This window comes from Ciceribacter sichuanensis (assembly GCF_024055605.1).
GTDB lineage: Bacteria > Pseudomonadota > Alphaproteobacteria > Rhizobiales > Rhizobiaceae > Allorhizobium > Allorhizobium sichuanense.
The window spans coordinates 57,672-113,322 of the sequence record NZ_JAMXLX010000006.1 but is presented as its reverse complement, the minus strand read 5'-3'; the positions used below and the strand labels follow the sequence as shown (position 1 = coordinate 113,322).

Sequence of the window (55,651 nt, the reverse complement as noted above, 5' to 3'; positions counted from 1 at the left end):
TGACCGACACCGTTTTCACCAATGCCAGGCTGGCGGATGGCCGCCTTGTCGATATCGCCGTCGCGGACGGCCGCATCGCCGCCATCGAAACCGCGGGAACGGCTGTCATCACCGGGTCCACGGTGGATATCGCCGGCGCGCTCCTCGTGCCAGGCTTCGTCGAAGGGCATATCCACCTTGACACCAGCTTCTACGGCGACAAGTGGATACCGCATCGCCCCTGCACCAACGGCTTCGACGTGCATGAGCGCGTGACGTTTCAGGCCGAGAACATGGCGAACGCCGCGCCGATGGCGACACGCGCCCGCAACCAGCTCGATCTCTGCATCGCCAACGGCTCGCTCGCCATGCGCAGCCATGTGATGGTCGATGGTTCGGTCGGACTGAAATCGCTGGAAACCATTCTGGCCGTGCGCGAGGAATATCTCGGGATCATCGACATCCAGCTCGTCGCCTTCCCGCAGAGCGGCATCCTGAAAAGCCCCGGCACGCCGGCGCTGCTCGATGAGGCCATGGCACTCGGCGCGGATCTCGTCGGCGGGCTGGATCCGGGTAGCTTCGACCGCGATGTCACCGGCCATCTCGATGTCGTGTTCGGCGTCGCGGAAAAGCACGGTGTCGATGTCGATATCCACCTGCACGACGCCGGCACGCTCGGCGCCTTCACCATCGAGGAAATCTGCGCGCGCACCACGGCACTCGGCATGCAGGGCCATGTGGCGGTAAGCCACGCCTATGGCCTCGGCGATCTCGCCTCCGATGCCGCCCGCAAGATCGCCGGTCTGATTGCCAAAAGTGGCGTGGCGATCATGACCAATGCGCCGGGAGCCAACAATTTTCCGCCGGTAGCACTTCTCGCCAGCGAGGGCGTGACCGTGTTTTCCGGCAGCGACAACATCCGCGATTCCTGGTGGCCCTATGGTGACGGCGACATGCTGCGCCGCGCCGAAATCATCGGCTACCGCTCCGGCTTCTACACCGATGCCGAACTGGCGCTCGCCTTCGATGTCGTGACATCGGGGGGCGCGAAGGCGCTGAGGCTCGAAGGCTACGGCATCGAACCGGGCGCGAAGGCGGATTTCACCACGCTCGACGCCGAACATGTACCGCAGGCCGTCGTCGCCGTGCCGAAAAGCCGCCGGGTGTTCAAGGCCGGACGCCTCGTCGCCGAAAACGGCAAGGTCCTGCGCTGATGGAGCCTGCCGGCGGCGAGATGACGGACAGGAGCATCGCAACCAGCCGCAAGGGCATGGTGGTCGCGCCGCACTGGCAGGCGAGCGAGGCCGGCGCGGAGGTGCTGAAGCGCGGCGGCAATGCCATCGAGGCGGTGATTGCGGCGGGTGCTGCCCTTTCCGTGCTCTATCCGCATTTCTGCGGCCTCGGCGGCGATGCCGTGTGGATGATCGGCGATGCCTCGGGCAAGGTTTCCTGCCTGCTCGGCATCGGCCAGGTGGCCGAAGCGGCTGGAACCGCCGACATTCCCGAGATACCCGTGCGCGGTCCCGGCTCGACGCTCACCACCGCCTGTCTGGTTGACAGCTGGCAACGCCTCCTCGACCTCTCCTCCAGCCAGTGGGGCGGCCGCGAAACGCTTGCCCGCCTGCTCGAACCGGCAATCGCCCTTGCCCATGAGGGTTTCGAAGTCAGCCCCTCGCAGCGCTTCTGGTTCGACTTCCGCGCCGGCGAAAGGGAGGTGTGGCCGGGTTTTGCCTCGCTCTTCACCGGCGAGGGCATCCAGCGGCAGCCTGAGCTTGCCCGCACGCTCGAGGCCATAGCCCGCGAGGGTGCAAGAACCTTCTACGAGGGCGAACTCGCCACCCGCATCGCCCGCGGACTGGCGGAAGCCGGTTCACCGCTGACATCTTCGGATCTCGCGGCGACACAGGCCCGTTTCGCGGAGCCGGCCAGCCTCGATTACCGGGGCGTGACGCTCTTTGCTCCGCCGCCGCCGACGCAAGGGACCACCACGCTCGGCATCATGGGCGTGCTCGGTCATCACCCGATGCCCGACAAGGACCCGGCGAGCGCCGGTTACTATCACTATCTTGTCGAGGCGGTGAAACAGGCCTTCCTCGACCGCCACCGGCTCGGCGATCCCGATTTCGGCGATATAGGCCCAATGGCGGCGATGCTTGATCCCGCCCGTCTCGCGGCAAAGGCCTCGGCCATCGATCCCGACAGGGCGATGGACTGGCCGCATGTCTACCGTCACGGCGACACCTCCTTCCTTGCAGCCGTCGACGCCGAGGGGCGCTCGGCCTGCGTTCTGCAGTCCATCTATTTCGACTGGGGAAGCGGGGTCGTCGCCGGCGATACCGGCATTCTCTGGCAGAACCGGGGGGCGGCCTTCAGTCTCGATCCGCAAAGCCCCAACCGTCTCGCACCGGGAAAGCGGCCTTTCTACACGCTCAATCCCGGTCTCGCGCTGAAAGACGGCCGGCCGCATCTCGTCTATGGCACGCAGGGTGCGGACGGCCAGCCACAGACGCTCAGCCTTCTGCTCAGCCTGCTGATCGACCACGGTCTCGACCCGGCCGAGGCGCTGGCACGGCCGCGCTTCCTGCTCGGCAAGACATTCTCCGACAGCCGCGACAGCCTCAAGCTGGAGGAAAACGCCGGAGAGGCGGTATTTACAGCCCTTCAGGCGCTCGGCCACACCGTCTCGCCCATCGGCGCGCTCAGTCCGCTGGGCGGGCAGGCGGGCGTGATCCGCATCGATGATGACGGCACCATGCATGGCGCGCACGATCCGCGCAGCGATGGCGGGGCCATCGCGCTCTAACCAAACGGGTTCTGCAAGGGAAAAGGCGGCATGCTGTTCGATCTGGTGATACGCAATGCGCTGACGGAGCCGAACGGTGAGCCGGTGGATATCGCCGTCAAGGACGGCGTGATCGCGGCCATCGAGCCGGCCTTCCGCTGCGAGGCCGTGACGGAGACGGACGCGAAGGGAGCGTTTGCCTTCAGCGGCTTCGCCGAGAGCCATATCCATCTCGACAAGGCCGGCATTCTCGGCCGCTGCACCATCTGCGAGGGCACGCTTGCCGAAGCTGTCCGGGAGACGGCCCGCGCCAAGAAGGGCTTCGAGGTGGAGGATGTCTATGCCCGCGCCTCGGGCGTGGTAGAAAAAGCGATTGCAAGCGGCACGACGCGGCTTCGCACCTTCGTCGAGATCGATCCGCGCGCCGGCTTCCGTTCCTTCGAGGCGATCCTCAGGGTGAAGGCGGATTATGTCTTTGCCATCGACATCGAGATCTGCGCCTTCGCGCAGGAAGGGCTGACGCAGGAGCCTGAGACGCTTGCCATGCTGGACAGGGCGCTGTCGGAAGGGGCGGACCTCGTGGGCGGCTGCCCCTATACCGATCCCGATCCGCGCCGGCATGTGGAACTGATCTTCGAGCTTGCCCTGAAACATGACGTCGCCGTCGATTTCCATCTGGATTTCGACCTCAATCCCGAAAACACCAATCTTCCCGCCGTGATCGAGGAAACGATGCGGCACGGCTGGGGCGGGCGGGTCTCGGTCGGCCATGTCACCAATCTCTCGGCGCTTCCGGCGGAGGCGGTCAAGGCGATTGCCGCGCGTCTCTCCGAAGCCGGGATTGCACTCACCGTGCTGCCCGCCACCGATCTCTTCCTCAACGGCCGCGCTTATGAAGCGCTGGTGCCGCGCGGCGTCGCGCCGGCGCATCTCATCGCCGAATGCGGCGTCGTCACCTCGATTGCCACCAACAACGTGCTGAACCCGTTCACGCCCTATGGCGACGCCTCGCTGGTCAGGATGGCGAACCTCTACGCCAATGTCGCCCAGCTCTCGCGCGGCGACGACATGGCGCTGGTCTTCTCCATGGTCTCGGCGTCCGCCGCAAAGCTGATGGGCAAGCCACACGGCCTTGTCGTCGGAGGGGAGGCGACCGTCGTGCTCATCGATTGCGCCGGTCCGGCCGATGCCGTGCGCGAGGTGGCAAGGGTTATCGGCGGCTGGAAAAGAGGGCGGCAAAGCTTCTGGAACGGCCTGCCGCAGATCTTCCGGCCCGCCGGGAGAGCTTGAGCGACAGGCTGCGCGCATCCCAGGGATCTCACCGCCGATGCCGACCTGAACCGGACGAGGTTCCGGCCATTCTCCGCCGGGTCGCGCTCTTCAGGAACGAGCGGCGCCCACTCTCTCCCTCAGCGTCCTGGCCTGTTCTTCGAGGCGATCGATCAGTCGCTTGAGTTCCTGCTCGTCGAGTTTTTCTATCCCGACAAAGGAATTCTCCGCCTGACTGGTGAGGATGAGCTCGTCAAGTTTCGCCTGCAGCGCCTGCACATCGCGGTTCTGGGAGTTCTGGAGAACGAATACCATCAGGAAGGTCACGATGGTCGTGGCGGTATTGACGATGAGTTGCCATGTCTCGGAGTAATCGAAGATGGGGCCGCTGACCGCCCACACGACGATCACGGCAAAAGCCGCCACGAAAGCAGCTGGCTTGCCCGTCCATCCAGCAACCGCACTGGCAAAGGTTTCGAAGAAATGATGGTTGCCTGCTGTCTTTGACATCGTCGCGCCTCCGCATCCGGGATTGCGGATGAACGTGCAGCGAGGCGGAAAGGTCCGGGCAGGCGTGTCCGTCTCTTTCCTCAGGCCGGAAGGGCCGAGAGATGCTCGTGGACGGCGAGCCAGCGGCCGTCGGGCTGGCGGGCGAAGACGATGGTCTCGCGCTCGTTGTTGGTCACGGCCTCGCCGCCCACTTCGAGGTCGGTTTCGACGGAGTGGGTGAAGACTGCGACATCGCCGAAGAGCTGGACATTGCGGTTGGTCGAGCGGCAGGCGCGCACCGCAAAACCGTCGCGCGTTTCCCACAGCGCCCATTCCGCCTCGTATTCGGCGCGGCTCGAAAGCGTACGGTCGAGATTGTAGAAGATGAAGGTCGCCTCCGGCGAAAAGGCTTCGAAATAGGCGCGGGTATCGTGGCGGCCGAAGGCGTCGACAAGGGCTTCAGCTGCGGCGAGAACGGCGGTCCGGGTATCGGTCATGTCTGTGCTTTCCAGGGGATTGTCGTGTTGGCCCAATTGGACTTTCAGGCGGGCTTGACGCTGCTGATCAACGCCGCCACCGGGCGATGCTGCGCGGCCACGCGCGCCTTCAGCTCCTCGAGCGGCATGGCCTCGACCTTGCAGAACTCGATGAACATCATGTTGAGGTTGTTGAAAAAGACCTCGCCGACGGCGCGGGCATCGACACCTGCGATCACCACGCCGCGGCGCTGGAGCCCTTCGATCAGCTCGACCACCTGCGCGCAGAGACACTGGTCAAGCTCGGTATAGCGCTTCGACAGCGGCGTTTCCGGCTGCTGGATCGAATAGGCCATGGCGGTGCGCCACATCTCCTTGCTGAGATAGACCAGCGAGTGATCGTAATACTGTTCGATCAGCGCGCGCAGCGCCTCCTCGACGTTGAGCGGCGGGTTGGCGACAATGCTTTCGCCCGCCTCCAGCACCTCGGTCACTTCCATGGAAACGGTGGCGACGAGGATGTCGCCCTTGTTCTGATAGTAGTTGTAGAGCGTGCCGACGGAGACCTCCGCCATCTCGGCGATGTCCTCGATACGGGCGGCGTCATAGCCCTGTTCGCGAAACAGGGTGGTGGCCGATTCCAGGATGCGGCGGTTCCTGTCGGCTTTCTGTCGTGCGCGCAATCCGGCCATGGTCAGCTCCGTTTGAATCTCCTCAAAATTGAGATTGACTTAAAAAATGAATTCATTCAATCTTTTTCTCAAGGCGCCGAAACGAGTGCCAAAACGATCAACGCGAGGGCTCGACGGGGGTCTTCGACAAGAGGGAAACAATATGGAAAAGACCGTACTGGGCGGGCTATCCCGCCGCATGCTTCTCGCGACCGCCGCCATCTGCGCTTTCACCGCCAGCGCTTCCGCCCAGGAAGAGCTCAACGCGCTCGTCTGGTGCGACCATACCGATCCGGCGCTGATCGAGCCCTTCGAAAAGGCCAACAACGTCAAGGTCAATCTCAAGGAATACGAGGGCACGGGAGCCGGCCTTTCCATCGTCGAGCAGTCGCGCCCCGGCGACTGGGACGTCTTCGTGATCGATGGCGTCGACGTGCCGCGCGCCGTGGACATGGGCATTCTGGCCGAACTGCCCGCCGACAAGCTGCCGACCGCCGACATCTTCCCCGAAGTGCGCATGGAAGCCAACAACACGAAGGACGGCAAGATCTACGCCGTCACCGAGAAGTTCGGCTACAACACGATTTCCTACGACAAGACCAAGGTCGATCCGAAGGATATGGAAGACCTGTCGATCTTCTGGTCCGACAAGTACAAGGGTCGCATCGCGCTCTACGATTATTACCTGCCGATGATCGGCCTCACCGGGCTTGCCATCGGCAAGAAAACCGCCGACCTCACCGCCGACGACCTGCCGGCGATCAAGGAAAAGCTGTTCGAGATGAAGAAGGTCGCCCGTCAGGTGAGCGACGTCGTCGCCTCGCAGACCGCGCTCGTCAGCGGTGAAGTCGATATCATCCTCGGCGGCGGCGAATGGGTGACCGCGGGTCTCACCACGGAAAAGCCGAACCTCGACTGGACCGTGCCGAAGCAGGGCGCGCTGCGCTGGGCGCAGTCGATCGGCGTGTTCAAGGATTCCGCCAAGCAGGATCTCGCGGTAAAGTTCGTGCAGTATATCCTGAGCCCCGAGGGCCAGTCGAAGCTCGCGACCTCCTCCTGCTACTGGGGCATGCCGGCCAATTCCAAGGCAGGAGAACAGCTCAACGACCAGCAGAAGACCGCGCTGCGCTGGGACAAGCAGCCGGAATACCTGAAGAACACCCAGCTCTATCCGGTCGTCGACGCGGATCTCGATGCCGCCATGCAGGACGCCTGGACGGAAATGCTGCAGCATTAAGACGAACCGGCCCGGGTTCGGCGCCTGTTCGCGGTACCCGGGCTTCAAAGTCCCCCTCTGCCTGCCGGCATCTCCCCCACAAGGGGGGAGAAACGAGCGGCGGGCTCTCATTCCATCCGGGGTAACGTGCGTGCGGACGGGTTCATTCCTCCTTCTCGCGGAGGAGAAATGCGAGCCACACATGGTTATCCTGGAAGCCGGGTTTCCCACCTTCCGGCAGATCCTGAACGTCAAGGGAGAAGCGACGCCATGACGACCACGCCGCTTGAACGGGCGGAACGGCGAAAGGCCTGGGGCTTCGCGCTGCCGGCGCTAATCTTCACCATCGCCTTCTTCCTCGTTCCCTTCCTCTACATGGCCGCGATCAGCTTCTGGAAGCGCGAGGGCCGCGAGATCGTGGCGAGCTGGACGCTCGACAACTACGCCGCCTTCCTCGGCAAGCCGCATCTCCTGAAAGCCCTGTTCAACTCGCTGGAGGTGACGGCCATCGTCACCGTCATCTCGATCCTGCTCGCCTATCCTCTGGCCTGGATCATCGCCGAGCGCGTGCCGCGCCGCTGGCAGCGGTTTGCGCTGATCATGGCGATCCTGCCGTTCTGGACCTCCTATGTGGTGCGCTCCTATTCGTGGCTGCTGGTGCTTTCCGGCGGTGGCGTGGTCAATCAGGCGCTGATGTGGACCGGCCTGATTGCCGAACCGCTGCAGCTTTCGGCCAACCGCGTCGGCACCGTCATCGGCTTCGTGCATTTCTTCGTCATGCTGCTGACGCTGACGATCTACGCCAATCTCGTGCAGCTCTCGCCGAACTACCGCCGGGCGGCGGCCGATCTCGGGGCGAACGGCTTCCAGACCTTCTGGCATGTCATCCTGCCGCTGACGCTGCCCGGCATCATGGTCGGCGCCTTCCTCACCTTCGTGCTGTGCATCGGCGACTACATCACGCCGCAGATCCTCGGCGGCAACAACGAACTGGTGCTGCCGCAGGTCATCATGCTGCAGCTTGGACGCCGCGCCGATTTCCCGATGGCGGCCGCCCTTTCGCTGGTGCTGATGGTGGTGGTGACGATCGCCTATCTCGCCTGCGCACGCTGGCTGAAGATGGAGAGGACCTGACCATGCGGCACCTCAACACGGCGCTTTCCGCCCTCTATGCCAGCGCGCTCTATGTCTTCATCTTCCTGCCGGTCGCGGTCCTTGTGCTCTTCTCCTTCCAGGACGGCACGCTGCCGGTGCCACCGCTGCACGGACTGACGCTGCGCTGGTATGGCGAGATCTTCGCCGACGCCAAGCTGATGTCGGCGCTCGCGCATTCGCTGGTCGTGGCGCTCGCCTCCTCGGCGGTCGCCTGCGTGCTCGGCTTCCTCGCGGCCTATGCCTTTGCCCGCTACACCCTGCCGGCATCGGCCCTGCAGCGCGCGCTGATCGTCGCGCCGATGACGGTCAGCACCCTGATCATCGGTCTTGGCCTGCTCTCGCTGTTTTCGCGGCTCAACGTCACGCTGTCGCTGTGGACGGTCGGCATCGGCCATGTCGTCATCAACCTGCCGCTGTGCTTTGCCATCATCTATGCCTCGATGGGCGGGCATCAGGTCAATATCGAGCGGGCCGCGCGCGATCTCGGGGCCAGGGACTGGCAGGTCATGGCGCTCGTCACCGCGCCGATGCTGGCGCCCTCGATCCTCGCCGCCTTCTTCCTGTCGGTCACCTTCAGCTGGGACGAGTTCATCGTCGCCTTCCTGCTGTCTCGCTTCAACGTGACGCTGCCGGTCGAGATCTGGAGCATGCTGCGCTCCGGCCTCGATCCCAAGACCAATGCCATCGGCAGCGTCGTCTTCCTCATCTCCGTGGTGTTCCTGATCGTCATGGAAATCGCCGTCTTCAGAAAATCCGGGAAATCCAAATGACCGCCGACGTCTCGATCAGAAACGCCACGAAAGTCTTCGGCTCGTTCCGCGCGCTTGATGACGTCTCGCTCGATATCGCCGCCGGCGAGTTCATCGTGCTGCTCGGCCCGTCCGGCTGTGGCAAGACGACCCTGCTTTCCATCCTCGGCGGCTTTCTCGAGCCGACCTCGGGAACGATAGCGATCGGCGGACGGGACATGACCCATGTCGCACCGGCGAAGCGCCCGACGACGACCATGTTTCAGGATTACGCGCTTTTCCCGCATATGAGGCTTTCCGACAATGTCGGCTTCGGCCTGCGCATGCGCGGCATGGGGAAGGCAGAGCGGGACGACAGGGCGCTTGCCCTTCTCGATCTCGTCGGCCTCAAGGCATCCGCCGCAAAGAAACCGCATGAGCTTTCCGGCGGCCAGCGGCAGCGCGTGGCGCTCGCCCGCGCACTCGCCGTCGATCCGGACGTGCTGTTGCTCGACGAACCGCTCGGCGCGCTGGACCTCAAGCTGCGCCGGCAGATGCAGGACGAGCTGAAGGCGATCCAGAAGCGCGTCGGCACCACCTTCATCCATGTCACCCACGACCAGGAAGAGGCGATGGCCATCGCCGACCGGATCGTGGTGATGAACCACGGCCGCATCGAGGATGTCGGCGCGCCCTCCGACATCTACATGCGGCCGCGCTCGCTGTTTGCTGCGGGCTTCATGGGCGAAGCGAATTTCCTCGACGCTAGGATCGACGGCATTTCCGGCGGCGAGGTGCGGGTGGAAACGGCGCTCGGCCAGGCCGTTCTGCCGGCCACGGCCTTTACGGCGGGACAGCCTTCCGAAGGCGGCAAGGCGACGCTTTGCATAAGGCCAGAGCATTTCCGCACCGGCGGCGAGGGCGGAGCCGCGATTTCGCTCGGCAGCGCCCGGATCGTCGACAGCGCCTTCTTCGGCGCGCATCTGCGCTGCCATCTGCAGCCGGAACGTCCCTCGGGTGTGGCGATCACCGCCCATCTTCCGCAGACGGCAAAGCCGCAGGCCGGTGACCTCCTTGAACTTGCGGTTCCCGCCGATACCATCGTCGCGCTCGTCTGAGCCTTCAAGGAGCCCGCAATGAAGCCGCGCATGCGCCCGCAGGACTGGTACAGCGTCCGCCGTCTCGACGACGACGTGACCTTTATTTCCGAACCCCATATCCAGGAATTCTATCGCTGCAACATCTGGCATGTGCGCGGGCGAGAACGCGACATGCTGGTGGATAGCGGCATGGGCGTGGTGTCGCTGAGGGAATGGGTGCCGCTGGTGACGGAGCGCGAACTGATCGCGGTGGCGAGCCACACCCATTTCGACCATATCGGCTGCCATCACGAATTCGAGTGCCGCGCCGTGCATTCGGCCGAGGCCGATCTTCTGGCTGATCCGACGCGCGAGAACACGCTGGCCGACCCTTACGTCACCGACGAGATCTTCGACGCGCTGCCGCCGGAACCCTATTGCTCGAAATGCTATGCGGTGAAGCGGGCGCCGGCGACCCGCATTCTGGAGGATGGCGACGTCATCGATCTCGGCGACCGGCACTTCGAGGTGATCCACACACCGGGGCATTCTCCAGGCGGCATCGCGCTCTACGAGAAGGCGACGGAAATCCTGTTTTCCGGCGATATCCTCTATGACGGTCCGCTGATCGAGGACACCTACCATTCCAACGCCGCCGATTACCTCGCCTCGATGGAGCGCCTGCTGACGCTTCCGGTGCGGCTGGTGCATGGCGGCCATTTTCCAAGCTTCAGCGGCGAACGCTACCGGGACCTCATCACCGGCTGGCTGAATGAGAAGCAAAAGACGACCTGACGGGAGAAGCACATGCTCGACAAACGCAAATTCTACATCGACGGCGCATGGGTGGACCCGATTGCGCCCAACGACCTCGACGTCATCAACCCGGCGACGGAACAGCCCGTCGCGGTGATCTCGATGGGCAGCGCCGCCGATATCGACCGCGCCGTGGCCGCGGCGAAGAAGGCGTTCCAAAGCTACAGCCGCACGAGCCTCGACGAGCGCATCGCGCTTCTGGAAAAGCTGCTGGAAATCTATACCCGCCGCTATGACGAGATGGCGCGTACCATCACGCTCGAACTCGGCGCGCCCATCACAATGAGCACCGAGCAGCAGGCCCATGTCGGCATCGGCCATCTCGAAGGTTTCATCGACGGCCTGAAGCGCTTGAAGACACGCGAGGAACTGCCGAACGGCGATCTCGTGCTGCGCGAGCCGGTCGGCGTCTGCGGGCTGATTACCCCATGGAACTGGCCGATCAACCAGATCGCGCTCAAGGTCGTGCCGGCGCTCGCCACCGGTTCGACCTGCGTGCTGAAGCCATCCGAATTCACCCCGCTCAACGCCCTTCTCTATGCGGAAATGGTGCATGAGGCCGGCTTCCCGGCCGGCACATTCAACCTCGTCAACGGCGATGGCCTGAATGTGGGAGCCGCCCTTTCGAAGCATCGCGACGTCGACATGATGTCGTTCACCGGCTCGACCCGGGCGGGAACGGCGGTCAGCCGCGATGCGGCCGAAACGGTCAAGCGCGTGACGCTCGAACTCGGCGGCAAGTCGCCCAACATCGTGTTCGAGGATGCCGATCTGGAGGAGCGCGTTACCGGCAGCGTGCTCGAATGCTTCAACAATTCCGGCCAGTCCTGCGATGCACCGACCCGGCTTCTGGTGCAGCGCTCCGTCTATGACAAGGCGGTCGATATCGCGAAACGCGCGGGCTCAGCGGTCGGCGTCGGCAATCCTGAGGAGGAGGGCGCCCATATCGGGCCGCTCGTCAGCGACATCCAGTATGGCCGCGTGCAGGCGCTGATTACAGCTGGCATCGCGGAAGGCGCCGAACTTCTGGTCGGTGGCGCGGGCAGGCCGGAAGGCTTCGAGACCGGCTATTACGTCAAGCCGACCATCTTCGCCGGGGTGAACAACGGCATGCGGATCGCTCGCGAGGAGGTGTTCGGACCGGTGCTCGCCATCATTCCCTTCGACACCGAGGACGAGGCGATCGAGATCGCCAACGACACGCCCTATGGCCTTGCGGCTTACGTCCAGACGGGCGATGCGGCGCGGGCGGAACGGGTGGCCGGCCGGCTTCGCGCCGGCATGGTGCATATCAACGGCGCTCCCCATCGCTATGGCAGCCCCTTCGGCGGCTACAAGCAATCCGGCAACGGCCGCGAAGGCGGCATCTTCGGGCTTGAAGACTTCCTCGAAATCAAGACGGTCCACCGTCCCGACGCAAACTGAAAGCATTCCGAAATGACCATACCCAAGACCATGAAGGCCGCGATTGCCGAGGCCTCCGGCGCACCGCTGGTGATCCGCGAGGTGGCCGTGCCCGAACCCCGGCGCGGCCAGTTTCTGGTGAAGCTCGAAAGCTGCGGCGTCTGCCATTCCGACCTGCATCTTCGAAACGGCGACGAGAACCTGTCGGACGAGATGTATCCGCTGATCCTCGGTCATGAGGGCATCGGCCGCATCGTGGCCATCGGCGAAGGCACGGAAACCACGCTTTCGCCCGGCGACCGCGTCGGCCTGCCCTGGCTTTACGATACCTGCCTCGATTGCAGCCCGTGCCTGACCGGGGCGGAAACCTTCTGCACCCACCAGCATGCGCGCGGCATCCATTATCACGGCGCGTTCGCCGAATATGCGATCCTCGAATCCCGCTTCGCCTGCACCATTCCCGATGGCATCGATCCCCTGCAGGGCGCACCGCTGCTCTGCGCCGGGCTGACGGCCTGGAGCGCGCTGCGCAAGACCGAGCTTCGCCCGGGCAAGACCGTGATGGTGATCGGCTGCGGCGGGCTCGGGCAATATGCGATCATGATCGCCAAGGCCCATGGCGCGACCGTGGTCGCCGTCGACCGCGATCCGGCCAAGCTTGAGGAAGCCCGCCGGCGCGGCGCGGACCATCTGGTCGAGGCCGGCCCCGAGGCCGGAGCGAAGGTCAAGGAACTCGGCGGGGCCGATATCGCCGTCAACTTCGCGCCGACACCCGCCGTGTGGAAGACCATCGAGCAAGCGGTCAACCCGATGAGCGACATCATCGCCATTGCGCTGGTCCACGATCCCGTGCCGCTTTCGATGATGTGGCTGATCGACGGCGGCCATCGCGTGTTCGGCTCGTCGGTCGGCTCGCGTCAGGACCTGCGCGATTTCCTCGCGTTTGCCGCCCGCGCGAAGCTTGCCATCGACATCGAGACGATCCCGCTGTCTGCGGTGAACCACGCCCTCGACAGGCTGCAGGCCGGCGATGTCGCGGGGCGCATCTGCATCGATTTTTCTGCTGACTGACGCGACTGCGCGGCGGCCTTCCAGGCCGCCGCGCGCAGCGCCTTGCCGCCCGTGTTGCAGCGCGGCGAATTCACGAAGAAATGTATTTCGGAAAGCGGCCCGTCCGATGGTTTTCTGTATCTCCTACGCAAGGAACGGATATGGTCTGGGTGGGAGGAAGTCAGAGTCTATGGAGTAATTTGCTATGACAATCACAGTGAACTCGAGAACGGCCACCCACCCGATCGAGCCGGTCTTCCTCAATCGCTGGTCGCCGCGCGCCTTTACCGGTGAGCCAATCGCCGAGCCCGAACTGCTTTCCCTGCTGGAGGCCGGCCGCTGGGCTCCCTCCGCCTTCAATGCCCAGCCGTGGCACTTTATCTATGCGCGCCGGGATACGCCGGCGTGGGAGAAGCTGCTCGGCCTGCTCAACGACTTCAACCGCAGCTGGGCGCAGGCCGCCTCGGCTCTCGTCGTCGTCGCCTCGAAGACCACCCTGCAGGCGCCGGGTGCTACGGAAGAAACCCCGTCCTACACCCATTCCTTCGATGCCGGCGCAGCCTGGGGCGCAATCGCCCTTCAGGCCGCCTATTCCGGCTGGCAGGCCCATGGCATGGCCGGCTTCGACCATGAGCGCGCCCGCAAGGACCTGAACATCCCGGAAAACTACCGCGTCGAAATGGCCTTCGCCGTCGGCCGCGTCGGCGACAAGTCGATCCTGCCGGAAGTCCTGCAGCAGCGCGAAATCCCGAGCCCGAGAAAGCCGCTCGCCGAAATCGCCACCGAAGGCTCCTTCGACCGCGGCTGATCGGTCTCCTCGATCTGCATGAATGCGACGCACCGGCGAGGTCTCACCGGTGCGTTTCCGTTTTGGCGTTCATGGAGCGCAAGCGGGGAGATCGGATCGTTTTCACCCCGGACATACTGGTTGAAACTCCGCGCATCTGACAGACTGCGCCCGTCGCCGCCATCCGGCGTGAAACGGAGTACGAGTACCGAACATGACCCAAACGACCGCCGGCTCCTGTTTGTGCGGGACTGTCCGCTTCCACATCGCGGGCGAGTTCGAAAGCTTCTTCCTGTGTCACTGCACGCGCTGCCGAAAGGACACCGGATCTGCCCACGCGGCCAATCTGTTCTCATCGACGGCAACGATAAACTGGCTCTCCGGCCAGGACAGCATCCGAACCTACCGGCTTCCCGAAACCCGGCACGAAAAGAGCTTCTGTGTGAAATGCGGGTCCGCCCTTCCGGGTGTTCAGATGGACGGCGCCGTGGTGGTCGTGCCGGCCGGGAGCATCGATAGCGCAATCGACATCCGGCCGAACGCCCATATCTGCGTCGCAAGCCGGGCGGATTGGGACGAGCATCTGGAAGAGGTATCCCGGCTGGACGGTCTTCCGGGCTAGCCACCGCACTTGCCCGGATGACGACAATGGAAACGGCGTCGTTACTTCAGCCGCTTCAGGATTTCCGCCGCGACTTCGGTTGCTGTGGCGGGGTTCTGGCCGGTGATGAGTTCGCGGTCGGTCACCATGTTGGGCTGGAAGGGCGAGGTGTTGCTGACGAAGACGGCGCCTGCCTGCTGAAGCGCGTCCTGCGGATAGAACTTCATCTCGCCGCCGCCGAGAAGCGGCTTGGCCATTTCTTCCTCGGCATTGGAGAAGACCGTGACCTTGTAGCCGGCATAGGGCCAGCCGGCTTCCTCGGCACCGCCCTTCGGGCCGGTTTCCATGCCGCGGCTGAAGGCCGGCGCATCGTCGAGCGTCGAGAGAAGCGCGATCGGACCGTGGCACATCAGGGCCGTCGTCTTGCCTTCGGTGTGGAAGCGGGCGAGCAGCCGGCCAAGCTCGGCGCTGACCAGAAGATCCTGCATCGGCGCATGGCCGCCCGGCACATAGACGGCATCGTATTTGTCGTAGCCGAGCTGTTCGACGCGGGCGAGGCTGATGACCGGCGATGCATCGGGGTCCATGATCTTCAGCCTGTTGAGCAGGGCTTCGCTCTCGTGCATGGCGGTTTCATCGCCGCCAAAATACATCTTGTCGATGGACGTCCTGTCGACCGAGGGGGCCTTGCCCTTCGGCGTCGCGAAGGTCAGCTCGTGGCCGGCGTCGAGGAATGCCTTCACCGGCTGCATGAGTTCGTTGAGATAGAAGCCGGTCTGGAAAACCTTGCCGTCCTTGAGGTCGAGATGGTTCTCGTCAGAGAGGACGACGAGGATGTTGGCGGCATGGGCTTCGACTGCACCGAGGCCGAGCGCCAGCGTTACCGCGAGAGGGCGGATCAGGTTCATGGGAAATGTCTCCGGAAAATGGCGGCTCTCGACAGGAGAGGAGAGCCGCTTCAAGGGGGTGTCTCTGTGTGGCTTGGTCTGTGTGTGGTTCCCCCCGCCTCAGGCGGCGAGCAGATCGCGGATGGCTTCGCCGACGCCGGTTGCGGATTGCGGGTTCTGGCCGGTGACGAGACGGCCGTCGACCACGACCTTGGCGTTCCAGTCGGCCGCCGGGTGATGGATTGCGCCGCGTTCGGTGAGCGTGCTTGCCAGCAGGAAGGGTACGGTCTTGTCGAGACCGACGGCGCGCTCCTCGGAATCGGTGAAGGCGCTGACATTGCGGCCGGCGACGAGATAGCTGCCGTCGCTCAGCCTGACGTTCACCAGCGCCGCCGGGCCGTGGCAGACGGCGGCGACGATACCGCCGGCCTCGAAGATATCGCGCGCGGTGCTGGCGACGGCCGGGCTCTGCGGCAGGTCCCACATGGCACCATGGCCGCCGGCGAAGAAGATCGCGGCGTAGCGGCCGGGATCGACATCGGCGAGTTTCGCGGTGTTGCGGATCGCGGCGCGGAAGGTTTCGTCGTTCCAGTAGCGGGCATTGGTCGCGTCATCGAGATCGAGCCCGTCGACCGGCGGCTCGCCACCCTCGATCGAGGCGAATTCCACCCTGATGCCGGCGGCATCGAGAACCGCGAGCGGATGGGTGACTTCGCCGAGATAAAAGCCGGTCGGCTGGCCGCTATCGCCCTTCACGCCGTGGCTGGTCAGAACGAACAATACGGGTTTTGCTGCATCGGTCATCGTTTTCTCCTTCGCTCCTTTCCCGGAAATCGCCTTGCGGGCCGGGGGATCGCTTTGCGGGGATGTCAGGCCTTCGGGGCCGTTTTCATCGGATGACAAGCATTTATTTCTTACAGTTGAGGCGATAAAGATAGCATCAAGGAAATCATCTGTTCTTCAAAGGCTATAATGAGGAGCTACAATCATGCGGCGCTTCGATCATCTTGGTGATGTGGAAGCCTTCATCACCGTCATCGACAAGGGTTCGATCAGCGCCGGCGCGGTGGCGCTTTCCACCACGCCCTCGGTGCTGAGCCGGGCGATAACGCGGCTGGAGGCGCGCCTCGGCACCCAGCTTGTCCGTCGCACCACGCGGCGGCTCAGCCTGACGGAGGCGGGCAGGGCCTATCTGGAGCAGGCGCGCGCCGCCTTCAGCATGATCGACGATGCCGAACGCGCCATTCAGGGCCGTGACGGAACGCTTGGCGGCCGCATCCGCATCAGCGTCTCGACCACCTACGGCCATTTCCGCCTGCCGGAGAAACTGGCGCGCTTTACCGCCGCGCACCCGGATGTGCAGGTCGAGGTGAGCATTACCAACCGCAATGTCGATCTGGTCGCCGAAGGCTTCGATATCGCCATCCGCCTCGGCCCGCTGCCCGACAGCGGCCTCGTCGGGCGAAAGCTGGAGGATGCGCCGCTGCGGCTGGTCGCCTCTCCCGCCTATCTGGAACGGGCGGGCATGCCGCGCTCCATCGGCGATCTCGCCCGCCACACATGCCTGCCCTTCATCATGCCGAGCACCGGACGGCCGAGCGACTGGCTGTTTTCGGTCGACGGGGAAGAGGTGAACTGGATGCCGCAGGGGTCGCTGCATGTGTTCGACGACGTTCTCGGCGTCGTATCGCTGGCGGAGGCGGGGATCGGCATCTGCCAGACCTACGACTTCATCATTCGCGACCGCATCGCGCGCGGCAGCCTTGTCGAAATCCTGCCGGAGGCATCGGGGCGCACTCGCCCCTTCTCGGTTCTCTATGTTCCCCATCGCAGCCTCTCAACGGCGACGCGGGCCTTCATCGACATGCTGGTGGAGTGATCGCCGGAAAAGGGTGAGCCCGCCTTACGCCTCGTCGCCGCGACGGCCGGCGAGTTCGATCACCTCGTTGGTGATTTCCTCCTGGCGAAGCTGGCGGGAAAGGGCCGTCAGCTCGTCCAGCGTCTTGCCGACATTGTTCTTCGCGGCGATCATGGCGCGGGTGCGCGCCTCGTTTTCGGCGGCAAAGGATATGATCGCGGCTTCGCAGAGTTCGGCGAAGACATATTCCTGCGCCAGCCCATCGACGAGACGCTGCGGCGGCAAGGTAATCAGCGGCGGGTCCGCCGGCCGGGCGGTCTGGAAACGGCTGTAGTCGAAGGGGATCAGGCGCTTCACCACCATGTCGGTCCTTGCACCCTGCGAAAGCCCGGTATGGACGATGGTGACCTCGGTGATGTCCTCGCTCTCCAGCCGGTCGTCCAGCGCCTGGACGATGCGCTCGGCAAGCTCGGCGGCCTCAACGACATGGGAGATCATCCGGGTCGACCAGTCGATCCCGAGCCCGCGCTCGTCGGCAACCATCAGCCCGCGATCCCCGATCAGAAAAAGGGAGTGCGGCCGTTCGCCCTCGGCCTCGGTGAGCGCCCCGACAGCATCGAGAACGCGCTCGTTGAAGGTGCCGGCAAAGCCCTGCTCGGCGCAAAAGGCGACGATGGCGTGGCGGCCGCCATCGGTGGCGGAAGGCGGCGGTTCCGGCAGCAGCGACAGGGCCTCGCCGATGGCCGCAGCAATCGAGGCGGCATAGGCGCGGATGCCGTCCAGCCGCTCGCGAGCCTCGCGCGAACGGGCGACAGCAATGCCGCGCATGGCGGTAACCACCGTCGAAAGCTGGCGCACCGAGCCGATCCGGACCTCGAGATTGGCGAGCCGCTCGGCCATGACTTACGCCTCTCCGTCCACCGGTGTCGCGGAGGAAATCGAGGCGACCAGCCTTTCGACCGCGGCCACGAGATCGGCCCGCTGCTGATCGTCGAGCTGCTTTCCTTCGGCAATGGCGCTTGCCGCCGCCGGGGCGTGGGCGTCGAGATGCGCGGCAAGACGGGTTCGAAGTGTCGCGAGTTCCGCCGCCGAAAGGGCATCGAGCGCGCCGGTATCCAAAGCGGCCAGAAGCGCGATCTGGTCGATCATCCTCAGATTGGAAAAGCGCGGCTGCGACAAGAGCATGCGGATATGCTCGCCGCGCTGCATCTGCGCCTTGACGCGGGTATCGGAAATGCCGCCGAAGCGGGTGAACATTTCCAGCTCCTGGAACTGCGAATATTGCAGACGGACCCGGCCGGAGACCTGACGCAGCGCCGGATGCTGCGCCTTGCCGCCGACGCGGCTGACGCTGAGGCCGACATCCACCGCCGGCCGCTGGTTGGCGGTGAACAGGCGGGAATTCAAGACGATCTGGCCGTCGGTGATCGAGATCAGGTTTGTCGGGATATAGGCCGAGAGGTTGCCGGCATCGGTTTCGGCAATCGGCAGCGCCGTCAGCGATCCGCCGCCGAGCTTTTCGGAAAGCATCGCGGCCCGCTCCAGCATGCGGGCATGCAGGTAGAAGACATCGCCCGGATAGGCCTCGCGGCCCGGCGGCTCGCGGGTGAGCAGCGCCAGTTCGCGATGGGTCGCGGCATGCTTGCTGAGATCGTCGATGACGATCAGGGCATGGCCGCCACGGTCGCGGAAATATTCCGCCATGGTGAAGCCGGCAAACGGCGCGATCCATTGCAGGCCGGGGGAAGACGAGGCAGGCGCGACGACGAAGATGGAGCGGTCCATCGCGCCATGGCTGCGAACGGCCTCGATGACGCGTTCGACGGCGGTTGCCCGCTGGCCCACGGCGACATAGACGCTGACGATGTCGCTGTTCTTCTGGTTGATGATGGCGTCGATCGCAATCGCGGTCTTGCCGGTGGCGCGGTCGCCGATGATGAGTTCGCGCTGGCCGCGGCCGAGCGCGAAAAGGGCATCGACCACGAGAATGCCGGTTTCGACAGGGCGCGAGACGAGATCGCGGTCGATGATCGCCGGCGCCGGCTTCTCGATGGGGTCATGTCCATCCGCAACGATGGGCGGACCGCCGTCGAGCGGACGTCCCAGCGGATCGACCACGCGGCCGAGCAGGCCGCGCCCCACCGGCACGCGCACCACTTCGCCGGTTCCCGTCACCCGCGATCCCGCCTCGATGGCCGCACCATCATCCAGCAGCACGGCGCTGATCGCATTGGCATCCAGCGTCAGCGCAAAGCCGGTGCGCCCGCCGTCGAACATCAGGAGTTCGTTCAGCCTGACATCCGGCAGGCCGGAAATCGCCGCCACATCGTCGGCGACATGTTCGACCCGGCCGACGGCCTCTGCATCGGGCGCGAGCACCGCGCGCTCGATGGCTTCGCGGCCCCTGGAGAACCAGCCGGGGAGGGTGTTGTCTGCTGCCGTCATGACGTTGCGGCTCCTCGGCCCAGTTCCTCGGCAATGCGGTCGAGATCGGCGCGGAAACTGTTGCGCACCAGCGCATGCCGCGTATCGATCTCCAGACCGGCGATCAGCTCGGGATCGCTGACCACGCTAATCTCGACCGGATGGCCGAACGCGGCGGACAGGCGCGCGCGGCAGGTCTCTTCCTCGGCCGCTGTCAGCGGCCGGGGCGCTTTCAGCGCCAGCGGAGCGCCGTTGGCGACGCCCGACCGGCTTTCCTGCGGCAAGGCCGCGACCGCATCGGCAAGGCCGTCGATGAAGCCCGAAACCTTGGCGTCATCGGGCAGGCGGGAAAAGAGCTTGCGGGCGATGTCGACGGCGAGCGCGCGGGCATGGGCCTCGTCGGCAACGGCGTTTTCCTTGCGGCTGCGCTCGATCTCGGCATTGGCGGCAAGCCTCAACTTGTCCGCCTCGTTGCGGGCATCGGCGAGCATCGCGGCCCGCGCCGTCTCGCCCTGGGCTGCGGCGGCCTTCAGCACCTCGTCGCGACCAGCGGCGGTCTTTGCCGCTTCTTCGCTCGCCTTCTGCCGTTCCGCCTCGGCGGCCGCTTTCACGCCTTCGGCATCCGCCAGCAGCTTTGCGGCTGCGGCCTGCCGCGCCTCGATGATCGCGGCAACGGGTTTCAGCAGGAAGCGCTGCAGGATCCAGACGAGCACGAGGACATTGATCGTCTGAAGGGCGAGGGTCCACCAGTCGATGTGCATGGCGCGCGGGGCCTCAGGCAGTGGCGTAAGGGTTGGCGAAGAGCACCAGCAGCGCGATGACGAGGCAGTAGATCGCCATGGTCTCGATCATCGCCAGACCGACGAACAGGGTGCGCGACAGGGTGCCCGCCGCTTCCGGCTGGCGGGCGATGGCGTCCATGGCGGCGGCGACCGCGCGTCCTTCGGCCAGCGCCGGACCGATGGCTCCGAAGGAAACGGCAAGTGCTGCCGCGATGATTGAGACGATACCGATCACGTTCATGGGGACTTCTGTTCCTTGGCAGATGACAGGGGGGCAGGTTGAGGGGCGGGGGTTGGTTCGGACGGTTTTTCCTGAGACGCGGATGCCGGCTCGCTGATCGCCGCGCCGATGAAGACGGTCGACAGCACCGCGAAGATGTAGGCCTGCACGGCACCGGTCAGCAGATCGAGCGCCATCAGCGGAATGGGCACGAGAAGGCCGGCGAGCGACAGCACGATGCCGACGACGAAGACGCCGCTCATCACATTGCCGAACAGGCGCACGATCAGCGAGAACGTCCGGGTGATCTGCTCGACGATGTTGAGCGGGATCATCACCCAGCTCGGCTCGGCGAAGGTCTTCAGGTAACCGGCAAGACCGAGCGCGCGAACGCCGTAACCGATGGTCGCCGCAAGCACGATCAGCGCCAGCGCCGCATCCGTTTCGATATGGGCGGTCGGCGGCTCGATGCCCGGCACCAGCGACGACCAGTTGGCGACAAGCACATAGATGAACAGCGAGCCGATCAGCGCGCGATAGGGCCGGGGATCGGCCTGCATGGTGTCGCGCACCTGCGCGTCGATGGTCTCCACCACCATTTCCAGAAATGCCTGCTTGCGGGAAGGCTCGAGCGACAGCCGCCGCGTCACCAGCCACGAGCCGAGGCCGAGCAGCAGCATGATCACCCAGGTGACGACCACCGGCTGGGTGATTGGCACGGGGCCAATGTGAAACAGCGGCTCGATGGCAAGCGGCGAGTTCATGGCATGCTCCTGACGCGTCGCAGGATCACGCCGCGCACGATCAGCATGCCGAGTGCTGCGCAAAGAAGCGCAAGCGCGCCGAGCCGGGAGACGCCGTAAAGCGCGACCGCCAGCACGGCGAACCGCCCGATCTGCATGACGAAGGCGCGCAGTACCTCGCCGCCGGCGAAATAGCGGGTGTTCCACCAGAGCATGCCGAAATGCACGAGGCCGAGAAGGCCGCCGACCGCAAGGCCGACCAGCGCCTTGAGGGCGAGCATGCCGTTGGCGCTGGCGAAAAGGGTATCGATCATTGGCGGTGCATCCATTTCCACGCGGAGCGCAGGCCGAGCGCCGCGCCGATCATGATCAGCGGGGCGGTGAAGAACACCCCGGTCGCAAACGTCCGGTCGAGCCAGCGGCCGACCACCAGCGCCAGCAGCGTCGGCACCACGATGCTCCAGCCGAGAATGCCGATCTGGCCGAGCCTTGCGCCGAGCGAGGGCTCCGGGTCCTTTTCGCCCTGCCGTTCGCGCGCTGCGGCCCGGCGGGCGACTTCGGTCAGTTTCTCCTCATCCTGCTCTCCCCGCGGGGGCTTTATCGGGGGCGTCATGGACCGAGGCCTCCAAGCGGGTTGATGCCGTTGGCGCTGCCGGCATCGGCCCGCAGCAGGCGGGTGAGCTGGCGCACGGCATTGGCATGCAGCCGCATTTCCTCGACGCGCGAACGGCGGCCGGTATCGGAAAGGGCGGCGCGCATCGTCTGCACCTCGGCTTCCAGCCGGGAAAGATCGTCACCGACGGTTGCCTGCCGGCAGGCGACGCGAATCTCGCGGCCGCCGGTGATGGAAAACACGCCGCCGCTCTGGGCGCAGTAATGCATGGCCCCGTCGCGGTCGCGCCAGCGGATCACCGAGGCCGGCAGAACCGTCAGCAGATCCGCATGGCCGGGCAGGAGCCCAAAGCTGCCGCTCTCGTCTTCCGCGCGGACAGAGACCACATCCTGAAGATCGACCAGCAGGGCCGAAGGCGTCGAAATGAGAAGATGGAGACCTCCGGTCATGCGGCCGCACCTTTGCTTGCTGCACCATTCGCCCCGCCGCTCGCCTTGCGCGCGGCCTCTTCCTTCTCGCGGGCCTCGTCCAGCGTGCCGACCATGTAGAGCGAGCTTTCCTGCCAGCTGTCGCAGGCGCCCGACAGGATCGCCTTGCATCCGGCAATGGTGTCGGCAATCTTCACGGAACGGCCGGGAACGCCGGTAAAGGCCTCGGTGACGGCAAAGGGTTGGGTGAGGAAACGCTGGAGACGGCGCGCCCGCTCGACGATGCGGCGGTCGTCGCTGCCCAGTTCCTCGACGCCGAGAAGCGAGATGACGTCCTGCAGCTCGCGGTAATGCTCGATGGTCCTGCGCACCTCCATCGCCACCTCGGCATGTTCCTCGCCGACCACCATGGGGTCGAGCAGGATGGAGGAGGACGCGATGGGATCGACGGCGGGATAGATGCCTTCCGCCGCCATGTCGCGGGACAGAACCACCATGCTGTCGACATGGGCGGCAATGGTGGTGACGGCCGGGTCGGTAAAATCGTCGGCCGGAACATAGACCGCCTCGATGGCGGTAATCGAAGCATCGCCGACGGAGGCGATCCGCTCCTGCAGCGCCGCGACTTCGCTTGCAAGCGTCGGCTGGTAACCGACGCGGGAAGGAAGCCGACCGAGCAGGCCGGAAACCTCGGCCCCCGCCTGTACGAAGCGGAAGACGTTATCCATCAGGAGCAGCACGTTCTGGTGCTTCTCGTCACGGAAATATTCGGCAATGGTCAGCGCCGTCATCGGCACCCGCCAACGCGCGCCGGGCGGCTCGTTCATCTGGCCATAGACCAGCGCGGTGCGGGCGAGAACGCCGGAACCGGTCATGTCCAGCAGCATCTCGTGGCCCTCGCGGGAGCGTTCGCCGACACCGGCGAAGACGGAAATGCCCTGATAGCTTTCCACCATGGCGTGGATCAGCTCCATCACCAGCACCGTCTTGCCCACACCCGCGCCGCCGAACATCGCGGCCTTGCCGCCCTGGGCGAGCGGTGTCAGCAGATCGATCACCTTGATGCCGGTCTCGAAGATGGTCGAGGCCCCGGTCTGGCGGGAAAGTTCGGGCGGGGCGCGATGGATGGGCCTGAGCGGCGCATCGGCGGGAAGCTCCGCGCCGCCGTCGCCGATCCTGCCGGTGACATCGAGAAGGCGTCCGAGAACGGCCTCGCCGACCGGAACCGTGATCGGCCCGCCGGCGCTGCGAACGGGTGTGCCGCGCCGGAGACCGGTGGTCGCCTGCAATGCGATGGCGCGAACGGTCAGCGGATCGATATGGGCCTGAACCTCGGCGACCACGGTCCTGTCCGGACCGTCCTCGATGACGAGCGCATCCTCGATGGCCGGCAGCCCACCGCCTCCGGGAAAGGCGATATCGACCACAGCGCCGCGAATGGCAATGACCTTGCCTTCTAACGCACCTTTGTTGCTCATGCGGTCCCCGTCGTCCGTGGCTTCCAGATCCGCAGGACATCATGCACCGCACAAACCTGCCTTGACCTCAGTCAAGTTCGACGACGCACGCAATCCTTCGCCCGGAGTAGACAGCGCATCGCCGCAACTGGCAAGGCACGCGATTGCATATTAGCCGCGCCTCAACTCGAAGCCGCCCGAAGCCGCCATGTGATGGCGACATTTAGCCGCTTGCGGCCCGCGGGATGCCTTCGTATATCCAGCGGCAAACGATCAACGGGATCGACGGAAACCGCCATATTGCCGAATGTTTCGAGGAAAACCGGCCGCAGCCGGTCGGGCGCGAAAGGCGCGCTTGCCGGTCCCGGCAGGGTCGCGGTGGCGCTTGCCGTGATCGCTCCGCTCTGCTGGCTGCCGCAGGCCGGGTTTGCCGCCCATGCCATCGGGCGGATGGCGGATGGAGCGGGCGTTTCCGGCGTGGTTTACGACGCCATCGGCTTTATCCTGTTCGGACTGCTGCGTGCAGCGCTTGACGCGCTGTCCGGCCGTCTTGCCTTCACCTCCGCCCGGCGCGAACTCACCACCAGCCGCGTGAGCGCGCTTGCAGCCCTTGCGGCCCGCTCGCCGGTCGATATCGGCCGTCCTTCCTCCGGGCAGGCGGCGAGCGTGATCGCCGAACAGGCGGAAATGATCACGCCCTGGCTCTCCCGCTATGTGCCGGCCAGAATGAAGGCCGTGGTCGTGCCGCTCGTCATCGTCGCGACGATCCTGCCTTTCTCGTGGATCGCGGCACTGGCGCTGCTCCTGACGGCGCCGGTCATTCCGCTGTTCATGGCGCTGGTCGGCATGGGGGCGCAGAAGGCCAGCGAAAAGCAGCTTTCCCGCATGGGCGATATCAACGCCTTCCTCATCGATCGTCTGAGGGGTCTTGCGACCATCCGCACGCTCGGCGCGGTGTCCGATACGGCAAAGCGCCTGCGCGTCGAGGCGGACGACCTGAAGCGGCGCACCATGGCGGTGTTGAAGATCGCCTTCCTCACGTCTGCGACGCTGGAGCTTTTTTCCGCACTCGGGGTGGCGCTCACCGCCGTCTATGTCGGCTTTCACCTGCTCAGCTTCATCGGGTTCGGCGCGTGGGGCGGTAAGCTGACGCTTTCCGAGGGCCTGTTCGTGCTGATGGTTGCGCCCGCCTTTTTCGAGCCGTTGCGGGAGCTTTCTGCCGTCTGGCACGACCGGGCCGCCGGCGAAGCCGCCCACAAGGCACTGACGGCGCTTGCCGAACAGGGCATGCCCCTGCCGAAATCCTGCGACACCTCAGACGACGCTTCATTCTCACGCCAGAGCGAAGCCGCCCTTCTTGCGGAAAACCTGCGCTACACCCATCCGGGCCGGGAAGCCCCAACGCTCGAGGCTTTCTCTCTTTCCGTCGCACCGGGAGAGAAGATCGCCATCATGGCGCCGAGCGGCGCGGGCAAATCGACCCTGCTGTCGCTGATCGCCGGGCTTGCCGCGCCGGAGGCCGGATCGCTGCTGCTCTCGGGACACTCGCCGGCGGCAGCGCGGGAAGCTTGTGAAATCGCCTGGATCGGGCAATCCGCCCATGTCTTTTCCGGCTCAATCGCCACAAACGTGTCGCTCGGCCGGGACGAGGTCGATGCCGGGGCGGTGGCCTCCGCGCTTGCCGTTTCACGTCTTTCCCATGTTGCCGAAAGCCATGGCCGTGCGCCGCTCGGCGAGGGCGGAACGGGCCTTTCCGGCGGCGAGATCGTGCGGCTTGCCATTGCCCGCGCCGCCGCCTCCACGAAGGCACGGCTGATCCTCGCCGACGAGCCGACGGCCCATCTCGATGCTGTCACGGCCGATCTGGTGACGGACAGCCTGCTCGACCTCGCAAAGGGAAGAACGCTCGTCGTCGTCACCCATGATGTGGTGCTTGCCGCGCGCATGGACCGGATCGTGGCGCTTGCGGCGGAGGAGGGTGCATGAGGCCGCTTCTCGTGGTTCTTCGCCGGTTCCTCAAGGAAAAGCGGCTGGCGATGGCACTGGGCTTCCTGCTCGCAGCACTGACCGCGATTGCCGGGATCGCCCTGCTTTCGCTCTCCGGCTGGTTCATCACGGCAACGGCCTTTGCGGGCCTCACGACCGCGACCGCGCTCGCCTTCGATGTCTTCGCGCCCTCGGCCGGCATTCGCTTTCTCGCGCTGTTTCGCACCGCCGCCCGCTATGGCGAGCGCGTCGTCACCCATGACGCGACGCTCTCGGTGCTTGCCGGCATGCGGGAAACGCTGTTTCGAACCTTCGCCACGGCGCGCTCGGCGCGTGCGCTGGCGCTTCGCCCCGCGCGCCTGCTCTTCCGGCTGACGCTGGATGTCGATGCGCTCGACGGGCTTTACCTGCGGCTTCTGGTGCCGGCTGGAGTGGCGCTGGCCTCGGCGCTGTTCGCCGTCCTCTCGCTCGCCTTCATCGATGGCCGCATCGCGCTTGCGGTCGGCCTGTTTCCCGTCGTGGCGGGCTTCGGCATTGCGACGATCTCTGCGCTGAAGGCGGAAAAACCGGCCCGACTTCGCGCTGCAGCGCTTGAGGCCGTGCGCGGCCGGGTTATCGACATGATCGCCGGCGCCACCGATCTCCTGATGGCCGGCCGCCTCGAGGCATCGCGCGCCAATGTCGAGGCGGCGGAAACCCGGCTGGCTGAGACCGACGACCGGCTGAACCGCATCGAGACGATGGCCGGCTTCGGCCTTTCGGCTCTCGCACCTGTCATCGGTGGCTGTCTTCTCGTGGCCCTCGCCTTGCTGGTCGAGACTGATGTCATCGGCGTACCCATAGCCGCCTTCGCCCTGCTTCTGGCGCTTGCCGCCGTCGAGCCGTTCACGGCCCTGAAACGCGGGGCGCTGGAGGCGGGACGCATTCTTGCCGCCGCCCGCCGCATCGCGCCGCGTCTCGACGAAACTCCGCAGGAGATCGCCATCGCGGCACCGCCGCCCGGGCTCGCTCTTCTGGCCGAGAATATCGTCGTCCGGCATCCGGGCGCGAGCCGTCCGGCGCTGTCAGGTTTGTCGCTCGCAATCCCGGCGGGCGAAATCGTGGCGCTGACCGGCCCGAGCGGGGCGGGAAAATCGACGCTAATGGCGCTGATAGCAGGCGAGATCGAAGCCGAAGCCGGCCGCTTTGCGACGCAGCCGGCAAGCCTTCTCACCCAGCATGTCGAGCTTTTCGCCGATACGCTCTCCGGCAATCTCCGGCTTGCGAAACCGCAGGCGACCGAAGCCGAGCTTTGGGCCGCACTTGAGGCCGCAGGCCTTGCGGAAACCGTGAAAGCCCTGCCGCAGGGGCTCGAAACCTGGCTCGGGGAGGGCGGATCGGGTCTTTCCGGCGGCGAGAGGCGGCGGTTGTCGCTGGCACGCCTGCTGCTCACCGATGCGGCCCTCCTGCTGCTCGACGAACCGACCGAAGCGCTGGATGCGGAGACCGCCCGCGACATCGTGGCGCGCCTGGCAGCCGCAAGGGGAGGGCGCACCATCCTGATTGCGACCCACAGCTTACGCGAAGTTGAAATTTCCGATCGCATACTTGTTGTTGACAATGGTCAATTACGTGGCAATTTCAATTGTATGGAGTCGGCCTTCACTGAGGTTGCGTCAGGACTGCGCAAGCGCTGAGCGACGTTATTTTGTCGCATTGCGTGCACTGCGGGATAACAATAAGCAATTGTTAGACGGTGCTTTCAGCAGTTCAGAGACATCATGCGTTCTTCCGGCTCCATATCGCAATTCATGCGCATCCTGTGCGCGATTGCGCTCCTCTCGGTGGGTTTTGCCCATCGGGTGCCGGGTGTGTATGCAGCTGACATCGTTGCGGCGGCCATTGTGCTTCCCGACGGCACTATTCCCGATCTCTGCCTCGCCGGCTCGCAGGACGGCATCGGCAAGAGCGGGTACCATCTGAACCGGTCGTGCGAGGCCTGCCTCGTTTCGGGGGCGATTGTCCTTCCGCTGCCGGCAGACGATGCGGGCGACCGGCCCGTGCCGCATGAGGCGGTCCTGCGACCGGATCGGGCGCGTTTCGATGCGCCGCCCGTGCTGATTTCCAGGGCAGCGCCGAGAGCGCCGCCGATGGCCTGATGGCCCAAAACGCCTGACGCCGCACCGCCTGCGGCCTCGGGCAAACACCCCGATTTTTCTTTTCTGGAGATCGAGATATGGAACTCGATATCGTGGCGCTCTCGCGCCTGCAATTTGCGCTCACAGCACTTTACCACTTTCTCTTCGTGCCGCTCACCCTCGGACTGTCCATCCTGCTCGCCATCATGGAGACGGTCTATGTCATGACCGGCCGCACCATCTGGCGGCAGATGACCAAGTTCTGGGGCACGCTGTTCGGCATCAACTTCGTGCTCGGCGTATCGACCGGCATCGTCATGGAATTCCAGTTCGGCATGAACTGGAGCTATTACAGCCATTATGTCGGCGACATCTTCGGCGCGCCGCTCGCCATCGAGGGGTTGATGGCCTTCTTCCTCGAGGCGACCTTCGTCGGCCTGTTCTTCTTCGGCTGGGACCGCATGTCCAAGGTCGGCCACCTCATCGCCACATGGTGCGTGGCGCTCGGCTCGAACTTCTCGGCGCTGTGGATCCTGATTGCCAACGGCTGGATGCAGAACCCGGTCGGCTCGGCCTTCAACCCGCAGACCATGCGCATGGAGGTCAACGACTTCTTCCTCGTGCTGTTCAATCCGGTGGCGCAGGCAAAGTTCGTGCACACCGTTTCGGCGGGCTATGTCACGGCTTCCGTCTTCGTTCTCGGCGTTTCCGCCTGGTACCTGCTGAAGGGCCGCGAACTGGAGCTTGCCAAGCGCTCGATGACGGTTGCGGCGTCCTTCGGTCTCGCCGCCTCGCTTTCGGTCGTCGTTCTCGGTGACGAAAGCGGCTACGAGGCCTCCGAACACCAGAAGATGAAGCTCGCCGCCATCGAGGCCATGTGGGAGACGGAGCCCGCACCGGCCGCCTTCACCGCCTTCGGCTTTCCCGATCAGGAGGCTCGCGAGACCCATTACAAGGTGGAGATACCCTGGGTCATGGGCCTGATCGGCACGCGCTCGCTGACCACCGAAATCCCCGGCATCGACAGCCTCGTCAGAAGCGCCGAGACCCGCATCCGCCGGGGCATCATCGCCTATGACGCGCTGCAGACCATCCGCGCCGCCGGCACCACCACGGCCATCGACCCGGCCATCAAGGCAAGGTTCGAGAACAACGGCCTCGATCTCGGCTATGCGCTTCTGCTGAAGCGTTACGTCGACGATCCGCGTCAGGCAACCGACGAGCAGATCGCCAAGGCGGCCGCAGACACCATCCCGAGCGTGCCAACCCTGTTCTGGGCCTTCCGCTTCATGGTGGCGCTCGGCTTCTATTTCATCGCGCTGACGGCCGTCTTCTTCGTCATCTGTAGCCGTCACACCCACACCAAGCGTCCGTGGCTCCTGAAGGTCGCGGTCTTCTCCATCCCGCTGCCGTGGATCGCCGCGGAACTGGGCTGGATCGTCGCGGAGGTGGGCCGCCAGCCATGGATCATCGAAGGCGTGTTGCCGACAGCCGCCGCCGTCTCCAATCTCGGTGCGGCGACGCTGCTCGTCACCATCGCCGGTTTCGCCGCGATCTACACCGTCCTCTTCATCGTCGAGATGGGGCTGATGCTGAAGGCGATCCGCAAGGGACCGGAGCCGGACGACCAGCTCCCCGGACATCCGGAACCCGAACTCATCTCGAAGACCATCGTACCGGCGGAGTAAGACCATGATCCTGCACACGCTTATCGATTACGAAATCCTGCGCGTCATCTGGTGGCTGCTGCTTGGCGTCCTGCTCATCGGCTTTGCCGTGATGGACGGGTTCGACCTCGGGGTGGCCACGCTCCTGCCCTTCGTGGGCCGGGACGACACCGAACGGCGCGTCGTCATCAACACCATCGGCCCGGTCTGGGAAGGCAACCAAGTGTGGCTGATCCTCGGTGGCGGGGCGATCTTCGCCGCATGGCCGCCGCTCTATGCGGTATCCTTCTCGGGCTTCTATCTGGCGATGTTCGCGATCCTCTTCGCGCTCATCCTGCGCCCGGTCGGCTTCAAGTACCGCTCGAAGCGCGAAAGCGCCACATGGCGCACCGCATGGGACTGGGCGCTCTTCATCGGCGGCCTCGTGCCGGCGCTGGTCATGGGGGTCGCGGTCGGCAATGTCCTGCAGGGCGTGCCGTTCCACTTCGCCGACGACCTGCGCATCTTCTATGACGGCACGACGCTGTTCGAACTGCTCAACCCCTACGGCCTGCTCGCCGGCATCCTCTCGGTCTCGATGCTGGCCATGCACGGCGCCGGCTGGCTGACGCTGAAGACCTCCGGCAACGTCAACGCCCGCGCCCGCCGGATCGGCATGGTCGCAGCGATCCTGACCATCGTGCTCTTCGCCGTCGGCGGCTTCTGGCTGACGATGATCGACGGCTACCGGTTCACCTCGGCAATCGCTCCGGCCGGCCCCTCGAACCCGCTCTACAAGACGGTCGAGGTCGCATCCGGCGTCTGGTTCCAGAACTATGCTGCCTATCCCTGGATGATGATCGCGCCGGCGCTCGGCTTCCTCGGTGCGCTCGGCTCCCTCCTCGCCTTCGCGGCAAAGAAGGACGGGGCGCCGTGGCTGATGAGTTCGGTATCGATCCTCGGCATCATCTCGACGGTCGGGCTTTCGATGTTCCCCTTCATCCTGCCGTCCAACGTCGATCCGCGGTCCAGCCTCACGGTCTGGGACGCCTCGTCCAGCCACATGACGCTGTTCATCATGCTGGTCTGCGCCGTCATCTTCGTTCCGATCATCATTGCCTACACCTCGTTCGTCTACAAGGTGCTGTGGGGCAAGGTCGACGCGAAGGACATCAACGATCCCGCCAACCACGCCTATTGAGGAAAGGAAACCTTCATGTGGTATTTTTCCTGGCTTCTCGGCCTGCCGCTTGCCGCAGCCTTCGCCGTGCTCAACGCCATGTGGTACGAGCTGATCGACAGCAAGAAGAAGGAGGACGCCGCCAAGGCGGCCGCCAGCTCCAAGTGACGGGGTTGACCTCCTTCTCGTGACAAGAAAACCCGTGCGGCGGGAAGCCTGACTTTCGCGCCGCACGCCTTTCGGCACAAAGACCGCACCGGCCGGCAACCAGCCGGAATCACAAAAGTTTTTCCGACAAATCCGTCCCGCCAAAGGGCGCGCCGTACGGCGCTCCGCACCTTTTCGGCCTGCCCGTGGCACGGCCTTTCCCGCTCTTCCAGCCTCGACTGCGACCGGCAATCCGCCCGGATCGCCCCATCGATTTCCAGCCGATTTTGATGGGAAATTTCCCACACGGGCTACTTGACAGAAAGTCAGGGAGACATCACGGTAAAGCGGTTTAGTAAATCGCTTTACAAAAACATCGAACCCAAGGTTTGCGAGACGCCATGTCGAATAAACGGGCCACCAGTCTCAAGGATGTCGCGGACGCAGCCGGCGTCTCGGTCACCACGGTTTCGCGCATGCTCAACGGCTCGCTCCAGCTTCCGCCCGAGACGAAGCTGAGGATCGACAAGGCCATCCAGGACCTCAAATACGAGCCGAACCCGCACGCCCGGCGCCTCAGCCGCGGCCGGTCGGATACCATCGGCCTCGTCGTTCCCGATATCGCCAACCCCTTCTTCGCAACGCTGGTGGCGACCATCGAAGAGGAGGCCGACAAGCGCGGCCTGGCGCTTTCGCTGCATGCGACGCTCAACCGTCCAGGCCGCGAGATCGCCTATCTGAGATCGCTCGGGCGCAACCATGTCGATGGCCTCGTCTTCGTGACGAACCACCCCGACGACGGGGAACTCGCAGCACTCATCAACCAGACCGGCAAGGTCGTCGTCGTCGACGAAGACGTGCCGAACGCCATGGTGCCGAAGCTCTTCTGCGATAACGAGCAGGGCGGATATCTCGCCGGCCGGCATCTGGCCGAGTACGGCCACGCCCGCGTGCTCTATATCGGCGGACCGCAGGAAATGATCAGCACGAGGCGGCGCTACAAGGGCCTCGAACGGGCCATGATCGAGCATGGCACGGGCATCGACGGTCTCATTCGCTACGAGGGCGATTATACCGTCGAGTTCGGCCGTGCCGCCGGGCGGCGCTTCCTCGACGAGGGAAAGCCGGCCACCGCGATCTTCGCCAGCTCCGACGAAATCGCCATCGGCCTGATCGAGGTCCTGCGCGGGCAGGGCGTCTCCATCCCCGGCGAGGTCTCCATCGTCGGCTTCGACGATGTGGGACCGCTCCATCTCTTCGCGCCGCCGCTCACCGCCATCCGCCAGCCTGTCCGGGCGATCGGCGAGCGGGCGCTATCCCTTCTACTCGAGACAGACTGGCAGCAGCGCGAGGATTTCACCTCCGAGGAGCTGCTGCCCATCGAAATCGTCGTGCGGAACTCCGTTGCGCCGCCGTCGAAGCCATAAATGCAACGTAAAAGCCCACCAACCAGAGGATGAACTCATGAACAGCTTGAAACGCAGGACATTTACCGCCGCCCTCGCCGCCACCGCCTTCACCGGACTGTCGTTCGGCACGGCCTTCGCCCAGGACGCGCAGAAGACCTTCGCCCTCATCCAGATCAACCAGCAGGCCCTGTTCTTCAACCAAATGAACGAAGGCGCGCAGAAGGCTGCCGATGCCGCCGGCGCAAAGCTGGTGATCTTCAACGCCAATAACGATCCGGCCGCCCAGAACAGCGCCATCGAGACCTATATCCAGCAGAAGGTGGACGGCATCGCCGTCGTCGCCATCGACGTCAACGGCATCATGCCGGCCGTACAGCAGGCCGACGCTGCCGGCATTCCGGTCGTCGCCATCGACGCCATCCTGCCCGAGGGACCGCAGAAGGCGCAGATCGGCGTCGACAACGCCAAGGCCGGTGCCGACATGGGCGCCTTCTTCCTCGACTACGTGAAGGCCAACATGGGCGGCAAGGTGAAGTACGGCGTGGTCGGCGCGCTGAACTCCTTCATCCAGAACGTTCGCCAGGAAGGCTTCGAAAAGACCGTGACCGGCACTGAAGGCGTCTCCACGGCCGGCGTCGTCGATGGCCAGAACATTCAGGACAACGCGCTCGCAGCCGCCGAAAACCTGATCACCGGCAACCCTGATATGAACGCCGTCTACGCCACCGGCGAGCCGGCCCTGATGGGCGCCATCGCCGCTGTCGAAAGCCAGGGCAAGCAGAAGGACGTCAAGGTCTTCGGTTGGGACCTCACGGCCCAGGCGATTGCCGGCATCGACGCCGGTTACGTCACCGCCGTCATCCAGCAGGATCCGTCCGCCATGGGCGCTGCGGCCGTCGACGCGCTGAAGACGCTTTCCGGCGGCGGCACGGTCGAGAAGACGATCTCGGTTCCGATCACGATCGTCACCAAGGACAACGTCGAACCCTACCGGGCGATCTTCAAATGACAGGTGAAGGACAGCACCCAACCGCTGTCGCAGGGACCGGGGGAGCAGAGCTCCCCCGGGAACCCGGCGCAGACGGAGCGCGCAAGCCCCGCATTTCGCTGCGCGGCATCCGCAAGACCTTCGGTTCGCATCAGGCGTTGCGCGGTGTCGATCTCGACATCTATCCCGGCGAGTGTCTCGGCCTTGTCGGCGACAACGCGGCCGGCAAGTCGACGCTAACCAAGATCATCTCCGGCACCTATATCCCAGATGACGGCTCGATCACGCTCGAAGGACAGGACGTCCGCTTTACCGGCCCTGCCGATGCCCGCGACCGCAATATCGAAATGGTGTTTCAGGACCTGAGCCTGTGCGACCATATCGACGTGGTCGGCAATCTCTTCCTCGGCCGCGAGCTGACCAGGGGTCCCTTTCTCGACCGTCCCCGGATGATGGAAGAGGCCCGCGCCATGCTGGACGCGCTGGAAATCCGCATTCCGCGTCTTGGCGCCCGCGTCGAGAAGCTTTCCGGCGGCCAGCGTCAGGCCATCGCCATTGCGCGTGCCGCATCCTTCAATCCCAAGGTCCTGATCATGGACGAGCCGACATCGGCGCTCGCCGTGGCGGAAGTCGAGGCCGTTCTGGCCCTGATCAACCGGGTCAAGGCCAAGGGTGTCTCGGTCATCCTCATCACTCACCGCCTGCAGGATCTCTTCCGCGTCTGCGACCGCATCGCCGTCATGTATGAAGGCACCAAGGTGGCGGAACGCGACATCGGCAAGACCGATCTGCAGGATCTCGTGCAACTGATCGTCGGGGGGAGACATTGAGCGCCTATACCGAACGCGCGGCCGGTTCGCCCGTCGCCGATTTTCTCTCCGAACATGCGCAGGTGGTTTCCATCGCCGTGTTCTTCGCCGTCTGTTTCCTGTTCTTCTCGGCAACCACGGACACCTTCCTGACCGCCGGCAACATCCTCAACGTCCTGCGGCAGGCAGCGCCGATCCTCGTCGTCGCCATCGCCATGACCTTCGTCATCATCACCGGCGGCATCGACCTTTCGGTCGGCTCGCAGGTGGCGCTGATCAATGCGGTCGCGGCGCTCATTCTCGCCATGGGCATTCCATGGCCTGTCGTCGTCGTCGGCATGATCGTGTTCGGCGCAGCACTTGGCATGGCGCAGGGCTGGTTCGTCGCCTATCAGGGCATCCCGTCCTTCATCGTCACGCTTGCCGGCCTGTCGATCCTGCGCGGCTTCGCGCTCTATCTGACGCAGGGCTACTCCATTCCGATCAACAACGTGCCGGGCTTCTTCGCGCTCGGTCGCGGCGAGGTTCTGGGCTTTCCGGTACCGGCGCTGATCGCGGTCGGGGTGGCGCTCATCGGCTATGTGGTGATCGCATCGACCAAATACGGCCGTCAGGTCGTGGCGGTCGGCTCCAATCTCGAAGCGGCGCGTCGCGTCGGCATGCCGGCGAAGTGGATCCTGTCATCGGTCTACATGGTCTCGGGCATCGCCTGCGCGCTGGCCGGCCTGTTGATCGCGGCCCGTCTCGGCTCCGGCTCGTCCAATGCCGCCGTCGGCTTCGAACTGCAGGTGGTGGCGGCCGTCGTTCTCGGCGGCACCTCGCTGATGGGCGGACGTGGCAGCATTCTCGGCACCATCCTCGGCACGCTGACCATCGCCGTGATCGGCAACGGCCTGATCCTCATGCATATCTCGCCCTTCTTCACGCAGATCGTGACGGGCGCGATCATCCTGGTGGCGATCTGGCTCAACACCCGCATCTTCACCACCAATTTCCGCTTCGGCGGAAAGAAGAAGTGAGGCGGCCGTGGCGAGCGAGCTTTCCGAAGCCCATGTGCGTTCCGGCAAGGTGATGACGGTGGCGGGGCCGATCCCGGCTTCCGCGCTGGGCGTCACCCTGATGCACGAGCATATCCTCAACGACTGCCGCTGCTGGTGGCATGCGCCGAAGACGCCGGAGCGGCAATATCTCGCCGAGGGCTTCGTCTGCATGGAAATCCTCGGCGAGCTTCGCCAGGATCCCTTCGTCAACAAGCACAACATCACGCTTGACGACGAGCCGCTGGCGATCACGGAACTCCAGGATTTCGCCCGCGAGGGCGGCCAGACGGTGGTCGAGCCGACCTGCCAGGGCATCGGCCGCGACCCGGCAGCCCTCCGGCGGATCTCGAAAGCCTCCGGGCTCAACATCGTCATGGGGGCGGGCTATTACCTCGGCTCCTCCCACCCGGCCAAGGTGGCGGGGATGACGATCGACCAGATCGCCGACGAAATCGTCCACGAGGCGAATGTCGGCGTCGACGGCACCGATGTGAAAATCGGCCTCATCGGCGAGATCGGGGTTTCCTCCGATTTCACGGCCGAGGAGGAAAAGTCGCTCAGGGCCGCGGCAAGGGCGCAAGGCCGAACCGGCCTGCCGCTGATGGTGCACCTGCCGGGCTGGTTCCGGCTCGGCCACAAGGTGCTCGACATAGCGGAAGCCGAAGGGGCGGATCTCCGCCACACCGTGCTCTGCCACATGAACCCCTCGCATGAGGATCTCGCCTACCAGAGCGAGCTTGCCGCACGCGGGGCCTTCATCGAATACGACATGATCGGCATGGATTTCTTCTATGCCGACCAGCAGGTGCAGTGCCCGAGCGACGAGGAGGCTGCCCGCGCCATCGTCAAGCTTGTCGAACGGGGCCATATCGACCGCATCCTGCTGTCTCACGACGTCTTCCTGAAGATGATGCTGACGCGCTATGGGGGTAACGGCTATGCCTACATCCTCAGGCATTTCCTGCCGCGGCTGAAGCGGCACGGACTGGATGACGCGCAACTCGACATCCTCATGCGGGACAATCCGAGATCGGTGTTCGAGGCAAAAGCCTGACACCGCCAAACGAATTCAGAAACGGAAAGAACATGACCAAGAAAGTCCTTCTCGTCGGTGAAAGCTGGATCAGCTCCGCCACCCATTACAAAGGCTTCGACCAGTTCGGCAGCGTGACCTTCCACCTCGGCGCGGAACCGCTGGTCAAGGCACTGGAAGGCAGCGAATTCGAGCTGACCTACATGACCGCCCATGACGCAGTGGAGAAGTTCCCCTTCGAGATGGAAGGCCTCGACGCCTACGACACCATCATTCTCTCGGATATCGGCGCCAACTCGCTGCTGCTCCCGCCCGCCGTGTGGCTGCATTCGAAGACCGTTCCGAACCGTCTCAAGCTCATCAAGGCATGGGTGGAAAAGGGCGGCAGCCTGCTGATGGTCGGCGGCTACTTCTCCTTCCAGGGCATCGACGGCAAGGCCCGCTGGCGCCGCACGCCGGTCGAGGACGTGCTGCCCGTCACCTGCCTGCCTTATGACGACCGCGTCGAAATTCCGGAAGGCACCGCACCCGTCATCACCAAGGCCGACCATCCGACGGTTGCCGGCATGGCTGGCGAATGGCCGCTGCTTCTCGGCGTCAACGAGGTCGAGGTGCGCGAGCGCGCCGACATCGAAGTCGTCGCCCGCCTGCCGGAAGACCAGGGCGGCCACCCGCTGCTCGTCACCGGCACCTTCGGCAAGGGCCGCTCCGCAGTCTGGACCTCGGATATCGGCCCGCACTGGCTGTCCCCGGCATTCTGCGAGTGGGAAGGCTATGGCCGCCTGTGGAAGAACATCCTCGGCTGGCTGAACGCCAAGGCCTGAGCATAGCCGGGCAGTCGCGGCTGAAAGCCCCTCCCAAACCCTCCCACAAGGGGGAGGGTTTAACCCGGCCGTTACGTCAGCGGCTGGGTCTCTCCCCCCTTGTGGGGGAGATGGCCGGCAGGCCAGAGGGGGAATTCGCAGGGGGAGTTGGCAGGCCTCAGCCCGCCAGGATCTTCGCGAGTTCTTCCGATGTCGGGAAGGCGAGGCGGGTGCCGCGACGGCTGACGGTGAGTGCGGAGGCTGCCGCGGCATGGCCGATGGCGCGGGCATCGGGTTCGACCCCGCGCAGCGCCGCCGAGGCAAGCGCGACGGCCATGAAGGTATCGCCCGCTCCGGTGGTGTCGATCGCCTTTGCGGCAACGGCGGGAATTGCGGCGACGGGCCCGTCGTGGCTCGCAAGCAGCGCGCCGTCGGCACCGAGGGTCAGAACCACATGCCGCACACCCGCCTCGATCAGGCGGGTTGCGGCGGAAGCATCCGACGAACCGGCAAGGCTTTCGGCCTCGCCACGGTTCAGGAAGGCGATGTCGACGAAGGGCCAGAAGCCGGCGAAATAGGGCCTGAGAGGCGAGGGGTTGAAGGCGGTGACAAGGCCGCGTCCCTTGGCTTCCCGGAGAATGTCGCGGGTGGCGTCCTCGCCGAGATTGCCCTGCAGCACGACAAGGTCGCCCTTGGCTGCTGCGTCGAGCGCCGGCAGGGCATCGGCAAGCGTCAGCGAGCCGGCGGATTCGGTGGTGGTGACGATGGCGTTCTCGCCATCGGGCGTGGTGAAGATGATGGAGAAATCGCTGGAGCGGCCGGCAAGCGCCACGAGATGCGCATCGACGGGCTCTTCGGCAAGCTGATCGCGAATGGTCCGGGCGCGGAAATCCTCGCCCACGGCCGAAACAAGCGTGGTGGCAAGGCCGGTACGGCTCATCACCACCGCCTGGTTGGCACCCTTGCCGCCAAGGTCGCGCGTTTCCTCGCGGCCAAGGATGGAGGCTCCGGCCTCCGGCATGGACGATACGGAGATGGTTTCGTCTACGGCGACGTTACCGATGACATAGGCTCGCATGGCGGGACTTCTCGACCGAGAGAGATTTAAAAAGGGACGGAAATGCAACAGATATCCGACAACATTTCGAGCGCCATAAGGGAAATCTTCGGCACAGGCAAGGCGCTGATCGGCATGATCCATTGCCCGCCCTTTCCCGGCGCCCCGCGCTATCGGGGTGCTGCGATGGACACGATCTACGACGCCTGCATGCGCGATGCCGAGGCGCTGGTCGAAGGCGGCATGCACGGCCTGATGGTCGAAAACCACGGCGACATTCCCTTCTCCAAACCGGAGGATATCGGCCCCGAGACGGCAGCCTTCATGTCGGTGGTGACGGACCGCATCGCGCGCGCCACCGGCGTTCCGCTCGGCGTCAACGTGCTCGCCAACGCGCCGATCCCGGCGTTTGCCATCGCCATGGCCGGCGGCGCCAAGTTCATTCGCGTCAACCAGTGGGCCAATGCCTATGTCGCCAATGAGGGCTTCATGGAAGGCCGTGCGGCGGAAGCCATGCGCTACCGTTCGATGCTGCGGGCCGAGCACATCAAGGTCTTCGCCGACAGCCATGTAAAGCATGGCGCGCATGCGATCACCGCCGACCGCACCATCGGCGAACTGACCCGCGATCTCGCCTTCTTCGACGCCGACGCCGTGATCGCTACCGGCCAGCGCACCGGCAATTCGGCGACCATCGAGGAGATCGAGGAAATCGGCCAGGCGACCCACCTGCCGCTGCTCGTCGGCTCCGGCGTCACCAATGACAACGTCGTGGAAATCCTGAAACGCACCAGTGGCGTCATCGTCGCCTCGTCGCTGAAGGTCGACGGCGTGTGGTGGAACCCGGTGGAACCGGCCCGCGTCCAGGCCTTCGTCGAGGCCGCCCGCCCGGCTCTGGAGGCCTGACATGACCGAGACGCTTTCCGAGCAGATCCTGCGCGAGAACCAGCCGGTGTTCGAGGCCATGGTGCATCACCGCTTCGTCGAGGACATCAAGGCCGACCGTCTGCCCAAGGCGGTGTTCGAACGCTACCTCGTCTTCGAGGGCGATTTCGTCGATGCCGCCATCTCGATCTTCGCCTTCGCCGCCGCGAAAGCCGACACCATCGCCCGCAAGCGCTGGCTGATCGGCGTGCTCGATGCGCTGGCCAACCAGCAGATCGCCTATTTCGAGAAGACCTTTGCCGAACGCGGCATCGATCCCTCCGCCTTCGACACCGCCATTCCCGAAGTCGCCGCCTTCCGCGACGGCATGGTAGCGATTGCCCGCGATGGCGGCTATCTCGACACGGTCGCGGCAATGTTTGCGGCGGAATGGATGTACTGGACGTGGTCGAAGGAGGCCGCCGCCACCAAGATCAGCGATCCGCTGCTCAAGGAATGGGTCGATCTCCATGCGCATGAGGATTTCGCGGCACAGGCGCGGTGGCTGAAGGCCGAACTCGACGAGGCCGGCAAGGACATGCCGGCGGAAGAGCGCACGCGGCTCAGCACCATCTTCGGCAAGGCGCAGGCGCTCGAAATCACCTTCCACGACGCACCCTATCTATAGAGCATATCCGGCGAAAACAGGATCGCCTTCAATGCTCTACCTTCTTCTTCTAACGCAATTCCGGACGCAAGACCGGTTCCCACTTTTGCTGGAATTGCTCTGAAAGCCATGACCATGTTCGCCATCGACGGAAACCGCCTGAACCGCCGCCTTGCGGAATTCGCCGAAATCGGCGCCCTGCCGAAGGGCGGCGTCAACCGGCAGGCGCTGACCGAAGGCGACCGGCAGGCCCGGCGGATGCTGGCGGGCCTTGCGCTCGCCCGCGGCTTCCGGATCTTTCAGGATCCGATGGCGAACCTCTTCATCCGCCGTCCCGGCCGCGACGAGACGCTGGCCCCGCTGATGATCGGCAGCCATCTCGACAGCCAGCCGGCCGGCGGACGTTACGACGGCGCGCTCGGCACGCTCTCGGCCTTCGAGGTGCTGGAAAGCCTCGAAGACGCCGGCACGCAAACGGACCGGCCGGTGGAAGTGGTGGCATGGACCAATGAAGAGGGCTGCCGCTTCGCGCCGGGCTGCATGGGTTCGATGGCCTTTGCCGCCGGCGCGATACCGGAGGAGTGGGCGGACAAGCAGGCAACCGATGGCGCATCGTTTACGCAGGAGCTTGCCGCCACCATCGAAAGCCTTCCCGAAGCGGAGATGCGACCTCTCGGCTTTCCTGTTTATTCCTATATCGAGATCCATATCGAGCAAGGCCCCTCGCTGGAAGCGGAAAACATTCCTATCGGCGTCGTCACCGGCATTCAGGGCACTCGCTGGCTGGAAGTCACGGTCACAGGCCAGACGGCGCATGCGGGAACGACGGGCCTTTCCTATCGTCGCGACCCGATGCGGGCGCTTTCGGCAGCGCTTTCCGGCCTCTACGACACGATCATGCCGGAAGACGAGAATGCCCGCTTCACCGTCGGCAGCCTCAGGCTTTCGCCGGGTTCGGTGAACGCCATTCCCGAAGATGTCAGGTGCACGGTCGATATCCGCCATCCCGACTCCGCAAGCCTCGATGCGCTGGAAGCGAAGATTTCAGCGGCGTTTTCGAAGGAGGCGGGCGGGCAGGGCTGCACCGCGGCGATCCGGCGGCTGTTCGACATGGCTCCTTGCGTGTTTGACGAGGGTTTGCAGGACAAGATCGAGGACGCCGCGTCCAGCCTGCAGATGCCGAGCCGGCGCATGCTGTCGGGCGCGTTCCACGATGCTCTCTTCGCCAACCGCATCGCACCCGCCGCCATGATCTTCGTGCCCTGCCGCGACGGTTTGAGCCACAACGAAGCGGAATTTGTGGAACCGGCCGATGCTATCGCCGGCTGCCGGGTGATGATGCAGGCCGTGCGGATGCTCACGGCATCGGCGGATGTCTGAACGCACGCCCGGCAGAGACAATTCCCCCATTGCCGAGAATGAAAAATCCCGCGAGGCCTGGCCCCGCGGGATGAAACGTCATGCCGAAACGGCTGACACGATCAGGACGGGGATCAGTGCGCGCTCGCCTCTGCCTCGTTGTCCTTGCCGTAATGGGCGAAGGTCGCGGCGAAGCGGCCATTGACGTAGTCGCCGGAAGTGACCGGCGGATACTTGGCCGGATGATTCTCGTCGACGCAGCTTGGCAGCGCCTCGACCACCGTGTCGTAGTTGGGGCCGAAGAAGAACGGGATCGAGTAGCGCTCGCGGCCCGAGCGGTTGATCGCGCGGTGCACCGTCGAGGCGAAGAGATCGTTGGTCCAGCGCGCCATCTGGTCGCCGACATTGACGACGAAGCAGCCCGGAATCGGATCGGCGGCGATCCACTCGCCGGCGGCGTTGAGCACCTGCAGGGCGGAAATGCCGTCCTTCTGGGCGAGAATGGTGAAGCACTCATAGTCGGAATGGGCGCCGATGCCGATCTGGCGGTCGTCGATCTCGCCGAACTGCGGCGGGTAATGCAGGACGCGCAGCGTTGCGAGCGGCTTGCCGACCATATCGTCGAAATAGGTTTCCTCAAGCCCGAGCGCCAGCGCGAAGGCATGCAGCAGATGGCCGGAGAGCTTCAGCATCTCGACATGGTAGGTTTCCAGCGCCTTGCGGAATTCCGGCATGTCCGACGGCCACTGGTTCGGGCCGTAGAGCACCTTGCCGGCCTTCACGTCCGGATCGTCGGCCGGCACGTCGAGCGCGATATCGAAGGATTCGTGCAGGTCGCCGCGCGCGGTCGGGTCGGTGTTTTCCTCCAGCATCGCCGCATAGCCGCGATTGTTCTTCGACTTGGAGACATGGTTTGCCATCTTCACCTCGTCCGGCTGGCCGAAATAGGTCTCGGCGGCGGCAAAGGTGCCGGCCAGCACTTCGGCCGGAACGTGGTGGTTCTTGATGTAGAGGAAGCCGACCTCGGTGCAGGCCTTGCGCAGGTCTTCGGCAAGCTTTGCCTTGGCGGCGGCGTCGCCGGAGAACATCGGCTCAAGGTCGATGATCGGGATTTCCTCGAAGCTGATGCGCTGCGGATCGAGACCGCCGTTCTTCATGGCGCGTGCGCCATTGCCGGTTTCCAGTACCTTCATCTTGTTTTTCCCTCGTCTGGTTGGTTCGGATCGTAGATCGCCTCGACGTAGTAACGTGGCCCCGTGAACTCGAAGCCGGGCGAGAAGTAGCGGCGGCAGACATCCATGAAGGCCGCCATCTTGCGGGACGGCGCGTGCGGACGCGTGAGACGGATGCTGACGCGCCGTTCGGCCGATTCCCAGTTTTCGAGCAGCGGCACGAGATGACCACGCTCGCATTCGATGGCCGTGAAGAAGCGCGGCAGATAGGCGATGCCTTCGCCCGCCACGGCGAAATATTTCACGGTCCAGTAGTCGTTGGCGATCAGGCTGCTGCGCGGCAGGATGCTTTCCTGGGCGGAGCCCTTCTGCAGCCGCCAGTTCTGCAACCCGCCGGGCGTGCGGTAGACGATGCCCTGATGCTCGGCGAGATCGGCCGGTGTCTTCGGCATGCCGGCGCGCTCGATGTAGCTGCGGCTGGCAAAGAGCGAAAAGGTCGCCGTCGAAAGGGTCTCGCCCTCGTCGTTTCCCTCGTCCCAGGAAATCACCGCATCGAGCGTGTCGAAGCTTTCGGCCGCATAGAGAACATTGGGCGAGAAGAAGGTCAGCTCGATCTCCACATTGGGATAGAGCTTCCTGAAGGCGATCAGCATCTGGGCGTAGAAGGCAGTGCCGAACTCGCCGGTCGCGCCGATGCGCAGCGTGCCCGCCACGTCGTCGCTAAGCTCGGTCACGGCGGCCCGCGCCGCATCGCAGCTCTGCAGGATCTGCCTTGCATGCTTCAGCAGCATCTGGCCCGCCTCGGTCAGCACCAGATTGCGGCCGGAACGTTCGAAAAGCTCGACGTTCAGGTCGGTCTCAAGCTGCTTGATCCTGAGGCTCAGCGTCGATTTCGGCAGCCCGTAAAGCTTCGCCGCCGATGACAGCGAGCGCAGTTCCGCAATCTTCACGAAGGATGCCAGGGCCTCGGTATTCACGCTGATCGTCCATAATCCTGAACAATATGCCGATAAATTGGGCATGATTATTTTTATTGCATGAACGACCGTAATCGGCTTTTATGCACCGCACAAGAGCCAATCCGCTTTTGCACGAAACGCAAGGACCTCCCACGAAAACGCCGGCAGCGCGGCATTTTGCGCGCCCGTCGAACCGTGTCGAACTGCAAGAGACCATTGGAAAAAAGGGGAACCAAGAAATGACAATCCGCAAACCCAAGCGCTCTGCCGGGTCCTGTCTGATCGCCGCAACGGCGGCGATCCTCGCATCGTCGGTCGCATCCGGCGCCTTCGCCTTCACGCTGGAAGGCGAGCCCAAGGTCGCCTTCATCTATGCCAGCGCCGCGCAGGATGGCGGCTGGAACGAAGCGTTGGAAGCCGGCCGCAAGGCCGTCGAGGAAGAGCTCAAGGTTCCCGTCGCCGTGACGGAGAACATTCCGGAAGAGGCAACCAAGCTGCGCGCGGCCATCGACCTCTACGTCAAGCGCGGCTTCAACATCATCGTCGGCACCACCTACGGCTACAGCGCCCCGATGGCAGAAGCCGCGAAGGCCTATCCGAACGTCGCCTTCCTCAGCGCCTCCGGCACCGAGAACGGTCCGAACATGGAAAGCTTCTACGCCCGCACCTATCAGGGCTGGTATCTCGCCGGCGTCGCCGCGGGACAGGCCACCAAGACCAAGAAGATCGGCATTCTCGCGGGCTTCCCGGTCGGCGTGGTGAACTGGGACATCAACAGCTTCGCGCTCGGCGCCCGCTCGGTCGATCCGTCGATCGAGACCATCGCGGTCTACACCAATTCCTGGTGGGATCCGGTCAAGGAAGGTCAGGTCGCCCAGGCGATCCTCGACCAGAAGGCCGATGTTCTCGCCACCAACCTTTCCGCCACCTCGGCGCTCGATGCCGCCGAAAAGGCGGGCGTGCCCTCCATCGGCTTCCAGCTCGACATGTCCCATGCCGCGCCGAAGACCATCCAGACGTCTGTCGTCTTCAAGTGGGAGAAGTATCTCGTGCCGACGATCAAGGAGATTATCGACGGCAGCTGGAAGCCCGAGGAATACGGCGCATTCGAAGGCCTCGACAAGGGCGTCGTCGATCTCGCGCCCTTCGGACCGACCGTCTCCGACGAGACCAAGGCAAAGATCGAAGCCGCAAAGCAGGACATCATCGCCGGCAAGCTCGATCCCTTCCAGGGTCCCCTGAAGAAACAGGACGGCACCGTCGTCGTCGAGGCCGGAGCCAAGGTCGACGATGCCGCGCTGTGGTCCATGGACTACTTCGTCGAGGGCATCACCGGCACCATGCCGGCTCAGCAATGACGACTGCGCCCCAGACCGCGCCCAAGCCAGCCAACAGCCGGCCGGAAACGTCTTTCGGCAGCGCCCCCGCACTTGAAATGCGGGGGATCGGCAAGGCATTCGACGGGCGCCCGGCACTCGTCGAGGCGGCGTTTGCGCTCGAATGGGGCGAAGTGCATGCCATCGTTGGCGAGAACGGCGCCGGAAAGTCCACGCTGATGAACGTGGCGACCGGCGTCTATGCCGCCGACAGCGGCGAGCAGGTGATGAACGGCGAGGCGATCAGCCCGCGCAGCCCGGTGGAGGCGGCGGCCGCCGGCCTCGGCATGGTCCACCAGCATTTCCGGCTGGTCGACAGCTTCACGGTTGCCGAAAACGTCCTTCTCGGCCTCGGCCGCAAGAGCACGCTACGCTCGCCCGCCGAGGCCGCGGCGCTGATTTCAGCCAAATCCGCCGAAATCGGCCTGCCGGTCGATCCGCACAAGGTGGTCGCCGATCTTTCGATTGCCGAACGCCAGCGCGTCGAGATCGTCAAAGTGCTGCTGCTCGGCGCCCGCATCCTCGTGCTCGACGAGCCGACGGCGGTGCTGACGGAAGAGGAGGCAGAAGCGCTTCTCTCCTTCGTCCGCCGCCTGTCGCGGGCGGGCCATGCGGTGGTGCTGATTACCCACAAGTTCCGCGAGGTCTCCGCCTTCTGCGATCGCGTCACGGTGATGCGGCATGGCAGGACCGTGCTTTCCGGCGCGAAGGTTGCGGAGGTCTCGGAAACCGAGATCGCCCTGTTGATGGTGGGCGAGACGCTGACCGTCAGCGGCCGGCCGGATAGCATTCCCGGGCCGGTCTGTCTTGAGATCAATGGCCTCTCCCTGCATGCGGGAGAGCATCGGCAGGGTCTTGTGGGTCTCGACCTCGAGCTTCGTGCCTCGGAAGTGCTCGGCATCGCCGGCGTCGGCGGCAACGGCCAGGAGGAACTGGTCGCCTGCCTGCTCGGGCTGGAACGGCCGGATGCAGGCTCGGTGATGCTGAACGGCGAAGATATCGCCACCGCCGATCCGCGCAGACGGCGCGAGGCGGGGCTGCGCGTCATCCCGGCCGATCGTTTCGCCACGGGCCTCATCCGGGAAATGTCGATTGCCGATAACCTCGCGCTCACCACGGTCGCCGATGGCGCCGCCGGCGGCCTGTTCTTCCTCAACCGCGGCCGCATGCGGCAGGCGGCGGAGCGCGCCATCGAGACCTTCGATATCCGCGGTGCAGCGCCCGAACGGAGTGCGGCGCTGCTTTCGGGCGGCAACGCCCAGAAGGTGCTTCTCGCGCGCGAACTCGATGACGGCATGAAGGTGCTGGTCGCGCATTCGCCCTCGCGCGGGCTCGACATGCGGGCGACGCAATTCGTGCGCTCGGCCATCCGCAAGGCGGTGGAGGCGGGCGCGGCCTGCCTGCTGATCAGCGAGGACCTGCAGGAAGTCCTCTCGCTCTCCCACCGCGTGGCAGTCATGAACAGGGGAACGATCGTCGGCTGCCGCCCGGCGCAAGACGTTACCCCGGAATGGATCGGAGCGCTTCTGGCCGGCCATGCTTGATACAGCATTCCTCGTTCGCCGGCAGCAGCCCGGCTTCCTGCTCAGCAGTCTCTGTTATGTCGGCGGCCTCACCATGGGGCTCGCCATCTCGGCCGTTCTTCTCGTTCAGGCGGGCGTTCCGCCTGAGGCCCTGATCGACGAATTCATCGTCGCCGCCTTCCTGACCTCCGACGGCCTCTCCCAGACGGTGACGGCCGCGCTGCCGCTCGTTCTCGTCGGGCTGGCCTCGGCGGTCGCCATGCGGGTGCGTTTCTGGAACATCGGGATCGAGGGCCAGCTCTGGCTCGGCGCGGTGGCCGCCACCTGGGTGGCGCTGAACGGCATCGGCCCGGCAAGCCTGCAACTGCCGCTGATGATGGTGCTCGCGGTCCTTGCCGGCGCGGGCTGGATCGCGATTTCTCTGTTCCTCAAGCTGAAATGGGGCGTCAACGAGGTGATCTCGACGCTGCTGCTCGGCAGCGTCGCCTTCCTGCTGGTGCAGCATCTTTTGTTCGGCGCATGGCGCGATCCGGCAAACAGCTTTCCCGTGACGGCCGCCTTTGCAGAGACCGCGCGTTTTTCCGGTCTCGGCTGGGGCCAGCTTCATGTAGGGCTTTTCGTGGTTCTCGCGGTTGCCTTCGTGGTGTGGTTCGCGCTCGAACATACCCGCGCCGGCTTCTATGCCGATGCGGTCGGTCTCAATCCGATGACGGCGCTGGCGACGGGCCTGCCGGTGCGCCGCACGGTGATCGGGCTGGTGCTGCTTTCCGGCGCGCTTTCGGGGCTTGCCGGCATGATGATCGTTTCCGGCACCGAGCATCGCCTGAACCAGACCATCGGCAACGGCTATCTCTTCAGCGCCATCGTGATCGCCTATCTCGCCCGGGCAAAGCCGCTCTGGGTTCTGGTCGTCGCCGTGGCGCTTGGCGCGGTCTTCACCGCCGGCAATGTGCTGAAGGTGTTCTATTCGATATCCGAGGCGATGATCGTGCTGGTGCAGGGGACGGTGCTCCTGTCGATCCTGATGGCACAGTTCTTCAGCACCTATTCGCTCAACCGGCCGGTCTAGAGCAATTCCAGCAAAAGTGGGAACCGGTTTTGCGTCCGGAATTGCTGAAAAACAAAGAGATAGAGCATTGAAGGCGATTCTGTCGTCGCCGGAAATGCTCCAGAAAGAGAGGATGGCATGGATTTCCTGATCGGCTGGCTCGCCATCATTCCGAGCTATACCACGCCGCTTTTGCTGGCGAGCCTCGGCCTCATCATCTGCGAGAGGGCGGGCGTTCTCAATCTCGGGGCGGAAGGCTTCATGGCCGTCGGCGCGATGAGCGGGGCGATTGCAGCGCTTTCGGGCGTCGATCCGTGGCTGGCGCTTACGGCCGGCATCGGCGCGGGTGTCGCACTTGCGATCCTCTTCGGCCTCTCGACCGTCGTGCTGCGCGTCGACCACACGCTCGCCGGCCTTGCCGTCGTCGCCATCGGCCTCGGCGTGACCGGCGTCATCGGCCGGCCCTACATGCAGAAGACATTCGCCGGCATTTCGACCTTCGGCGATCTTTTCGGCATCGGCCGGGACACCGCACTCGGACGCTTCATGGCGGTGCAGGATCCTGTGACGGTGGCGCTGCCGGTTCTCGTTCTCGTCGTCTGGTGGTGGATGGCCATGAGCCGCAGCGGTCTTCGCCTGCGTGCCGTCGGTGAAAACCCCGCCGCGGCCGATATCGCCGGCATCGACGTGCAACTGGTCCAGCTGGGTGCGGTGATCGCCTCCGGCGCGCTTTGCGGCCTTGCCGGCTCCTATCTCTCGGTCGCCACCAGCCATGTCTGGGTGGAGGGCATGGTGGCGTCGCGCGGCTGGGTCGCCGTCGCGCTGGTGATCTTCGCCCGCTGGAACCCGGCGCGGGCGCTCGTCGGCGCGCTCGTCTTCGGCAGCGCCGATGCGCTGGTGCCACGGCTGCAGGCCGTCGGCGCGGATATCCCGGTCTACCTGACGATGACGCTACCCTATCTGCTGACGCTTGCCGTGCTGGTTGCCGGCTCGGTCTTCGGCCGGCGCTCCGGCGAGCCCGCCTTCCTCGGCCGCATCTACCTGCGGCAGGACAAGCACTGACCCCGCATCGGCGGGGTCATCACCAGCATATCAGGTGATGAGAATGGCGCGGAAGTCGTTGACGTTGGTGCCGGTCGGGCCGGTGATGAAAAGGTCGCCGCTTAAGGAAAACGCGTTCCATGCATCGTGATTGGCAAGGAGCGTGCGGCCATCACCGCCGCGCTCGCGGATGCGGCGCGCGGTCTCGCCATCGCTGATCGCGCCGGCATTGTCTTCCGTGCCGTCGATGCCGTCGGTATCGGCCGCCAGCGCATAGATACCGGAAAGCCCTTCGGTTGCCAGCGCGAAGGAAAGCAGAAACTCGCAATTCCGCCCGCCGCGTCCGGCAGGCGACGAACCGATGGTCACGGTCGTTTCCCCTCCCGACAGCAACAGGACAGGCTTGGCAAAGGGCGCGTTGCGGGTGGCGATCTCGCGGGCGATGGCCGCATGCATCAGGCCGATATCACGCGCCTCGCCCTCGATGGCATCCGAAAGGATCGCTGTTTCGATCCCCGCCTTTTTCGCTTCAGCGGCTGCAGCCTCCAGCGACTGGCGGGCGGATGAGATGATGTGCGTCTCGTTGCGGGCGAAGACAGGATCGTCGGGCCGGGGCGCTTCGGCCTTGGCGATGGCATCGAGAATGGCCGGAGGAAGGGCGATGCGATAATCGCGGATCGCGGCAAGGGCCTCGTTGCGTCCCTCGGCATCGGGCAGCGTCGGGCCGGAGGCGACGAGTTCGGGCCGGTCTCCCGGCACATCGGAAATCACCAGCGTCACCACGCGGGCGGGGGCGGCCGCCGCGGCAAGCCGCCCGCCCTTGATGCCGGAGAAATGCTTGCGGATGACATTCATGGCGGAGATCGGCGCGCCGGAATGGAGGAGCGCGCGGTTGAGTTCGATCTCGTCGTTGAGCGTGAAGCCTTCGGGTGGTGAGGGCAGGAGGGCCGAGCCGCCGCCCGAAATCAGCGCCACCACCAGATCGTCTTCCGTCAGGCCGGAAACCTGATCGAGCAAAGCGCGGGCGGCATGGATCCCGGCCTCATCCGGCAATGGATGGGAAGCGGTGAGCACACGTATATGGCGGCAGGGTTCCTCCGCCCCATGGCGGGTGACGACAAGGCCCTCGACGGGTTCGCCCCAGGCACTCTCGAAGGCTTTCGCCATCTGGCAGGCGGCCTTGCCCGCGCCGATGACGATCGTGCGGCCCTTGGGGCGGGCCGGCAGGTGGCGGGCAATCGTCGTTGCGGGATCGGCAGCCTCGACGGCGCGGCGAAACAGGGAACTCAGGAAAGCGCGCGGGTCATCGATCATCGGCATGGTCCTCCTCCTTTCAGTCTATCGCCGGTGAGGCGATGGTGCGACCCCGCAGCTTGCGGCTGCGAGATCGCTTCTCGGGGGATTTCGAAAAAGCGTCAGCCGAGTTCGGTGACGAACTTGGTGCGCATATAGGCCTCGAGGCCTTCGATGCCGCTTTCGGAGCCGTAACCGGACTCATTGACACCGCCGAACGGCGTCTCGGGCGTCGAGACCATCGTGTGGTTGACGCCGACGAGGCCGGCATCGAGCGCCATCTCGGTCTTCTGGGCGAGGCCCATGTCACGGGTGAAGACGAAGGAGGCGAGGCCGTAGGGCAGGCTGTTGGCCCGCTCGATCACCTCGTCGAAGGTCGAGAAGCGCGTGGTCGGGGCGAGCGGGCCGAAGGGTTCCTCGGACATGATGCGGGCATCTTCCGGAACGTCGCGCAGCAGGGTCGGAGCATAGAAATAACCCTTGTTGCCGAGGCGCTCGCCACCGGTCACCACGCCGGCACCCTTTGCCCTGGCGTCCGCGACCAGACCGTCCATGACGTCGAGGCGGCGGGCGGCGATCATCGGACCCATCTGCACGCCTTCATCGAGACCATTGCCGATCCTGATGCGCGAAACGCGGGCGGCGAAGCCGTCGATGAAGGTTTCGTAGAGGCTTTCATGAACGAAGAAGCGGGTCGGCGAGGTGCAGACCTGGCCGGCATTGCGGAACTTGGCGGCGACGATCGTATCGAGCGTCTTTTCGAGATCGGCATCGGCATGCACGATCACCGGCGCATGGCCGCCGAGTTCCATGGTGCAGCGCTTCAGCGTATCGGCTGCCTGCTTCTGCAGGATCTTGCCGACCGCGGTGGAGCCGGTGAGCGACACCTTTTTGGTGACGGGCGAGCGCAGTAGGTGGGTGGAAACTGCCGCCGGAACGCCGAAGACGATGTTGAGGACACCGGCCGGAACGCCGGCCTCCTGGAAGCAGCGGCCGAAGGCGACCGCCGTGCCGGGGGTTTCCTCCGCCGGCTTCAGGATGATCGAGCAGCCCGCGCCGAGAGCGCCGGCGATCTTGCGGATGACGTTGCTGGCCGGGAAGTTCCAGGCGGCGAAAGCGGCGACCGGGCCGATCGGCTCCTTGAACACCATCTGGCGAACGCCGGGCAGGCGAGCCGGCACGATGCGGCCATAAGCGCGCTTGCCTTCCTCGGCATACCAGCGGGTGGCATCGGCCGAGAACTGCACTTCGCCGGTCGCTTCGACGAGCGGCTTGCCGTTTTCCTGGGTGAGTGTCCGGGCGATCTCGTTCTTGCGTGCTTCTATAAGGTCGGCGGCCTTGTTCATGATGACGGCGCGCTGCTGGGCGGTCATCGCCTTCCAGACCTTGAAACCCTTGTCCGAGGCTTCGAGCGCCCGGTCGAGATCGGCGACCGAAGCATGCGGAAGCCATGCCAGCACTTCGCCGGTTGCCGGGTTTATAAGGTCTTCGCCCTTGCCCTCGGAGCCGGCGCTCCAGACGCCATCGATCAAAAGTTCCAGTTTTTCCGAATACATCGTCTTTCCTTCCTTATGGCCTTCCACGGCCCGCTACGGCGGGCGCCAATGTCGTGCCTTGAAAATTATCAAGAGCGCCCTTGACCTGTACATTGTATACAGTATGGTGTCGATATGATTTTAGCTCGTATTCAAAAATTGTCCGTCGCCATTCCTGAAAACCTCGCCGAGATCCTCGAGGAAGAGATCATCTTCGGCCGGTTGAAATCGAATGAGCGGCTTACCGAAGAGATGGTCGCAGAGCGTTACGGCGTCAGCCGTTCCCCTGTCCGGGAAGCGTTGCGGCTTTTGGAAAGGGACGGCCTTGTCGTCCGTGAGGCCCGTCGCGGCATCTGGGTTTCCCCGATGTCCCAGCGGGATTTCGATGAGGTCTATCAGTGCCGCATCGAGCTTGAAGGTCTGGTCGCCAAGCAGGCCGCCGAAAACCCCGATGTCGCCGCCAAGGAGGAATTCCGCGTCCTTCTCAAGGAACTGAAAGAGGCACGGTCGCGCGACGACGCCCGGCAGTTCTTCATCGTCGACGTCAAGGGCTCGTTCCTGACCTATTCGCTTGCCGGCAACCGGACGCTGACGCGTCTTCTCGCCGGGCTCGAAAAGCAGGCGCTGCGCTATCGCTACCACGCCTACCAGCAGCGCCCCGAAATCGTGCAGCTTTCGCTCGACGACACGGCGCGCATCTACGACGCGATCATTGCCGGCGACGGCGAGGCCGCCAAGGCCATGACCGAAAAGCTGATCCACGAGATCTGGCAGAACATGCGCGACGGCATCCGGGCCGCCTTCGGAGACGGCTGATGCTTACGATTTCCTCGTCCTTCAACGTCATCGACAGCCACACGGCCGGGCATCCGACCCGCGTCATCCTGAGCGGCGTCCCGAAGCTTGTCGGAAAGACCGTGCTGGAGCAGCGCGAGGATTTCCGCAATCGCTTCGACCACCTGCGGCCCGCGCTCCTGCATGAGCCGCGCGGACATGCGGCGATGGTCGGCCTCGTTCAGGTGCCGTCCTCGGTGGCCGATTACGGAGTCTTCTTCATCTCGTCCTATGTCTATCTCGACATGTGCGGCCACGGGTCGATCGGCTTTGCCAAGACGCTCGCCTTCACCGGCGCGTTGACGCCCGAAAGCGGCGACCACTTCACCATCGAGACGCCGGCCGGCGTCGTCACGGTGGGCGTCTCTTGGGCTGCCGACGGCTCGCTCGACAAGGTCAGGATCACCAACGTCCCGAGCTATATCGGCCTTGAGGATTTCGCCTTCGACGTCGACGGCGTCGGCGAGGTGCGCACCGATATCGTCTATGGCGGCATGTGGTATGCGCTGGTCGATGCCCGGCCGCTCGGCATTCCGCTGGTGCCGGAAAACGCCTCGCGCCTGATGCAGCTCGGCTCGCATATCAAGTCGACGCTCAAGGAAAAGATCGCCGACATCGCGATCTTCCAGGGCTCGCCGGCGCCAAGCGTGCTGTTCTTCGATGCCGATGCGCCCGACAGCGCCACCCATTTCCTGGTGCTCGAATCCAACAAGTTCGACCGCTCGCCATGCGGAACGGGAACGTCGGCCCGCATGACCCATCTCCTCGCCAGGGGCGTTCTGACGCCCGACCAGACATACCATGCACGCAACATCTTCGGCATTCCCTTCGAGGCGCGGCTTGCCGGCCGCACGGAAGTCGACGGGCGCGCCGCTGCCATGGTCGAGATCGAGGGCAGCGCTTTCATCACCTCGACCCAAACCATCTTCTTCGAGAAGGGCGATCCGCTCTCGAAGGGATTTCTTAGCCGCTAGACCACAAAAAGGGGAACTCCATGAAATCGTTCAGCGTAAAATCCATCCTGGCCGCGGCCGCCGTCGGCATCAGCCTTCTGTCGGCTCCCGCCGCTTCCGTGGCCGACGACAATCCGTCCGCCGTCATCGAGCAGATCCGCTCTTCCGGCGTTCTCAAGGTTCCGGTCATGACCGGCGAAGAGCCCGGCTACATCAAGGACCCGGCGACCGGTCAGTGGAGCGGCTTCTACTATGAATTCCTCGGCGAGATCGCCACGCAGCTCGGCGTCAAGCTCGAGCCGGTCGAAACCACCTGGGGCAACCTTGCCGCCGACTTCCAGTCCAACAAGATCGACATCGCCATCGGTGTGAACCCGAACCCGAAGCGCGGCCTCGTGGTCGACTATCTCTGGGAACCGCTGTTCACCGACGCCTGGGCCGTGCTGACGCCTCCCGGCAAGCCGGTCAAGACCTGGGCCGAACTGAACGCTCCGGAAAAGACCGTCGTCGTCCAGAAGGGCTCGACCATGCAGGTCGTTGCCGAAGCGCTACTGCCGAAGGCCAAGATCACCCCGGTCGAAGACCGCGGTCTCGCTCTCATGGAACTGCAGTCCGGCCGTGCCGACGGCGTCGTGTTCTCCGTCTTCGATGCCCTGCAGATCACCGAGAAAAACATCGGCGAAGTCTCCCTTCCCGAGCCGATCCTGCGCAATCCGGCAACGCTCGCCGTCGCCCGCAAGCCGGGTAACGCCGGCTACATCAACTTCCTGACCAACTGGATCCAGCAGGAGCGCTCGCTCGGCCTCGCACAGGGCAAGTTGGCTCGCGCCTGGGAAGCCCGCGGCATCGATCTTTCGATCCTGCCGGAAGGCTTCAGCTTCTGATTGCGTCATCGGGTCGCCGCGCCACCGCGTGCGGCGACCCCCGGTACCAGCGATACGCAGCGCCGCATGCGGCCTCGTGAGCGAGGGACAGAATATGCTGTTTGATTTCTCGGTCATCACCAACAATGCCGGCCTTCTGTGGCAGGGCTTGCTGATGACGCTCTACTTCACCGTCATCACCATTCTCGCAGGGCTCGTGATCGGTCTGATCGTCGGACTGATCCAGCTCAGCAACTTCCGGCCGCTCGTCATCCTCGGCCAGATCTACGTCGAATTCTTCCGCAACATCCCGCTTCTGGTGACGTTGCTCTGGATCTACTACGCATTCCCGATCTTTGCCGGCGTCAACGTCACCAAGTTCTGGGCGGGTTTCATCGGGCTGAGCTGTTATGTCGGCTCCTTCTATGCCGAAATCCTGCGTGCCGGCGTGCAGTCGGTCGATCCCGGCCAGACGGACGCCGCAACCGCCATCGGCATGTCCTATGGCCAGCGCATGCGCCGCATCATCCTGCCGCAGGCCTTCCGCAAGATGATCCCGCCGCTCGCCGGCCAGTCGATCATCCAGATGAAGAACACCACGCTCCTGTCGATGATCACCGTGCCCGATCTTCTCTACCAGGCAAGCTACATCAGCAGCTTCACCTACCGTCCCATGGAAGTCTATACGGCCGTTGGCGCGATCTTCCTCATCATCCTCGTGCCCCTGACGGTTCTTTCCCGGCGGCTCGAAAAAGCGGGAGCCAGCCACAAATGAACAGCACCCCGGCAAACACCGACGCAGACACCAAGACTGGCCAGAAGCAGGTTCTGCGTCTCGACAACATCTGCCTCCAGTTCGGCGGCAAGCAGGTCCTGAAGGGGGTCAACCTCTCGGTGACCGAAGGCGAGGTCGTGGTTCTCATCGGCGCCAGCGGCTCCGGCAAGACCTCGCTCCTGCGCTGCATCAACCTGCTCAACACGCCCACCAGCGGCAGCATCGTGATCGACGAGGAAGTGATCTTCCACCGCGAGGCCAACGGCCAGGGCGGTCGGGAAATCTCGAAATCGGAGGTGAACCGCATCCGTTCGAAGACCGGCATGGTGTTCCAGCAGTTCAACCTCTTCCCGCACATGACCGCATTGCAGAACGTCATGGAAGGGCCTGTCGTCGTCAAGAAGCAGCCCGCCGATGCGGTGCGCAAGGAGGCGCTTCGCCTGCTCGACATGATGGGCCTTGCCCAGCATGCCGAAAAATACCCGCGCCAGCTTTCCGGCGGCCAGCAGCAGCGCGTGGCGATCGCCCGCGGCATGGCGATGCAGCCGAAGGTCATGCTGTTCGACGAGCCGACCTCGGCTCTCGATCCCGAACTGGTCGGCGAAGTCATGAAGGCCATGGTGGAGCTGGCGAAGAGCGGCATGACCATGGTCATCGTCACCCACGAACTCGGCTTCGCCTTCGAGATCGCCGACCGCGTGGTCTTCCTCGACCAGGGCCTTGTCGCCGAACAGGGTCCGCCCTCCGAAGTCCTGCTCCATCCGACGCATCCGCGCCTGAAGAGCTTTGTCGGCCGCTTCCACGAATCCGCCGACCTGCTGCGCCCCTTCCTCGAAGCCAGACAGGCGGAAGGCTCTGCAGAAGCCGGCTGAGAGGCCGACTGAAACGCCTCCCGCAAGCGAGGCCCTCCTCTGAAACTCGACTAAGGGCGGCGGCTCCCAACGCCGGCCCATGGATACACCGAAATGACACTGAGCTTTGATCCGAACACAATTCCGGTCCCCTCCGGCCACCACATCGGCGGACGTTTCGTCGAACTGCCGGGCGAGGAAATCCAGGTCCTGCGTCCTTCCGACCAGGTGGCGATCGCCCCGATCCGCGACGGCGGCAAGGAAGCCGTCGAACTTGCGGTAACGGCAGCGCGCCGCGCACTCGCCGAAAGCCGCTGGGCGAAGATCGCTCCGCGCGAACGCGCCAAGGTTCTGATGCGCTTTGCCGCGCTGATCGAGGAATCGGCCGAATATCTCGGTCGTCTCGAAG

General features: G+C 64.6%; 57 protein-coding genes (2 of these 57 only partly in view). 38 read left to right on the top strand and 19 right to left on the bottom strand.

All coding sequences use genetic code 11. From position 1 onward, the window contains the following. The 3 genes in view from NBH21_RS17915 to NBH21_RS17905 are tightly spaced (at most 30 nt apart) and all read left to right on the top strand, a layout consistent with a single transcriptional unit that may run on beyond the window. Positions 1–1,193: the 3' portion of an amidohydrolase family protein gene (locus NBH21_RS17915; RefSeq protein ID WP_250911842.1), read on the top strand. The gene continues 1 nt to the left of window position 1, outside the view; the window shows 1,193 of its 1,194 coding nt (coding positions 2–1,194); the start codon is cut by the window's left edge — 2 of its three bases fall inside, at positions 1–2; its stop codon occupies positions 1,191–1,193. A gap of 20 nt (positions 1,194–1,213) precedes the next feature. Next, positions 1,214–2,782, top strand: a complete 1,569-nt coding sequence (locus NBH21_RS17910; RefSeq protein WP_250911843.1) for a gamma-glutamyltransferase family protein — start codon at positions 1,214–1,216, stop codon at positions 2,780–2,782. 30 nt (positions 2,783–2,812) lie between these two features. Next, positions 2,813–4,051 carry an amidohydrolase family protein gene (locus tag NBH21_RS17905; protein WP_250911844.1) on the top strand — a complete coding sequence of 413 codons (1,239 nt, stop codon included), beginning with the start codon at positions 2,813–2,815 and terminating at the stop codon, positions 4,049–4,051. A gap of 90 nt (positions 4,052–4,141) precedes the next feature. Here the strand turns inward: NBH21_RS17905 and NBH21_RS17900 are convergent, their stop codons facing one another. The 3 genes from NBH21_RS17900 to NBH21_RS17890 all read right to left on the bottom strand — a co-directional run bounded on the left by NBH21_RS17900 (position 4,142) and on the right by NBH21_RS17890 (position 5,687). Next, positions 4,142–4,540, bottom strand: coding sequence for a low affinity iron permease family protein (locus tag NBH21_RS17900; protein ID WP_250911845.1), 399 nt, complete (start codon positions 4,538–4,540; stop codon positions 4,142–4,144). Positions 4,541–4,620: 80 nt separating this feature from the next. Continuing rightward, positions 4,621–5,016, bottom strand: coding sequence for a YybH family protein (locus NBH21_RS17895; protein ID WP_250911846.1), 396 nt, complete (start codon positions 5,014–5,016; stop codon positions 4,621–4,623). 44 nt (positions 5,017–5,060) lie between these two features. Then, positions 5,061–5,687 (bottom strand): TetR/AcrR family transcriptional regulator, encoded by a 627-nt coding sequence (locus NBH21_RS17890; RefSeq protein ID WP_250911847.1) that lies wholly within the window; start codon positions 5,685–5,687, stop codon positions 5,061–5,063. A gap of 142 nt (positions 5,688–5,829) precedes the next feature. On the opposite strand from NBH21_RS17890, the gene NBH21_RS17885 reads away from it, so the two are divergent. The 9 genes from NBH21_RS17885 (at position 5,830) to NBH21_RS17840 (ending at position 14,523) form a co-directional block, all read left to right on the top strand. After that, the gene (locus tag NBH21_RS17885; protein ID WP_425340442.1) at positions 5,830–6,903 is read left to right on the top strand and encodes an ABC transporter substrate-binding protein; all 1,074 of its coding nucleotides are present in this window, start codon (positions 5,830–5,832) and stop codon (positions 6,901–6,903) included. A 249-nt stretch (positions 6,904–7,152) separates the two neighbouring features. Further along, positions 7,153–8,016: an ABC transporter permease gene (locus NBH21_RS17880; RefSeq protein ID WP_250911848.1), complete on the top strand. Its 864-nt coding sequence runs from the start codon at positions 7,153–7,155 to the stop codon at positions 8,014–8,016. A 2-nt stretch (positions 8,017–8,018) separates the two neighbouring features. Next, entirely contained in the window at positions 8,019–8,807 is a 789-nt protein-coding gene (locus tag NBH21_RS17875) for an ABC transporter permease (RefSeq protein WP_250911849.1), read from the top strand. After that, positions 8,804–9,883, top strand: coding sequence for an ABC transporter ATP-binding protein (locus NBH21_RS26275; RefSeq protein WP_348637414.1), 1,080 nt, complete (start codon positions 8,804–8,806; stop codon positions 9,881–9,883). The genes NBH21_RS17875 and NBH21_RS26275 overlap by 4 nt, the downstream gene beginning before the upstream one ends. Before the next feature lie 18 nt (positions 9,884–9,901). Then, a complete protein-coding gene (locus NBH21_RS17860) occupies positions 9,902–10,639 on the top strand; it encodes an MBL fold metallo-hydrolase (protein ID WP_250911850.1) in 738 nt (245 codons plus the stop codon). 12 nt (positions 10,640–10,651) lie between these two features. Next, complete coding sequence (locus NBH21_RS17855) at positions 10,652–12,085, top strand: aldehyde dehydrogenase family protein (protein WP_250911851.1); 1,434 nt, start codon at positions 10,652–10,654, stop codon at positions 12,083–12,085. A gap of 12 nt (positions 12,086–12,097) precedes the next feature. Then, the gene (locus tag NBH21_RS17850; RefSeq protein WP_250911852.1) at positions 12,098–13,135 is read left to right on the top strand and encodes an alcohol dehydrogenase catalytic domain-containing protein; all 1,038 of its coding nucleotides are present in this window, start codon (positions 12,098–12,100) and stop codon (positions 13,133–13,135) included. 184 nt (positions 13,136–13,319) lie between these two features. Further along, on the top strand, positions 13,320–13,922 hold the full coding sequence (locus NBH21_RS17845; protein ID WP_250911853.1) for a nitroreductase family protein: 603 nt from the start codon (positions 13,320–13,322) through the stop codon (positions 13,920–13,922). 193 nt (positions 13,923–14,115) lie between these two features. Beyond that, entirely contained in the window at positions 14,116–14,523 is a 408-nt protein-coding gene (locus NBH21_RS17840; RefSeq protein ID WP_250911854.1) for a GFA family protein, read from the top strand. A gap of 41 nt (positions 14,524–14,564) precedes the next feature. Here NBH21_RS17840 and NBH21_RS17835 read toward each other — a convergent pair whose 3' ends face one another. Next, positions 14,565–15,410, bottom strand: coding sequence for a type 1 glutamine amidotransferase domain-containing protein (locus NBH21_RS17835; protein ID WP_250911855.1), 846 nt, complete (start codon positions 15,408–15,410; stop codon positions 14,565–14,567). Between the two features lie 99 nt (positions 15,411–15,509). Then, complete coding sequence (locus tag NBH21_RS17830; protein WP_250911856.1) at positions 15,510–16,193, bottom strand: type 1 glutamine amidotransferase domain-containing protein; 684 nt, start codon at positions 16,191–16,193, stop codon at positions 15,510–15,512. Between the two features lie 184 nt (positions 16,194–16,377). Between NBH21_RS17830 and NBH21_RS17825 the strand changes: the two genes are divergently transcribed. After that, complete coding sequence (locus NBH21_RS17825; protein WP_250911857.1) at positions 16,378–17,268, top strand: LysR family transcriptional regulator; 891 nt, start codon at positions 16,378–16,380, stop codon at positions 17,266–17,268. 24 nt (positions 17,269–17,292) lie between these two features. Here NBH21_RS17825 and NBH21_RS17820 read toward each other — a convergent pair whose 3' ends face one another. From NBH21_RS17820 to atpD, 9 genes are read right to left on the bottom strand one after another with little or no spacing between them, the layout of a single operon-like run. Next, entirely contained in the window at positions 17,293–18,147 is an 855-nt protein-coding gene (locus tag NBH21_RS17820; RefSeq protein WP_250911858.1) for a F0F1 ATP synthase subunit gamma, read from the bottom strand. A 3-nt stretch (positions 18,148–18,150) separates the two neighbouring features. After that, positions 18,151–19,692: a F0F1 ATP synthase subunit alpha gene (locus NBH21_RS17815; RefSeq protein WP_250911859.1), complete on the bottom strand. Its 1,542-nt coding sequence runs from the start codon at positions 19,690–19,692 to the stop codon at positions 18,151–18,153. Further along, positions 19,689–20,432, bottom strand: a complete 744-nt coding sequence (locus tag NBH21_RS17810) for a F0F1 ATP synthase subunit delta (protein ID WP_250911860.1) — start codon at positions 20,430–20,432, stop codon at positions 19,689–19,691. The genes NBH21_RS17815 and NBH21_RS17810 overlap by 4 nt, the downstream gene beginning before the upstream one ends. A 13-nt stretch (positions 20,433–20,445) precedes the next feature. Beyond that, positions 20,446–20,694: a F0F1 ATP synthase subunit C gene (locus NBH21_RS17805; protein ID WP_099060760.1), complete on the bottom strand. Its 249-nt coding sequence runs from the start codon at positions 20,692–20,694 to the stop codon at positions 20,446–20,448. After that, positions 20,691–21,437, bottom strand: coding sequence for a F0F1 ATP synthase subunit A (locus tag NBH21_RS17800; protein ID WP_250911861.1), 747 nt, complete (start codon positions 21,435–21,437; stop codon positions 20,691–20,693). Before NBH21_RS17800 ends, NBH21_RS17805 begins: the two co-directional genes overlap by 4 nt. Further along, positions 21,434–21,730, bottom strand: coding sequence for an N-ATPase subunit AtpR (locus NBH21_RS17795; protein WP_250911862.1), 297 nt, complete (start codon positions 21,728–21,730; stop codon positions 21,434–21,436). The genes NBH21_RS17800 and NBH21_RS17795 overlap by 4 nt, the downstream gene beginning before the upstream one ends. Continuing rightward, positions 21,727–22,029, bottom strand: a complete 303-nt coding sequence (locus tag NBH21_RS17790; protein ID WP_250911863.1) for an AtpZ/AtpI family protein — start codon at positions 22,027–22,029, stop codon at positions 21,727–21,729. The genes NBH21_RS17795 and NBH21_RS17790 overlap by 4 nt, the downstream gene beginning before the upstream one ends. Beyond that, positions 22,026–22,478, bottom strand: a complete 453-nt coding sequence (locus NBH21_RS17785) for a F0F1 ATP synthase subunit epsilon (protein WP_250911864.1) — start codon at positions 22,476–22,478, stop codon at positions 22,026–22,028. Before NBH21_RS17785 ends, NBH21_RS17790 begins: the two co-directional genes overlap by 4 nt. After that, positions 22,475–23,935, bottom strand: coding sequence for a F0F1 ATP synthase subunit beta (gene atpD, locus NBH21_RS17780; RefSeq protein WP_250911865.1), 1,461 nt, complete (start codon positions 23,933–23,935; stop codon positions 22,475–22,477). The genes NBH21_RS17785 and atpD overlap by 4 nt, the downstream gene beginning before the upstream one ends. A gap of 279 nt (positions 23,936–24,214) precedes the next feature. Between atpD and cydD the strand changes: the two genes are divergently transcribed. The 12 genes from cydD (at position 24,215) to NBH21_RS17720 (ending at position 37,093) form a co-directional block, all read left to right on the top strand. Continuing rightward, positions 24,215–25,900, top strand: a complete 1,686-nt coding sequence (cydD, locus tag NBH21_RS17775) for a thiol reductant ABC exporter subunit CydD (RefSeq protein ID WP_250911866.1) — start codon at positions 24,215–24,217, stop codon at positions 25,898–25,900. After that, positions 25,897–27,576, top strand: a complete 1,680-nt coding sequence (gene cydC / locus NBH21_RS17770; RefSeq protein WP_250911867.1) for a thiol reductant ABC exporter subunit CydC — start codon at positions 25,897–25,899, stop codon at positions 27,574–27,576. The genes cydD and cydC overlap by 4 nt, the downstream gene beginning before the upstream one ends. Positions 27,577–27,660: 84 nt before the next feature. Then, positions 27,661–28,038, top strand: coding sequence for a hypothetical protein (locus tag NBH21_RS17765; protein WP_250911868.1), 378 nt, complete (start codon positions 27,661–27,663; stop codon positions 28,036–28,038). A 77-nt stretch (positions 28,039–28,115) separates the two neighbouring features. Further along, a complete protein-coding gene (locus NBH21_RS17760; protein ID WP_250911869.1) occupies positions 28,116–29,705 on the top strand; it encodes a cytochrome ubiquinol oxidase subunit I in 1,590 nt (529 codons plus the stop codon). A gap of 4 nt (positions 29,706–29,709) precedes the next feature. Next, the gene (gene cydB, locus NBH21_RS17755) at positions 29,710–30,864 is read left to right on the top strand and encodes a cytochrome d ubiquinol oxidase subunit II (protein ID WP_250911870.1); all 1,155 of its coding nucleotides are present in this window, start codon (positions 29,710–29,712) and stop codon (positions 30,862–30,864) included. A 15-nt stretch (positions 30,865–30,879) separates the two neighbouring features. Then, on the top strand, positions 30,880–31,011 hold the full coding sequence (gene cydX, locus NBH21_RS17750; protein WP_250911871.1) for a cytochrome bd-I oxidase subunit CydX: 132 nt from the start codon (positions 30,880–30,882) through the stop codon (positions 31,009–31,011). A gap of 380 nt (positions 31,012–31,391) precedes the next feature. Continuing rightward, positions 31,392–32,417, top strand: coding sequence for a LacI family DNA-binding transcriptional regulator (locus tag NBH21_RS17745; RefSeq protein WP_250911872.1), 1,026 nt, complete (start codon positions 31,392–31,394; stop codon positions 32,415–32,417). A gap of 37 nt (positions 32,418–32,454) precedes the next feature. Further along, positions 32,455–33,408, top strand: a complete 954-nt coding sequence (locus NBH21_RS17740) for an ABC transporter substrate-binding protein (RefSeq protein WP_250911873.1) — start codon at positions 32,455–32,457, stop codon at positions 33,406–33,408. Further along, positions 33,405–34,217, top strand: a complete 813-nt coding sequence (locus tag NBH21_RS17735; protein WP_250911874.1) for an ATP-binding cassette domain-containing protein — start codon at positions 33,405–33,407, stop codon at positions 34,215–34,217. The genes NBH21_RS17740 and NBH21_RS17735 overlap by 4 nt, the downstream gene beginning before the upstream one ends. Beyond that, complete coding sequence (locus NBH21_RS17730) at positions 34,214–35,215, top strand: ABC transporter permease (RefSeq protein ID WP_250911875.1); 1,002 nt, start codon at positions 34,214–34,216, stop codon at positions 35,213–35,215. Before NBH21_RS17735 ends, NBH21_RS17730 begins: the two co-directional genes overlap by 4 nt. 52 nt (positions 35,216–35,267) lie before the next feature. Continuing rightward, positions 35,268–36,290: a phosphotriesterase family protein gene (locus NBH21_RS17725; protein ID WP_250911924.1), complete on the top strand. Its 1,023-nt coding sequence runs from the start codon at positions 35,268–35,270 to the stop codon at positions 36,288–36,290. Positions 36,291–36,322: 32 nt separating this feature from the next. Continuing rightward, positions 36,323–37,093, top strand: coding sequence for a glutamine amidotransferase (locus tag NBH21_RS17720; protein WP_250911876.1), 771 nt, complete (start codon positions 36,323–36,325; stop codon positions 37,091–37,093). 157 nt (positions 37,094–37,250) lie between these two features. On the opposite strand, the gene NBH21_RS17715 is transcribed toward NBH21_RS17720, so the two are convergent. Then, positions 37,251–38,150 (bottom strand): PfkB family carbohydrate kinase, encoded by a 900-nt coding sequence (locus NBH21_RS17715; protein ID WP_250911877.1) that lies wholly within the window; start codon positions 38,148–38,150, stop codon positions 37,251–37,253. 42 nt (positions 38,151–38,192) lie between these two features. On the opposite strand from NBH21_RS17715, the gene NBH21_RS17710 reads away from it, so the two are divergent. The 3 genes from NBH21_RS17710 (at position 38,193) to NBH21_RS17700 (ending at position 41,040) form a co-directional block, all read left to right on the top strand. Continuing rightward, positions 38,193–39,035, top strand: coding sequence for a BtpA/SgcQ family protein (locus NBH21_RS17710; RefSeq protein WP_250911878.1), 843 nt, complete (start codon positions 38,193–38,195; stop codon positions 39,033–39,035). Between the two features lies 1 nt (position 39,036). Continuing rightward, positions 39,037–39,681, top strand: coding sequence for a TenA family protein (locus tag NBH21_RS17705; protein ID WP_250911879.1), 645 nt, complete (start codon positions 39,037–39,039; stop codon positions 39,679–39,681). A gap of 114 nt (positions 39,682–39,795) precedes the next feature. After that, entirely contained in the window at positions 39,796–41,040 is a 1,245-nt protein-coding gene (locus NBH21_RS17700; protein WP_250911925.1) for a Zn-dependent hydrolase, read from the top strand. A 113-nt stretch (positions 41,041–41,153) separates the two neighbouring features. Here NBH21_RS17700 and NBH21_RS17695 read toward each other — a convergent pair whose 3' ends face one another. Further along, positions 41,154–42,212 carry an isopenicillin N synthase family dioxygenase gene (locus NBH21_RS17695; RefSeq protein ID WP_250911880.1) on the bottom strand — a complete coding sequence of 353 codons (1,059 nt, stop codon included), beginning with the start codon at positions 42,210–42,212 and terminating at the stop codon, positions 41,154–41,156. Further along, a complete protein-coding gene (locus NBH21_RS17690; RefSeq protein WP_250911881.1) occupies positions 42,209–43,168 on the bottom strand; it encodes a LysR family transcriptional regulator in 960 nt (319 codons plus the stop codon). Before NBH21_RS17690 ends, NBH21_RS17695 begins: the two co-directional genes overlap by 4 nt. A 221-nt stretch (positions 43,169–43,389) precedes the next feature. Between NBH21_RS17690 and NBH21_RS17685 the strand changes: the two genes are divergently transcribed. The 4 genes from NBH21_RS17685 to NBH21_RS17670 all read left to right on the top strand — a co-directional run bounded on the left by NBH21_RS17685 (position 43,390) and on the right by NBH21_RS17670 (position 48,159). Continuing rightward, entirely contained in the window at positions 43,390–44,508 is a 1,119-nt protein-coding gene (locus NBH21_RS17685) for a BMP family ABC transporter substrate-binding protein (RefSeq protein ID WP_250911882.1), read from the top strand. Beyond that, entirely contained in the window at positions 44,505–46,070 is a 1,566-nt protein-coding gene (locus NBH21_RS17680; protein WP_250911883.1) for an ABC transporter ATP-binding protein, read from the top strand. Before NBH21_RS17685 ends, NBH21_RS17680 begins: the two co-directional genes overlap by 4 nt. Continuing rightward, complete coding sequence (locus tag NBH21_RS17675; protein ID WP_250911884.1) at positions 46,063–47,118, top strand: ABC transporter permease; 1,056 nt, start codon at positions 46,063–46,065, stop codon at positions 47,116–47,118. Before NBH21_RS17680 ends, NBH21_RS17675 begins: the two co-directional genes overlap by 8 nt. Positions 47,119–47,235: 117 nt before the next feature. Beyond that, positions 47,236–48,159 carry an ABC transporter permease gene (locus NBH21_RS17670; RefSeq protein ID WP_250911885.1) on the top strand — a complete coding sequence of 308 codons (924 nt, stop codon included), beginning with the start codon at positions 47,236–47,238 and terminating at the stop codon, positions 48,157–48,159. 30 nt (positions 48,160–48,189) lie between these two features. Here NBH21_RS17670 and NBH21_RS17665 read toward each other — a convergent pair whose 3' ends face one another. Both NBH21_RS17665 and NBH21_RS17660 read right to left on the bottom strand, forming a co-directional pair. Further along, complete coding sequence (locus NBH21_RS17665) at positions 48,190–49,458, bottom strand: glycerate kinase type-2 family protein (protein ID WP_250911886.1); 1,269 nt, start codon at positions 49,456–49,458, stop codon at positions 48,190–48,192. A gap of 95 nt (positions 49,459–49,553) precedes the next feature. After that, positions 49,554–50,987, bottom strand: coding sequence for an NAD-dependent succinate-semialdehyde dehydrogenase (locus NBH21_RS17660; protein ID WP_250911887.1), 1,434 nt, complete (start codon positions 50,985–50,987; stop codon positions 49,554–49,556). A gap of 114 nt (positions 50,988–51,101) precedes the next feature. Between NBH21_RS17660 and NBH21_RS17655 the strand changes: the two genes are divergently transcribed. From NBH21_RS17655 to NBH21_RS17630, 6 genes are all read left to right on the top strand, one after another. Beyond that, entirely contained in the window at positions 51,102–51,782 is a 681-nt protein-coding gene (locus NBH21_RS17655; RefSeq protein ID WP_250911888.1) for a GntR family transcriptional regulator, read from the top strand. Continuing rightward, on the top strand, positions 51,782–52,774 hold the full coding sequence (locus NBH21_RS17650) for a proline racemase family protein (protein WP_250911889.1): 993 nt from the start codon (positions 51,782–51,784) through the stop codon (positions 52,772–52,774). Before NBH21_RS17655 ends, NBH21_RS17650 begins: the two co-directional genes overlap by 1 nt. 20 nt (positions 52,775–52,794) lie before the next feature. Further along, a complete protein-coding gene (locus NBH21_RS17645; RefSeq protein ID WP_250911890.1) occupies positions 52,795–53,637 on the top strand; it encodes a transporter substrate-binding domain-containing protein in 843 nt (280 codons plus the stop codon). A 94-nt stretch (positions 53,638–53,731) separates the two neighbouring features. Then, a complete protein-coding gene (locus tag NBH21_RS17640; protein WP_250911891.1) occupies positions 53,732–54,391 on the top strand; it encodes an amino acid ABC transporter permease in 660 nt (219 codons plus the stop codon). Then, complete coding sequence (locus NBH21_RS17635; protein WP_250911892.1) at positions 54,388–55,263, top strand: amino acid ABC transporter ATP-binding protein; 876 nt, start codon at positions 54,388–54,390, stop codon at positions 55,261–55,263. The genes NBH21_RS17640 and NBH21_RS17635 overlap by 4 nt, the downstream gene beginning before the upstream one ends. Positions 55,264–55,356: 93 nt before the next feature. Next, positions 55,357–55,651, top strand: the beginning of a protein-coding gene (locus NBH21_RS17630) for an aldehyde dehydrogenase family protein (RefSeq protein ID WP_250911893.1). The gene runs 1,184 nt beyond the window's last position; 295 of the gene's 1,479 nt are visible here — the first part of the coding sequence; it begins with the start codon at positions 55,357–55,359; its stop codon lies beyond the right edge, outside the window.

Bases quoted from the DNA above. Each gene is read 5' to 3' on its own strand.
- NBH21_RS17910 (WP_250911843.1), top strand. From the start codon at position 1,214: ATGACGGACAGGAGCATCGCAACCAGCCGCAAGGGCATGGTGGTCGCG.
- NBH21_RS17905 (WP_250911844.1), top strand. From the start codon at position 2,813: ATGCTGTTCGATCTGGTGATACGCAATGCGCTGACGGAGCCGAACGGT.
- NBH21_RS17900 (WP_250911845.1), bottom strand. From the start codon at position 4,540: ATGTCAAAGACAGCAGGCAACCATCATTTCTTCGAAACCTTTGCCAGT.
- NBH21_RS17895 (WP_250911846.1), bottom strand. From the start codon at position 5,016: ATGACCGATACCCGGACCGCCGTTCTCGCCGCAGCTGAAGCCCTTGTC.
- NBH21_RS17890 (WP_250911847.1), bottom strand. From the start codon at position 5,687: ATGGCCGGATTGCGCGCACGACAGAAAGCCGACAGGAACCGCCGCATC.
- NBH21_RS17885 (WP_425340442.1), top strand. From the start codon at position 5,830: ATGGAAAAGACCGTACTGGGCGGGCTATCCCGCCGCATGCTTCTCGCG.
- NBH21_RS17880 (WP_250911848.1), top strand. From the start codon at position 7,153: ATGACGACCACGCCGCTTGAACGGGCGGAACGGCGAAAGGCCTGGGGC.
- NBH21_RS17875 (WP_250911849.1), top strand. From the start codon at position 8,019: ATGCGGCACCTCAACACGGCGCTTTCCGCCCTCTATGCCAGCGCGCTC.
- NBH21_RS26275 (WP_348637414.1), top strand. From the start codon at position 8,804: ATGACCGCCGACGTCTCGATCAGAAACGCCACGAAAGTCTTCGGCTCG.
- NBH21_RS17860 (WP_250911850.1), top strand. From the start codon at position 9,902: ATGAAGCCGCGCATGCGCCCGCAGGACTGGTACAGCGTCCGCCGTCTC.
- NBH21_RS17855 (WP_250911851.1), top strand. From the start codon at position 10,652: ATGCTCGACAAACGCAAATTCTACATCGACGGCGCATGGGTGGACCCG.
- NBH21_RS17850 (WP_250911852.1), top strand. From the start codon at position 12,098: ATGACCATACCCAAGACCATGAAGGCCGCGATTGCCGAGGCCTCCGGC.
- NBH21_RS17845 (WP_250911853.1), top strand. From the start codon at position 13,320: ATGACAATCACAGTGAACTCGAGAACGGCCACCCACCCGATCGAGCCG.
- NBH21_RS17840 (WP_250911854.1), top strand. From the start codon at position 14,116: ATGACCCAAACGACCGCCGGCTCCTGTTTGTGCGGGACTGTCCGCTTC.
- NBH21_RS17835 (WP_250911855.1), bottom strand. From the start codon at position 15,410: ATGAACCTGATCCGCCCTCTCGCGGTAACGCTGGCGCTCGGCCTCGGT.
- NBH21_RS17830 (WP_250911856.1), bottom strand. From the start codon at position 16,193: ATGACCGATGCAGCAAAACCCGTATTGTTCGTTCTGACCAGCCACGGC.
- NBH21_RS17825 (WP_250911857.1), top strand. From the start codon at position 16,378: ATGCGGCGCTTCGATCATCTTGGTGATGTGGAAGCCTTCATCACCGTC.
- NBH21_RS17820 (WP_250911858.1), bottom strand. From the start codon at position 18,147: ATGGCCGAGCGGCTCGCCAATCTCGAGGTCCGGATCGGCTCGGTGCGC.
- NBH21_RS17815 (WP_250911859.1), bottom strand. From the start codon at position 19,692: ATGACGGCAGCAGACAACACCCTCCCCGGCTGGTTCTCCAGGGGCCGC.
- NBH21_RS17810 (WP_250911860.1), bottom strand. From the start codon at position 20,432: ATGCACATCGACTGGTGGACCCTCGCCCTTCAGACGATCAATGTCCTC.
- NBH21_RS17805 (WP_099060760.1), bottom strand. From the start codon at position 20,694: ATGAACGTGATCGGTATCGTCTCAATCATCGCGGCAGCACTTGCCGTT.
- NBH21_RS17800 (WP_250911861.1), bottom strand. From the start codon at position 21,437: ATGAACTCGCCGCTTGCCATCGAGCCGCTGTTTCACATTGGCCCCGTG.
- NBH21_RS17795 (WP_250911862.1), bottom strand. From the start codon at position 21,730: ATGATCGATACCCTTTTCGCCAGCGCCAACGGCATGCTCGCCCTCAAG.
- NBH21_RS17790 (WP_250911863.1), bottom strand. From the start codon at position 22,029: ATGACGCCCCCGATAAAGCCCCCGCGGGGAGAGCAGGATGAGGAGAAA.
- NBH21_RS17785 (WP_250911864.1), bottom strand. From the start codon at position 22,478: ATGACCGGAGGTCTCCATCTTCTCATTTCGACGCCTTCGGCCCTGCTG.
- atpD (WP_250911865.1), bottom strand. From the start codon at position 23,935: ATGAGCAACAAAGGTGCGTTAGAAGGCAAGGTCATTGCCATTCGCGGC.
- cydC (WP_250911867.1), top strand. From the start codon at position 25,897: ATGAGGCCGCTTCTCGTGGTTCTTCGCCGGTTCCTCAAGGAAAAGCGG.
- NBH21_RS17765 (WP_250911868.1), top strand. From the start codon at position 27,661: ATGCGTTCTTCCGGCTCCATATCGCAATTCATGCGCATCCTGTGCGCG.
- NBH21_RS17760 (WP_250911869.1), top strand. From the start codon at position 28,116: ATGGAACTCGATATCGTGGCGCTCTCGCGCCTGCAATTTGCGCTCACA.
- cydB (WP_250911870.1), top strand. From the start codon at position 29,710: ATGATCCTGCACACGCTTATCGATTACGAAATCCTGCGCGTCATCTGG.
- cydX (WP_250911871.1), top strand. From the start codon at position 30,880: ATGTGGTATTTTTCCTGGCTTCTCGGCCTGCCGCTTGCCGCAGCCTTC.
- NBH21_RS17745 (WP_250911872.1), top strand. From the start codon at position 31,392: ATGTCGAATAAACGGGCCACCAGTCTCAAGGATGTCGCGGACGCAGCC.
- NBH21_RS17740 (WP_250911873.1), top strand. From the start codon at position 32,455: ATGAACAGCTTGAAACGCAGGACATTTACCGCCGCCCTCGCCGCCACC.
- NBH21_RS17735 (WP_250911874.1), top strand. From the start codon at position 33,405: ATGACAGGTGAAGGACAGCACCCAACCGCTGTCGCAGGGACCGGGGGA.
- NBH21_RS17725 (WP_250911924.1), top strand. From the start codon at position 35,268: ATGACGGTGGCGGGGCCGATCCCGGCTTCCGCGCTGGGCGTCACCCTG.
- NBH21_RS17720 (WP_250911876.1), top strand. From the start codon at position 36,323: ATGACCAAGAAAGTCCTTCTCGTCGGTGAAAGCTGGATCAGCTCCGCC.
- NBH21_RS17715 (WP_250911877.1), bottom strand. From the start codon at position 38,150: ATGCGAGCCTATGTCATCGGTAACGTCGCCGTAGACGAAACCATCTCC.
- NBH21_RS17710 (WP_250911878.1), top strand. From the start codon at position 38,193: ATGCAACAGATATCCGACAACATTTCGAGCGCCATAAGGGAAATCTTC.
- NBH21_RS17705 (WP_250911879.1), top strand. From the start codon at position 39,037: ATGACCGAGACGCTTTCCGAGCAGATCCTGCGCGAGAACCAGCCGGTG.
- NBH21_RS17700 (WP_250911925.1), top strand. From the start codon at position 39,796: ATGTTCGCCATCGACGGAAACCGCCTGAACCGCCGCCTTGCGGAATTC.
- NBH21_RS17695 (WP_250911880.1), bottom strand. From the start codon at position 42,212: ATGAAGGTACTGGAAACCGGCAATGGCGCACGCGCCATGAAGAACGGC.
- NBH21_RS17685 (WP_250911882.1), top strand. From the start codon at position 43,390: ATGACAATCCGCAAACCCAAGCGCTCTGCCGGGTCCTGTCTGATCGCC.
- NBH21_RS17680 (WP_250911883.1), top strand. From the start codon at position 44,505: ATGACGACTGCGCCCCAGACCGCGCCCAAGCCAGCCAACAGCCGGCCG.
- NBH21_RS17675 (WP_250911884.1), top strand. From the start codon at position 46,063: ATGCTTGATACAGCATTCCTCGTTCGCCGGCAGCAGCCCGGCTTCCTG.
- NBH21_RS17670 (WP_250911885.1), top strand. From the start codon at position 47,236: ATGGATTTCCTGATCGGCTGGCTCGCCATCATTCCGAGCTATACCACG.
- NBH21_RS17665 (WP_250911886.1), bottom strand. From the start codon at position 49,458: ATGCCGATGATCGATGACCCGCGCGCTTTCCTGAGTTCCCTGTTTCGC.
- NBH21_RS17660 (WP_250911887.1), bottom strand. From the start codon at position 50,987: ATGTATTCGGAAAAACTGGAACTTTTGATCGATGGCGTCTGGAGCGCC.
- NBH21_RS17655 (WP_250911888.1), top strand. From the start codon at position 51,102: ATGATTTTAGCTCGTATTCAAAAATTGTCCGTCGCCATTCCTGAAAAC.
- NBH21_RS17650 (WP_250911889.1), top strand. From the start codon at position 51,782: ATGCTTACGATTTCCTCGTCCTTCAACGTCATCGACAGCCACACGGCC.
- NBH21_RS17645 (WP_250911890.1), top strand. From the start codon at position 52,795: ATGAAATCGTTCAGCGTAAAATCCATCCTGGCCGCGGCCGCCGTCGGC.
- NBH21_RS17640 (WP_250911891.1), top strand. From the start codon at position 53,732: ATGCTGTTTGATTTCTCGGTCATCACCAACAATGCCGGCCTTCTGTGG.
- NBH21_RS17635 (WP_250911892.1), top strand. From the start codon at position 54,388: ATGAACAGCACCCCGGCAAACACCGACGCAGACACCAAGACTGGCCAG.